Origin of the sequence: Tellurirhabdus bombi (assembly GCF_021484805.1) — a bacterium.
Classification (GTDB): Bacteria; Bacteroidota; Bacteroidia; order Cytophagales; family Spirosomataceae; genus Tellurirhabdus; species Tellurirhabdus bombi.
The window spans coordinates 4,151,414-4,208,802 of sequence record NZ_CP090557.1 but is presented as its reverse complement, the minus strand read 5'-3'; the positions used below and the strand labels follow the sequence as shown (position 1 = coordinate 4,208,802).

The 57,389-nt window shown below is 49.0% G+C and carries 54 protein-coding genes (2 of these 54 running past the window's edge); 27 read left to right on the top strand and 27 right to left on the bottom strand.

Annotated features, from left to right (window positions below):
* The 5 genes in view from L0Y31_RS17805 to L0Y31_RS17785 are tightly spaced (each overlapping or abutting the next) and all read left to right on the top strand, a layout consistent with a single transcriptional unit that may run on beyond the window.
* On the top strand, window positions 1-108 hold the final stretch of the coding sequence (locus tag L0Y31_RS17805) for an AAA family ATPase (protein ID WP_234734436.1). It extends 879 nt beyond the left edge of the window; 108 of the gene's 987 nt are visible here — the last part of the coding sequence; its start codon lies beyond the left edge, outside the window; the stop codon is at window positions 106-108.
* Window positions 108-974 carry a DUF58 domain-containing protein gene (locus tag L0Y31_RS17800; protein WP_234734435.1) on the top strand — a complete coding sequence of 289 codons (867 nt, stop codon included), beginning with the start codon at window positions 108-110 and terminating at the stop codon, window positions 972-974. The genes L0Y31_RS17805 and L0Y31_RS17800 overlap by 1 nt, the downstream gene beginning before the upstream one ends.
* A complete protein-coding gene (locus L0Y31_RS17795; protein ID WP_234734434.1) occupies window positions 974-2,185 on the top strand; it encodes a BatA domain-containing protein in 1,212 nt (403 codons plus the stop codon). The genes L0Y31_RS17800 and L0Y31_RS17795 overlap by 1 nt, the downstream gene beginning before the upstream one ends.
* Window positions 2,182-4,446, top strand: coding sequence for a hypothetical protein (locus L0Y31_RS17790; RefSeq protein WP_234734433.1), 2,265 nt, complete (start codon window positions 2,182-2,184; stop codon window positions 4,444-4,446). Before L0Y31_RS17795 ends, L0Y31_RS17790 begins: the two co-directional genes overlap by 4 nt.
* On the top strand, window positions 4,443-6,104 hold the full coding sequence (locus L0Y31_RS17785; RefSeq protein WP_234734432.1) for a hypothetical protein: 1,662 nt from the start codon (window positions 4,443-4,445) through the stop codon (window positions 6,102-6,104). Before L0Y31_RS17790 ends, L0Y31_RS17785 begins: the two co-directional genes overlap by 4 nt.
* 81 nt (window positions 6,105-6,185) lie before the next feature.
* Here L0Y31_RS17785 and L0Y31_RS17780 read toward each other — a convergent pair whose 3' ends face one another.
* Window positions 6,186-7,712, bottom strand: coding sequence for a tagaturonate reductase (locus tag L0Y31_RS17780; protein ID WP_234734431.1), 1,527 nt, complete (start codon window positions 7,710-7,712; stop codon window positions 6,186-6,188).
* Between the two features lie 147 nt (window positions 7,713-7,859).
* Window positions 7,860-9,200 carry an MFS transporter gene (locus tag L0Y31_RS17775; RefSeq protein ID WP_234734430.1) on the bottom strand — a complete coding sequence of 447 codons (1,341 nt, stop codon included), beginning with the start codon at window positions 9,198-9,200 and terminating at the stop codon, window positions 7,860-7,862.
* A gap of 225 nt (window positions 9,201-9,425) precedes the next feature.
* Here L0Y31_RS17775 and uxuA point away from each other — a divergent pair, with 225 nt between their 5' ends.
* The 6 genes from uxuA (at window position 9,426) to L0Y31_RS17745 (ending at window position 16,565) form a co-directional block, all read left to right on the top strand.
* A complete protein-coding gene (gene uxuA, locus L0Y31_RS17770) occupies window positions 9,426-10,616 on the top strand; it encodes a mannonate dehydratase (RefSeq protein ID WP_234734429.1) in 1,191 nt (396 codons plus the stop codon).
* A gap of 113 nt (window positions 10,617-10,729) precedes the next feature.
* Window positions 10,730-12,145 (top strand): glucuronate isomerase, encoded by a 1,416-nt coding sequence (gene uxaC / locus L0Y31_RS17765; RefSeq protein WP_234734428.1) that lies wholly within the window; start codon window positions 10,730-10,732, stop codon window positions 12,143-12,145.
* A gap of 35 nt (window positions 12,146-12,180) precedes the next feature.
* Window positions 12,181-13,218, top strand: a complete 1,038-nt coding sequence (locus L0Y31_RS17760; RefSeq protein WP_234734427.1) for a spore photoproduct lyase family protein — start codon at window positions 12,181-12,183, stop codon at window positions 13,216-13,218.
* 3 nt (window positions 13,219-13,221) lie between these two features.
* Window positions 13,222-14,337: a carboxylate-amine ligase gene (locus tag L0Y31_RS17755; protein ID WP_234734426.1), complete on the top strand. Its 1,116-nt coding sequence runs from the start codon at window positions 13,222-13,224 to the stop codon at window positions 14,335-14,337.
* Between the two features lie 8 nt (window positions 14,338-14,345).
* Window positions 14,346-15,488, top strand: coding sequence for a putative sensor domain DACNV-containing protein (locus L0Y31_RS17750; RefSeq protein ID WP_234734425.1), 1,143 nt, complete (start codon window positions 14,346-14,348; stop codon window positions 15,486-15,488).
* Window positions 15,489-15,572: 84 nt separating this feature from the next.
* Entirely contained in the window at window positions 15,573-16,565 is a 993-nt protein-coding gene (locus L0Y31_RS17745) for an aldo/keto reductase (RefSeq protein ID WP_234734424.1), read from the top strand.
* A gap of 42 nt (window positions 16,566-16,607) precedes the next feature.
* On the opposite strand, the gene L0Y31_RS17740 is transcribed toward L0Y31_RS17745, so the two are convergent.
* The 4 genes from L0Y31_RS17740 to L0Y31_RS17725 all read right to left on the bottom strand — a co-directional run bounded on the left by L0Y31_RS17740 (window position 16,608) and on the right by L0Y31_RS17725 (window position 22,212).
* Window positions 16,608-17,537, bottom strand: coding sequence for a polysaccharide deacetylase family protein (locus tag L0Y31_RS17740; RefSeq protein ID WP_234734423.1), 930 nt, complete (start codon window positions 17,535-17,537; stop codon window positions 16,608-16,610).
* A 134-nt stretch (window positions 17,538-17,671) separates the two neighbouring features.
* Window positions 17,672-18,772, bottom strand: a complete 1,101-nt coding sequence (locus L0Y31_RS17735; protein WP_234734422.1) for a lipase family protein — start codon at window positions 18,770-18,772, stop codon at window positions 17,672-17,674.
* Between the two features lie 61 nt (window positions 18,773-18,833).
* Entirely contained in the window at window positions 18,834-19,145 is a 312-nt protein-coding gene (locus tag L0Y31_RS17730; protein WP_234734421.1) for a DUF3817 domain-containing protein, read from the bottom strand.
* A 250-nt stretch (window positions 19,146-19,395) separates the two neighbouring features.
* On the bottom strand, window positions 19,396-22,212 hold the full coding sequence (locus L0Y31_RS17725) for a M14 family metallopeptidase (protein ID WP_234734420.1): 2,817 nt from the start codon (window positions 22,210-22,212) through the stop codon (window positions 19,396-19,398).
* 348 nt (window positions 22,213-22,560) lie between these two features.
* On the opposite strand from L0Y31_RS17725, the gene L0Y31_RS17720 reads away from it, so the two are divergent.
* Window positions 22,561-23,730: an MFS transporter gene (locus tag L0Y31_RS17720; RefSeq protein ID WP_234734419.1), complete on the top strand. Its 1,170-nt coding sequence runs from the start codon at window positions 22,561-22,563 to the stop codon at window positions 23,728-23,730.
* Here the strand turns inward: L0Y31_RS17720 and L0Y31_RS17715 are convergent.
* Complete coding sequence (locus L0Y31_RS17715; protein WP_234734418.1) at window positions 23,713-24,465, bottom strand: DeoR/GlpR family DNA-binding transcription regulator; 753 nt, start codon at window positions 24,463-24,465, stop codon at window positions 23,713-23,715. The two genes, L0Y31_RS17720 and L0Y31_RS17715, sit on opposite strands and share 18 nt — an antisense overlap.
* A gap of 59 nt (window positions 24,466-24,524) precedes the next feature.
* Between L0Y31_RS17715 and nudK the strand changes: the two genes are divergently transcribed.
* Window positions 24,525-25,103 carry a GDP-mannose pyrophosphatase NudK gene (gene nudK / locus L0Y31_RS17710; protein WP_234734417.1) on the top strand — a complete coding sequence of 193 codons (579 nt, stop codon included), beginning with the start codon at window positions 24,525-24,527 and terminating at the stop codon, window positions 25,101-25,103.
* 70 nt (window positions 25,104-25,173) lie between these two features.
* On the opposite strand, the gene L0Y31_RS17705 is transcribed toward nudK, so the two are convergent.
* Window positions 25,174-25,794 (bottom strand): hypothetical protein, encoded by a 621-nt coding sequence (locus L0Y31_RS17705; RefSeq protein WP_234734416.1) that lies wholly within the window; start codon window positions 25,792-25,794, stop codon window positions 25,174-25,176.
* Window positions 25,795-25,803: 9 nt separating this feature from the next.
* The gene (locus L0Y31_RS17700; protein ID WP_234734415.1) at window positions 25,804-26,421 is read right to left on the bottom strand and encodes a hypothetical protein; all 618 of its coding nucleotides are present in this window, start codon (window positions 26,419-26,421) and stop codon (window positions 25,804-25,806) included.
* A 189-nt stretch (window positions 26,422-26,610) separates the two neighbouring features.
* Here L0Y31_RS17700 and L0Y31_RS17695 point away from each other — a divergent pair, with 189 nt between their 5' ends.
* From L0Y31_RS17695 to L0Y31_RS17685, 3 genes are all read left to right on the top strand, one after another.
* Window positions 26,611-27,132, top strand: coding sequence for a RidA family protein (locus L0Y31_RS17695; protein WP_234734414.1), 522 nt, complete (start codon window positions 26,611-26,613; stop codon window positions 27,130-27,132).
* A gap of 45 nt (window positions 27,133-27,177) precedes the next feature.
* Complete coding sequence (locus tag L0Y31_RS17690; protein WP_234734413.1) at window positions 27,178-29,370, top strand: alpha-galactosidase; 2,193 nt, start codon at window positions 27,178-27,180, stop codon at window positions 29,368-29,370.
* Between the two features lie 94 nt (window positions 29,371-29,464).
* Window positions 29,465-29,947: an ankyrin repeat domain-containing protein gene (locus L0Y31_RS17685; protein ID WP_234734412.1), complete on the top strand. Its 483-nt coding sequence runs from the start codon at window positions 29,465-29,467 to the stop codon at window positions 29,945-29,947.
* 11 nt (window positions 29,948-29,958) lie between these two features.
* Here the strand turns inward: L0Y31_RS17685 and L0Y31_RS17680 are convergent, their stop codons facing one another.
* From L0Y31_RS17680 to apaG, 3 genes are all read right to left on the bottom strand, one after another.
* Window positions 29,959-31,320, bottom strand: a complete 1,362-nt coding sequence (locus tag L0Y31_RS17680; RefSeq protein ID WP_234734411.1) for a monooxygenase — start codon at window positions 31,318-31,320, stop codon at window positions 29,959-29,961.
* Between the two features lie 147 nt (window positions 31,321-31,467).
* Window positions 31,468-32,241 (bottom strand): O-methyltransferase, encoded by a 774-nt coding sequence (locus tag L0Y31_RS17675; RefSeq protein ID WP_234734410.1) that lies wholly within the window; start codon window positions 32,239-32,241, stop codon window positions 31,468-31,470.
* 10 nt (window positions 32,242-32,251) lie between these two features.
* Window positions 32,252-32,638, bottom strand: a complete 387-nt coding sequence (gene apaG, locus L0Y31_RS17670) for a Co2+/Mg2+ efflux protein ApaG (RefSeq protein WP_234734409.1) — start codon at window positions 32,636-32,638, stop codon at window positions 32,252-32,254.
* A 160-nt stretch (window positions 32,639-32,798) separates the two neighbouring features.
* Between apaG and ung the strand changes: the two genes are divergently transcribed.
* On the top strand, window positions 32,799-33,464 hold the full coding sequence (gene ung, locus L0Y31_RS17665) for a uracil-DNA glycosylase (RefSeq protein ID WP_234734408.1): 666 nt from the start codon (window positions 32,799-32,801) through the stop codon (window positions 33,462-33,464).
* A 64-nt stretch (window positions 33,465-33,528) separates the two neighbouring features.
* On the opposite strand, the gene lepB is transcribed toward ung, so the two are convergent.
* The 7 genes from lepB to L0Y31_RS17630 all read right to left on the bottom strand — a co-directional run bounded on the left by lepB (window position 33,529) and on the right by L0Y31_RS17630 (window position 40,101).
* Window positions 33,529-34,662, bottom strand: coding sequence for a signal peptidase I (gene lepB / locus L0Y31_RS17660; RefSeq protein WP_234734407.1), 1,134 nt, complete (start codon window positions 34,660-34,662; stop codon window positions 33,529-33,531).
* Between the two features lie 119 nt (window positions 34,663-34,781).
* Entirely contained in the window at window positions 34,782-35,507 is a 726-nt protein-coding gene (dapB, locus tag L0Y31_RS17655; RefSeq protein WP_234734406.1) for a 4-hydroxy-tetrahydrodipicolinate reductase, read from the bottom strand.
* 18 nt (window positions 35,508-35,525) lie between these two features.
* The gene (locus L0Y31_RS17650; protein ID WP_234734405.1) at window positions 35,526-36,233 is read right to left on the bottom strand and encodes a DUF5683 domain-containing protein; all 708 of its coding nucleotides are present in this window, start codon (window positions 36,231-36,233) and stop codon (window positions 35,526-35,528) included.
* A 115-nt stretch (window positions 36,234-36,348) separates the two neighbouring features.
* Entirely contained in the window at window positions 36,349-37,269 is a 921-nt protein-coding gene (locus L0Y31_RS17645) for a ParB/RepB/Spo0J family partition protein (protein WP_234734404.1), read from the bottom strand.
* A 23-nt stretch (window positions 37,270-37,292) separates the two neighbouring features.
* Complete coding sequence (locus L0Y31_RS17640) at window positions 37,293-38,081, bottom strand: ParA family protein (RefSeq protein WP_234734403.1); 789 nt, start codon at window positions 38,079-38,081, stop codon at window positions 37,293-37,295.
* A gap of 183 nt (window positions 38,082-38,264) precedes the next feature.
* Window positions 38,265-39,287: an SPASM domain-containing protein gene (locus tag L0Y31_RS17635; RefSeq protein WP_234734402.1), complete on the bottom strand. Its 1,023-nt coding sequence runs from the start codon at window positions 39,285-39,287 to the stop codon at window positions 38,265-38,267.
* 124 nt (window positions 39,288-39,411) lie between these two features.
* Window positions 39,412-40,101, bottom strand: a complete 690-nt coding sequence (locus L0Y31_RS17630) for a DUF305 domain-containing protein (RefSeq protein WP_234734401.1) — start codon at window positions 40,099-40,101, stop codon at window positions 39,412-39,414.
* A 184-nt stretch (window positions 40,102-40,285) separates the two neighbouring features.
* On the opposite strand from L0Y31_RS17630, the gene L0Y31_RS17625 reads away from it, so the two are divergent.
* The 3 genes from L0Y31_RS17625 (at window position 40,286) to L0Y31_RS17615 (ending at window position 42,536) form a co-directional block, all read left to right on the top strand.
* Window positions 40,286-40,651: a hypothetical protein gene (locus L0Y31_RS17625; RefSeq protein ID WP_234734400.1), complete on the top strand. Its 366-nt coding sequence runs from the start codon at window positions 40,286-40,288 to the stop codon at window positions 40,649-40,651.
* A gap of 134 nt (window positions 40,652-40,785) precedes the next feature.
* Window positions 40,786-41,319 (top strand): ferritin, encoded by a 534-nt coding sequence (locus tag L0Y31_RS17620; protein ID WP_234734399.1) that lies wholly within the window; start codon window positions 40,786-40,788, stop codon window positions 41,317-41,319.
* A 95-nt stretch (window positions 41,320-41,414) separates the two neighbouring features.
* Window positions 41,415-42,536, top strand: coding sequence for an NAD(P)/FAD-dependent oxidoreductase (locus tag L0Y31_RS17615; protein WP_234734398.1), 1,122 nt, complete (start codon window positions 41,415-41,417; stop codon window positions 42,534-42,536).
* A 160-nt stretch (window positions 42,537-42,696) separates the two neighbouring features.
* Here the strand turns inward: L0Y31_RS17615 and L0Y31_RS17610 are convergent, their stop codons facing one another.
* Entirely contained in the window at window positions 42,697-43,161 is a 465-nt protein-coding gene (locus tag L0Y31_RS17610; protein WP_234734397.1) for an Lrp/AsnC family transcriptional regulator, read from the bottom strand.
* Window positions 43,162-43,335: 174 nt separating this feature from the next.
* On the opposite strand from L0Y31_RS17610, the gene ald reads away from it, so the two are divergent.
* Complete coding sequence (gene ald, locus L0Y31_RS17605) at window positions 43,336-44,469, top strand: alanine dehydrogenase (protein WP_234734396.1); 1,134 nt, start codon at window positions 43,336-43,338, stop codon at window positions 44,467-44,469.
* A 103-nt stretch (window positions 44,470-44,572) separates the two neighbouring features.
* Here ald and L0Y31_RS17600 read toward each other — a convergent pair whose 3' ends face one another.
* The 4 genes from L0Y31_RS17600 to folP all read right to left on the bottom strand — a co-directional run bounded on the left by L0Y31_RS17600 (window position 44,573) and on the right by folP (window position 48,186).
* Window positions 44,573-44,872, bottom strand: coding sequence for a hypothetical protein (locus L0Y31_RS17600; protein ID WP_234734395.1), 300 nt, complete (start codon window positions 44,870-44,872; stop codon window positions 44,573-44,575).
* A gap of 39 nt (window positions 44,873-44,911) precedes the next feature.
* Window positions 44,912-46,333 (bottom strand): ATP-dependent DNA helicase, encoded by a 1,422-nt coding sequence (locus L0Y31_RS17595; protein ID WP_234734394.1) that lies wholly within the window; start codon window positions 46,331-46,333, stop codon window positions 44,912-44,914.
* Between the two features lie 101 nt (window positions 46,334-46,434).
* A complete protein-coding gene (locus L0Y31_RS17590) occupies window positions 46,435-47,262 on the bottom strand; it encodes a diadenylate cyclase (RefSeq protein WP_407084042.1) in 828 nt (275 codons plus the stop codon).
* A 63-nt stretch (window positions 47,263-47,325) separates the two neighbouring features.
* Window positions 47,326-48,186 carry a dihydropteroate synthase gene (gene folP, locus L0Y31_RS17585; protein ID WP_234734393.1) on the bottom strand — a complete coding sequence of 287 codons (861 nt, stop codon included), beginning with the start codon at window positions 48,184-48,186 and terminating at the stop codon, window positions 47,326-47,328.
* 114 nt (window positions 48,187-48,300) lie between these two features.
* On the opposite strand from folP, the gene L0Y31_RS17580 reads away from it, so the two are divergent.
* The 3 genes from L0Y31_RS17580 to L0Y31_RS17570 all read left to right on the top strand — a co-directional run bounded on the left by L0Y31_RS17580 (window position 48,301) and on the right by L0Y31_RS17570 (window position 50,570).
* Window positions 48,301-48,855 (top strand): DUF1599 domain-containing protein, encoded by a 555-nt coding sequence (locus tag L0Y31_RS17580; protein WP_234734392.1) that lies wholly within the window; start codon window positions 48,301-48,303, stop codon window positions 48,853-48,855.
* The gene (locus tag L0Y31_RS17575; RefSeq protein ID WP_234734391.1) at window positions 48,852-49,994 is read left to right on the top strand and encodes a BT_3928 family protein; all 1,143 of its coding nucleotides are present in this window, start codon (window positions 48,852-48,854) and stop codon (window positions 49,992-49,994) included. Before L0Y31_RS17580 ends, L0Y31_RS17575 begins: the two co-directional genes overlap by 4 nt.
* 69 nt (window positions 49,995-50,063) lie before the next feature.
* Entirely contained in the window at window positions 50,064-50,570 is a 507-nt protein-coding gene (locus L0Y31_RS17570) for a shikimate kinase (protein WP_234734390.1), read from the top strand.
* A 53-nt stretch (window positions 50,571-50,623) separates the two neighbouring features.
* Here the strand turns inward: L0Y31_RS17570 and L0Y31_RS17565 are convergent, their stop codons facing one another.
* Both L0Y31_RS17565 and L0Y31_RS17560 read right to left on the bottom strand, forming a co-directional pair.
* Window positions 50,624-52,225, bottom strand: a complete 1,602-nt coding sequence (locus tag L0Y31_RS17565) for a PorV/PorQ family protein (RefSeq protein WP_234734389.1) — start codon at window positions 52,223-52,225, stop codon at window positions 50,624-50,626.
* Window positions 52,226-52,384: 159 nt separating this feature from the next.
* Window positions 52,385-53,701 carry a pilus assembly protein gene (locus L0Y31_RS17560; protein WP_234734388.1) on the bottom strand — a complete coding sequence of 439 codons (1,317 nt, stop codon included), beginning with the start codon at window positions 53,699-53,701 and terminating at the stop codon, window positions 52,385-52,387.
* Between the two features lie 262 nt (window positions 53,702-53,963).
* Between L0Y31_RS17560 and proS the strand changes: the two genes are divergently transcribed.
* From proS to L0Y31_RS17545, 3 genes are all read left to right on the top strand, one after another.
* Window positions 53,964-55,436, top strand: a complete 1,473-nt coding sequence (gene proS / locus L0Y31_RS17555) for a proline--tRNA ligase (protein WP_234734387.1) — start codon at window positions 53,964-53,966, stop codon at window positions 55,434-55,436.
* Window positions 55,437-55,451: 15 nt separating this feature from the next.
* Window positions 55,452-56,093, top strand: coding sequence for a thioredoxin family protein (locus tag L0Y31_RS17550; RefSeq protein WP_234734386.1), 642 nt, complete (start codon window positions 55,452-55,454; stop codon window positions 56,091-56,093).
* Between the two features lie 118 nt (window positions 56,094-56,211).
* Window positions 56,212-56,643 (top strand): FKBP-type peptidyl-prolyl cis-trans isomerase, encoded by a 432-nt coding sequence (locus L0Y31_RS17545; protein ID WP_234734385.1) that lies wholly within the window; start codon window positions 56,212-56,214, stop codon window positions 56,641-56,643.
* 68 nt (window positions 56,644-56,711) lie between these two features.
* On the opposite strand, the gene L0Y31_RS17540 is transcribed toward L0Y31_RS17545, so the two are convergent.
* Window positions 56,712-57,389 carry the 3' portion of a head GIN domain-containing protein gene (locus L0Y31_RS17540; protein WP_234734384.1) on the bottom strand. The gene runs 9 nt beyond the window's last position, so 678 of the gene's 687 nt are visible here — the last part of the coding sequence; the start codon falls outside the window, past its right edge; the stop codon is at window positions 56,712-56,714.

Sequence of the window (57,389 nt, the reverse complement as noted above, 5' to 3'; positions counted from 1 at the left end):
GCCTATCCGATCCTGCGGCACCGGATTGCCATGAACTTCCGGGCGGAGGCCGAAGCCATTACAACCGACCACGTAATCAAAGATTTGCTGACGACAATTAAAAGCTGATGGCGCAACTGGCAACCGAACTGATCAAACTAAACAACCTGCAACTGGCGGGAAAGCTGGTGAGTGATGAGCTTTTGCTGGGAATTCACGCCAGCAAGCGTTCTGGTTCCGGCACTGAGTTTGAGCAGTATCGCCACTACGAACCCGGCGACGATCCCAAGCGCATCGACTGGAAACTATACGCCCGAACCGACAAGCATCTAGTGCGGGAGTCGGCCACGGAAAGTAATTTGCAGATTCGTTTCGTGCTGGATTTGTCGGGATCGATGAACTACACGGAAGGAGCTGTAAGTCGCCTGGATTATGCAAAAATCCTGATGGCCTCGCTGGCGTACCTGGGTTATAGGCAAAGTGACCAGTTGAGTTTATACGGTTTGCAGAACGGAGCGGTGCAAACGCTGGTTCCGTCGGGCAAGGGGGCTTTTCAGAAGGTGTTGTATGCCTTGCAAAAGGCCGAGGCGTCGGGTCAATGGCTTAATGAGCGTCCTAAATTTCCGGAGTTTGGCCACAAACAGAAGGAACTGCTCATTCTGGTATCCGACTTTCTACAGGTTGGTGAAGAGTGGTTGCAATTGATCAAAGCCCTGGCTAATCCGCGGCGGGAAATTGTCATTTTTCAGGTGCTGGGCGATCAGGAAATTGATTTTAAGATGAGCGGTTTTTACCGATTTAAGGACCTGGAAACGGGCAAAGAAATTGAGTTGCAGGCCGAGTCGGTTAGGGAGCAGTTTCAGCAGGCAGCCACGCAGTATCTTCAAAAGCTGGAGGAAGCGCTTCGCATACCGCACGTTCGGCTGATTCGGGTGAAACTCAGTGACCCGATAGCCATGATTTTAAAAGATTTTCTAGCAGGGAGGAAGATTTAATGAGCTTTTTACAACCGTTCATGCTATGGGGTGCTTTGGCCGTAATTATTCCGGTTATTATTCACTTCTGGCATCAGAAAAAGGGAAAAACCATTGCCTGGGCTGCTACTCAATGGCTAACGGAGAAAAACCAGCAGCAGAGTCGCGGGTTACGGCTGGATAATTATTTGCTGCTTATTCTGCGCCTGTTGTTGCTGATTTTGTTGGCAATCCTGCTAAGCCAGCCGCTTCTAAACTGGTGGAATGATAAAAAACTGATTCAGAAGATTCATCTGGTGCAGCCAAATGCTTTTCTGGTAAATAATTTTCGGTTCGAGCTGGAAGAGGCCATCAAAAAAGGTGAACAGGTATACTGGATGAACGGCGGAGCGGAACCGATTCAATCCATGGCCGAATTGCCCGCGCAGGCTGCCTTTAATCCGATGCTGCTGCAAGCTTCCATTAATAACTTACCCAAAGAGAAGGCTACTATTCACCTTTATATAATGAATAATCAGGGCCTGGCGAAAAGTCCACTTATTCATATTCCGAATGCCTATCAACTGCACGCTGTCATTGACTCGACGAGTCGGCCCGTGCAGGATTACATGAAACTCGCTAACAACAAAAATCTGTTTGTTAATCGGTCGGCTCAGCTAACGACCGGGGCGGCGCTGGATAAAAACATCCGCTTTAACGCGGAGCCGGTCCATGCGGGAAAGCTGTCTGTTTTACTCGATTACCGCAACAAAGCCGAAGAAAAAACGGTGGAAGCTGCCCTGAACGCGCTCACAGATGTCTATGCGTTGGATATGGCCGTGGACGTCAAAAGAGTGTCAGGAAAAGCATATGATTGGGTGTTAACAGACAAAGAAATTTCGGAACCCGCCCCGCAGGTATTGTATACCATTTCGGGACAAACGAAAACCTCCGCAGCCACCAATGTGGTATACACCAGCGAAGTGTTTACCCCGCAAACGGCTGAACGCGTCGAGAACGGAGGCTTGCCCGAGTGGTTGGGAAATTTGCTGGTACGTCATTTTGGCCTCCTTTCGTCGCAAGCTCCGTTGAGCCAGCAGCAACTAGCTGCCTTGTTTGTTCAGGACAAAGGGGGCGTTACTGTTGATCAGAAAGAGCAACAACAGCAGGCAAAAACGCAGCAGCTAGCCACGCTTCTTTTTGTGCTGTTGATCGGAACGGAACGTTGGATTGCCTTGAAAAGAAACGCATGAATAACCTGAAAAATCTAATAACATCCGTTGTTTACCAACTCTACGCCAATGCTTTGCTGAAAAGCCTGTTGCTGGCCGTGTCGGTTTACTTACTGGTGGTTACGTTTACAAATTCCCCCGTCATCGCGGGGATTGCCGGTGTACTGGGTTTGGGTATTGGCATTATCTTGACCAGGCTATACCAATACAAAAAGCCGCAGGCTATCTCGATTATTCACCAGCAAATTGGCGACACCGAATACAGTCTGGCGCTGCTGGATAAAGAGGAATACAACATTGCGGAGCGGCTTCAACTGGACCGTCTGGCCGAAAAAGCGGCCACCGTTCGGACGCCCACGATTCTGTTTTCGAAGGTGGGTTTTTATGGGATTCTATTCTTGGCGGCATTGGCGTTTCATTTTGCCTATCCGCTGATTCCATCCAAATCGGCGGCTCAAAAAAGCATTTTTGCGGAAGAGACGGCGGCGGCTACTCCAACTCGCCCGGCTATTCCGGCTTTTCAGTCGGCTACCTTGCAGATACAGCCCCCGGCTTATACGGCCTTGCCAGCTATTAAATCCGCCGACCTGAATGCAACGGCCATAACAGGGTCAGTCTTGAAATGGCAGCTGAAATTCAGCAATTCAGAGCGGCTCTCCGTGCGTCTGGTGAACAGTCGGGGAGAAGAACTGAACTTTCGGAAAACGGGCGGCGGCTTCGAGCATACGGATGGCTTGCTGGCTTCGGGCCTATACGCCATCAAAGCCTACTGGCGAAATGCGGGCAAAAAAGATTCGTTGGTCTATCAATCCGATTATTATCGCCTGGAAGCCAAGCCTGATTTAGCGCCTAAAATTGAGCCGAAATCGAAAGAGTTATACAGTTATCACCTGCTGAAAGACAAAAAAACGATTTCGATTTCAGCCAAAATTTCGGATGACTTCAAGGTGTCGCAAGCGTTTATTGTGGCTACTCTAGCCCGGGGCTCTGGCGAAAACGTAAAGTTTCGCGAGGTACGGATTCCGCTTAGTGGGGCCAATTACAAAGAGGCGCAACTGACCAAGATAATCGATCTGAAAGCGTTTAATTTTACCCCTGGTGATGAGCTTTATTATTACTGGGCGGCAGTCGATAACAAAAAGCCGGAAGCCAATTTCACAAAGTCAGATACTTATTTTATTGTTTACAAAGATACCACCAAGCTGGAAGAAGCCGACCTGGCGACCATGGCGGTGAACGTTATGCCGGAGTATTTTCGGAGCCAGCGGCAAATCATTATTGATACGGAAAAATTGATCGCGAAACGGAAGAAAATAAGCAGTAAGGAATTCAATAGTGCGTCGAATGAAATTGGCTTCGACCAGAAAGTGCTGCGTTTGCGGTATGGCCAATATCTGGGCGAAGAGTTTGAAAATTCCATTGGTGGCAGCGAGCCCCTAGCCGAAAACAACGCCAACTTGCTGGACGGATTTGTGCACAAGCACGATTCGGAAGGCGAGCACGGGGAAGCCAAGACTTTCGCGTTTAAAATGGCCGAAAAAGCCGAAAGTCAGCAGGCGGCCAAATCAGGGGGTGATGCGCACGGCCATTCCCATGGCGATGCAAAGGCAGACAATAGTGAACAGGACCCGTTGGCGGCGTTGATGGAGCAATACGTGCACTCGCACGATGATGGGGAAGCCAACACGTTTTATGAGCAATCGACAAAGAGTCTGCTGAAGGCGTCTTTGGAACAGATGTGGCAATCGGAATTGCACCTGCGGCTGTATGAGCCTGAAAAAGCGTTGCCTTTTGAGCGGAAAGCACTGGAACTACTGAAAGCGGCGCAGCAAAAGGCCCGTACTTACGTCAAAAAAACAAGCCTTGATCCGCCACCCATCAAAGAGAAAGAAACCCGCCTGACTGGAGAGATGATCAACGTGAATTACGATTTCAAGCAGGAAAAAAGCTACGATGCTCCCCGGATTGCGCAGCTTTCGGGCGATGTACTGGGCTTTCTGGAACAGGAAGAACTAAGCAATAAACAGAAATTGACGGTACAACAATTGAGCACCTTGCTGGCCAATGGAACAACGGCAACCGGGCTGCCGAGTTGGTCGGTGTTGCGGGGCTTACAGAAACTCGTTGGCGATAAAACCCTTTCGACGGACGAAAAACGGCAGTTGAAAACGAAACTATATACCCTGGCCGGTAGCAATTCCCAGGGTAATCGGGGTTCGTCCACGCAATCGTACACCAGTGAGCGAAACTTAGAAAAAGCCTTCTGGCGGCATCTCAAATGATTACATTCGGAATGAACTGGGCAGACCCCATTAGTTGGATAATGGCCGTACTGCTGGTGCTTTTATTGGGTGTCCAACTCTGGCTTTTGCTTAACAATGAGACCATTACTGCTAGTCGGAGAAGCTTGCGATTGGGCTTAAACCTGTTGCTCTGGCTGTTTCTGGTGGCTTATGTACTGCAACCCAGTTGGAAATCTTCGGTTGATAGTGCACACGTTTTTGTAACGGGTGATGATGTGCCGAGGGCGTACGTGAGTCAGTTGACGGATAGTTTGGGAATAAAAGAAGTGTATCAGGCTCGCGATTTTGTCGAGCTGGAAACGCCCTTTGATTCGGTAACGCTGGTGGGGACTTCATTTCCGCCGGAACTGCTGAGCCGTCAGGCCGGACGTCAGAAGGTGCAGTGGATTCCGTATTACGCGCCGGATGCCATCGAGGCGATTCGCTGGAAAGGCATTTTGCGGAAAGGGGAGATGCAGCGCATTATGGGACGCATTCATTCATCGAAGCCGCAAATTCTGAAAATTAAGTACGCGAACCAGACGCTCGATAGTCTGAAATTGAATAAAGGTCTAGCCTCATTCGAGCTTCGTTTCCCCGCTTTTTCGGTGGGGCGGACGGCCGCTGAACTGGTGCTGGATGGCAAAACCGTAGATACCGTACGCTTTTTTTCGCGGGCGGGGCAGCCGCTGACTTACCAATTTGTGCTCAACAACCCAGATTTTGAAAGTAAAACGCTGGCGGACTGGCTAGGGCAAAACGGAAATTCGGTAGAGATTACCACGACGGTTTCGAAAGAGGTGACTAGCAACGTGGGTATCAACCGGGGCGGGAAGGCCAGTCAGGCGAAGAAACCGGATGTGATCATTACGGAGCCCGCCAACGCCGCCAATCCCATTGTTAAACGAGCCATTGCCGAAGGAAAATCGGTATTTTTTATCAATCTAACCACTCCCGACGTAGAGACCAGAACAATCAATCAGGCATTGGGAAGCAATTGGCAGGTGCGGAAAATTTCTAATGAGGAGTCGGTGCCGGTTGGCAAAGACCTGACCGCCTTGCCTTACGGCTTGTCCAGCTCGCTCAATCAGTTGACGGTTGCCGGTTATCCGGTTGGCATTCAGAAAACGGTGGGCAAAATTGGGGTGAGCTTATTGAACGAAACATATCCGTTGAAACTAAGCGGCGATAGTCTGGCTTACAACCGAATCTGGACTTCTTTGCTAGCTCCGCTTCAGCCTGCCTACAAAGTGAACGATCAGGTAGAAGCGCCAGTATTTGCCGGGAGCCGACGAACGATTCACCTGAATAATTTGCCCGCAAAACCCACTCAGTTTCAGGTTGAAAAAGATACGGTTAACTTAACGTATTCGCCAATCAATGCCCTCTCGGCCAGTGCGACCTACCTCTTCACCAAGACCGGTTGGCAGCCGTTTCAGGACTCGCTGGAAATTTACGTGGACAATGCCCAGCAGTTTAATCCGGTAGCCGAGAGCGAGACAATTAGCAATTACCTGGTGGCTCATTCGGAAAATTCCGGTGGCATGAAAGCCACGGCTGCCGAGCAAAGCATTGACAATAAAGTGCCCAATTGGGTTTGGCTGCTGCTTTTCGTGAGTTGTCTGGCCTTGCTTTGGGCCGAACCTAAATTGGCCTAGATGCCAGAATAACTTTATAGCGACACGCAACAAAAAAGCCGTCTGTACAGACGGCTTTTTCATTTAGATCAGTAAGTATATCTAAACAGTAACCATTTGACGCTCCAGGGTTGCTTCAACGCCCAGCGTTAACAAGCTGCTGAGGTATTCGGCAACCGCATCGGCGAAGCCCGGCCACTGGCTCAGATCCGCTTCCCAAAGTACCGTGTCGGCGCAGAGTGTATGCACAAACTGGCGCACAGAAGCTTCGTCGTGTACATCAACCTGCTGCCAGAGTTTGTAAAAATACTCGGCATAATCGTCCCGAATCGGGTAAGAAACGATGCCACTTTTGCCCGATTCATCCGTAACGGTTGCCTCGCCGAAATACTGCCCATCTTCAAGTTTTACGGCTTTCATGAACAGCAAATAAGCAGCAAAACCAAGCGTCATTCGCTGGGGAAGTTGACCGGTTTGGTCCAGGTAGCGTTTGAAGGTGGGCAAGTTACGCGCCCGCATTTTAGACGTTTCCTGCAACGTAATGCTCAGCAGGAAATGTTCGATATACGGATTTCGGAAACGATCCAGCACGTCCTGGGCAAATTCCTCAACAGCGCCAGGTTTGAGGGTGCCTCCCGGCGGCGGCGGAATGGTCGGCGCAATTTCCTGAAGAACCACCTCTTCGACAAACCGGCTCATCAGGGGGTGTTTGCTGTTCTCGTAAACGGTTACATTGCCGAGCAAATACCCCAGCGGAGCACTCAGACTATGGCTGCCGTTCAAGATCCGCAGCTTCCGCTCGCGGTAGAAAGTAATGTCTTCTTCAATAATAACGCCGCTATCGATGTCGGCAAACGAAAGTAATTCTTTAACGCGTTCATCGCCTTCAATGGCCCACAACCGGTAGGGTTCGGCGACAATCATGAGTTTGTCCTGATACCCAAACTGCGTTTCCAGGCTCTGGCGGGTTTCTTCGTCGGGAGCGCCGGGTACAATGCGGTCAACCAGCGAGTTACAGAAACGAACGTGGTATTTGAGCCACTTCATAAAGAGCTTTCCTAGCTCGTTGTATTTGGCAATTTTTTCAACAATATCGCGCAGTTTCAGGCCATTGTCGGTGATCAGTTCCGTAGGAATAACGATCATGCCTTTGTGCTTGCTGCCGCCAAAATTCTTGAAGCGTTCGTACAGAAAGGCCGTTAGCTTGGCGGGGTAGGATTTGGGTGGATTCTGAAAAATGCTTTCCTCTACGTATTGAATACCTACTTCAGTAGTGTTGGAAATAACCACTTGCAAATACGGTTTCCGAGCAGCCTGCAATACGGCCTGCCAGTTATCCTGCGCCGAAATTACGTTGCTAACCGCCGAAATTACCGTACTCTCATCCACCGCTTCGCCTTTGTGAATGCCCCGCGTCACGACCGTATAAAGGCCTTCCTGAGCCGAAAATTCGTCGGTTGCGCCACCCGTTGATTTAACGATGATGATGCTTCCGTCGAAAAGTCCTTGTTTGTTCGCTTTGTCGATAAAAAAGTCGGGTAATCCGCGTAGCAGAACTCCCGTACCAAATTGCAAAACCCGTTCCGGGTGGGACGGTGCAGATAAGATGGAGCGGTTCAGATAAGCCATAGTTATTATTTTATCGTTGTCGTGCGTACTTGATTAATTCAACAAAGTAGCACAAATAACGGATACACTTTAAGGGTGATTAATAAAAATACTGTGTTTGTTTTGGGTTATTTCGTAAACAAGTTATAAGTCAACGCGATGTTTGAATTATAAGCTTAAGCTTTCCAGTTCTCTTTTATTAACTGGCTCCATCTTTGGAATCAGCCGGTGAATAATTACCAGGGCAATCAGGTAATTTGAACTGGCAATCAAGAACAGAGGCAAATAGCCAAAGTGAACCCGAATGATACCAGCAACGGCTGCCAAAAGAATGCCTCCCACAGCCCCGCACATGCCCCCGATACCCGTTACGGAAGCAACTGCGCTTTTGGGGAACAGGTCCGACGCAAAGGTGTATACATTGGCCGCCCAGCCCTGGTGGGCCGCCGTGGCCAAAGAAATCAAAGCAACTGCCACGTAGATGCTACTGGTTTGGGCCGCGAAAAAAATAGGAACCACGCAAAGGGCACAAACCAGCATCGTCGTTTTTCGGGCACGATTGACCGACCAGCCATAATGCATCAGCTTCGACGAAAGCCACCCGAAAAGAACGCTCCCCCCGTCCGATACCACGTAAATGACCAGAAACGGCAAGCCAATGCTTTTCAGATCCAGCCTTTGATCCAGCGCCTCGCTGCTGTTGAAAAAATCGGGCAGCCAGGTCAGGTAAAACCACCAGATAGGATCACACAAAAACTTGCCCACAATGAAGGCCCACGTCTGGCGGAAACCCAGGAGACGTACCCAGGAAAACTTTTCTTCCGGCATATCTTCTTCCTGATCCTGCTGGATGTAGGCCAGTTCTTCGGGCGAAAGAACTTCGTGTTCCTCCGGACGGCGGTAAATCAGCCACCAGGCAATCAGGGCGGCAATACCGAGCAAACCCGTTGAGATAAACGAAAATCGCCAACCGTACTGAATCGTTAGCCAGGGAATCAGCGCGGCGGTGACAATAACGCCCACATTGGCTCCCGCATTAAAAAGCCCCGTCGCGAACGAGCGCTCTTTTTTGGGGAACCATTCGGCAACTGATTTGACAGCCGATGGAAAATTTCCCGCCTCCCCAATACCCAGCATAAAACGGACCAGACTCAGGCTTCGCAAAGAACCAACAAAGGCATTCAGAATTCCGGCGATGCTCCAGATGCCAATCGAAATGGCAAAACCTCGTTTAGTCCCCACCCAGTCGATGAGCCAGCCCGTCAGAACAAAGCCCAGCGCATATGCAATCTTAAACGCCGTATCGACGTAGCTGTACTGAATTTTAAAGCTATCCAGATCCGCTTGGGTAAGGTTCTGCCCGGCAGGGATGTCTAGCATGGCACGCCTAAAGGCGTCATCAATCATGGTGAACGAAAGAACCTGTCGATCAATGTAATTAATAGTTGTGGCAAAAAACAATAACAACACAATCCGCCAGCGGAAGTTGCCTGTCGTTTCAGGATACATCAAGGGAAGGGAATTACACCTTTTATCGAAAAAGTAAAATAATCCCAAAATATACTGATACTCGCGAACTTTTGCACTTTTTGCCCTTATTATCCCCAAGAAAAAAGGAGTAGAGCTTAGGTCTTTCCGTACTTTAGTAATCCAAAAGCAAACTGTGCAGGCAGCAATCGCCTGCATCCATTCATTTATCACCAATAACAGGCGCCTGCCTGTTCGTACGTATACATGGCATTAGAACAAACATGGCGGTGGTTTGGCCCGAACGACCCCGTCAGTCTGGCAGACGTAAAGCAAGCCGGAGCAACGGGCATCGTCACGGCCCTACACCACCTGTCCAATGGCGTTGTCTGGTCAAAAGAAGAAATCGCCAAGCGGAAAAGTCTCATCGAAAGCACGGGCCTAACCTGGTCGGTGGTGGAAAGTATCCCGGTTCATGAAGGCATCAAAACACGCACGGGCGACTACAAACAATGGATTGAGAATTACAAAGAATCCATCGTCAATCTGGCGCAAAATGGCATTGACACCGTTTGTTATAACTTCATGCCCGTGCTGGACTGGACCCGCACCGACCTCGATTTTCCCATGCCGGACGGCTCGACCGGGCTGCGTTTTGATGCGAATGAGTTTGCAGCCTTCGAATTATACATCCTGAAACGCCCCGGCGCGGAAAAGCATTATTCGGCGGAACAAATCGCCAAGGCAAAAGCGTGTTTTGAAAACCTGGACGAAACGGCTGCCAAACGGCTGCAACGGAACATCATCGCGGGGCTGCCCGGCTCCGAAGAAAGCTATACCGTCGAGCAGTTTCAGGAAACCCTGAACACGTACCAGCATATTGGCGATAAGGAACTGCGGGAAAACCTGTATGCCTTTTTGCGGGAAATCGTGCCGGTCGCGCAGGACGCGGGCGTGCGGCTTTCGATTCACCCTGATGATCCTCCGTATCCTATTCTGGGATTGCCGCGTGTAGTCAGTACCGAAGCCGATGCGCGCATGTTGCTGGAAGCGGTCGAGCTGGACGCCAACGGCATTTGTTTCTGTACGGGTAGCTACGGCGTTCGGGCGGACAACGACCTGGTGGGAATGGTGGAGCGATTGGGTTCAAAAATTCATTTTGTCCATTTGCGGAGTACCCAACGCGACGCGGAAGGGAACTTCTACGAAGCCAACCACCTCGAAGGCGATGTCGATATGTTTGGCGTTATGCGTGCCCTGCTGAACGAACAAAAACGGCGGCAGCAGGAAGGTCGTCTGGACCTGCGGATGCCTTTCCGACCCGACCACGGACATAAAATGTTGGACGATCTCGCTTCCGGTAAGCGTACCAATCCCGGTTATACCGCTATCGGACGGCTACGTGGGCTGGGCGAGCTACGGGGTTTGATGCTCGGTTTGGAGCGAAGCAACCCGTAAGCCAATTGGTGATTGGGGTCGATTTTAGTACTTTGCAGTTCTGAAACCGTTCCCAACGGCTTAGAAGACCGCAGTAAAACCCTGAACAATTTTCTGAAAAATATAAACACATCATGCTGACAGCCTCTGTTTTTAAGCCCTTTCTAGACGACGATTTTCTGCTTCAAACCGATACGGCCCGGAGACTCTACCACGATTATGCCCGGCAGATGCCCATCATTGATTACCACTCGCACCTGCCACCCGACCAGATTGCGGCCAACAAGCGGTTCGATAACGTGACCCAGGCCTGGCTTTATGGTGATCACTACAAATGGCGGGCCATGCGTACCAACGGCGTGAACGAGCGGTACTGCACGGGCGATGCATCCGACTGGGAGAAGTTTGAAAAATGGGCCGAAACCGTTCCGTATACCATGCGTAACCCGCTGTATCACTGGACGCATATGGAGCTGAAAAATCCGTTTGGCGTAGAGACTGTGCTGAACAAACAATCGGCACGGGAAGTGTTTAATGCCTGCAACGAACAAATGCCCGACTGGTCAACCCAGGCGCTGCTGACCCATTTTAACGTTCGGGTAGTTTGCTCGACGGATGATCCGACCGATTCGCTGGAGGACCACAAACGAATTGCGGAATCGGGCTTCGGAACAAAAGTATTGCCCACTTTCCGGCCCGATAAAGCGATGGCCGTTGATGATGCGACGGTTTTTCAGGCGTACGTCAAAAAAGTCGGGGAGGTATGCAATCAGGAAATCCGGACCTTAACGGAATACCTGGACTGCCTCAAAAAACGCCACGACTATTTTCACGAGGTTGGCTGTCGTTTGTCGGACCACGGTCTGGAAACGATGTATGCCGAGGACTATACGGAATCGGGCATTCAGCAAATTTTCCAGAAGCTGCTCTACAGTGTCGATTTGACGAAGCTGGAAAAAAATCAGTTCCGCTCGTTCATGCTGAACCAGTTTGCTGAGTGGGACTGGGAAAAAGGCTGGACGCAGCAGTTCCACTTGGGCGCGCTACGCAACAACAACCGCCGCGCATTACGCACGTTGGGACCTGATACCGGCTGGGACAGCATCGGCGACTTCCGCCACGCCCGGGCGCTGTCAAAATTCCTGGGACAACTGGACGATAAGGACAAACTGACCAAGACCATCCTGTACAACCTGAACCCGTCGGACAATGAAATGATGGCCACGATGATCGGTAACTTCAACGACGGATCGATTCCCGGTAAGGTTCAGTTTGGGTCGGGCTGGTGGTTCCTTGATCAGAAAGACGGCATGGAGAAGCAAATGAACGCGCTGTCGAACATGGGCTTGCTGAGCCGTTTTGTGGGTATGCTGACCGATTCACGCAGCTTCCTGTCGTACAGCCGACACGAGTATTTCCGCCGTATTCTCTGCAATTTGTTCGGCAACGATGTCGAAGGCGGTGAACTGCCGAATGACGTTGAGTGGATCGGTAAACTGGTGCAGGATATCTGTTACAACAACGCCGAAGAATATTTTGGTTGGGCCTAAACGCACAAAAACGGTAAACTACGTGTTTACCGTTCATGCCGGACTTTAATCCCAAACTCATTCTTTATACGCCTGATGCGCTGAATCCGCAGGGGCAAGAGGTGCTCCGGCACTTTCCTCAGGCGGAGAGGCAGGAGATCAAACAACACAACCGTTTGCCAGATTTGGGTCTGGGCCATTACAAAATCAAGTCGGACGTACTGGTTTTGGGGAAGCTCAAATCGCTGGAATGTAAATGGAGTGGGCGCAGTGCCGACTACATTGCACCCAGTCTGGCAAACGGCTGTTTTGGCGGTTGCGCTTACTGTTACGTAGACCGGCACAAAAAGGTCAATCCCATCACCTTATTTTCCAATGTGGATGAAATCATGGCGGCTGTCGATCAGCACGTCATGGGGTTGCCCTGGCCTAAAATACCCAACCAGACTGACCCGATTTTTTATACTTACGATATCGGGTGTAATTCGGATACTTCCATTGATTACAGCTTGTCTGACGGCATCAGGCAGGTTCTTGACGCCTTTCGCCAACACCCCCGCGCGAAAGCCACCTTTGCCACAAAATTTGTCAACTCAGAAATGCTGTCCTTCGATCCGCAACGCAAAGTTCGGATTCGGTTTAGCCTGATGCCCGCTTCGGTCAGCAAGCTGGTTGACGTGCGGACCGACAGCATCGAAAAGCGCCTGGCCGCCATCAACGATTTCTACGATGCCGGTTACGAAGTGCACGTCAATTTTTCGCCGGTTATTGTGTATGGCGGGAAAGCATGGCGTCAGGATTACCGCGAGTTGTTTCAGCAGCTGAACGAAGTCGTGCGGGCTGACGTTAAAGCGCAATTAAAGGCGGAAGTTATTTTCCTGACGCATAATCGGCAGCAGCACGACGCCAATCTGCTCATCAATCCAAAAGCGGAGGAATTACTCTGGATGCCTGAATTACAGGAAGACAAACAGAGCCAGCTGGGCGGCTGGAATATTCGCTACCAACACCAGTTAAAAGCAAAAATGATCGCCATATTTGAACAACTTATACAAGACGAAATTCCCTGGTGCGAAATCCGGTATATATTTTAACCCATGGCTATACGACAGGAAGACTTTACAATTGGAGTTGAGGAAGAGTACCAGATTATTCACCCACAAACCCGCGAATTGCGTTCTCGGGCACAAGCCATTCTGCCGCAGGCAAAGGCTGCCGTCGGCGACCAGGTAACAGCTGAGTTATACCGGTCGCAGATTGAAATTGGAACGCCCATTTGCCATACACTGGCTGAAGTTCGGCAGGAGTTGGTTCATCTGCGTCGGCAGATAATCGAAGCCGCCCGACAGCAGGGAAGCCAGATCGTTGCGGGGGGAACGCATCCTTTTTCGCACTGGGAAGACCAGAAGCTGACCCGTCGGGTGCGTTACATCGAGATGGAGACGAGCTACCAGCAACTGGTTCGGGAGCAACTCATTTTTGGTTACCACGTTCACGTAGGTATTGCCAACCGGGAAATTGCCATTCAGGTGATGAACCGGGTGCGCCCGTGGCTGGCTTCGTTGCTGGCGCTGGCTTCTAATTCGCCGTTCTGGTTGGGTACCGATACCGGATATACCAGTTTTCGGACGGAGATATGGGGACGTTGGCCGATGGCGGGCAATCCGCACGTGTTCAGCTCGTGGTCGGAGTACGAACGCCTCGTGGAGGATTTGGTCAAAATGGGCAGTATCTCGGACGGCAGTAAAATCTATTGGGACGTGCGCCCGTCCGCGCATTACGATACGCTGGAGTTTCGGGTGACGGATGTATGCCTGACCATCGATGAAGCGGTGCTCATTGCGGGGCTGGTTCGTGCGTTGGCCCGAACGTGCGCCCAGGAAGCGGAGGAACACGTGGAAATCAATCATGTGCGGCCCGAGATTCTGCGCGCGGCCAAGTGGCAGGCCGCCCGTTTTGGCCTGGAAGGTGATCTGATTGATACGACAGGCGGTGCGGCGATTCCCGCGCGGGACCTGATTGATAAGTTGCTGGCTTATGTGCAACCCGCTCTCGAAGCGTATGGCGAGTGGCCGGAAATTGTTCGTCTCACCGATCAGGTATTTAAGCAGGGGACGGGAGCAGCGCGCCAGCGGGCTGTATACGCACAGCACGAAAATTTCGAAGAAGTGGTAGATTTTATGGTCGCTGAGACGGCCAAAGGAACCGAATAATTAAGCTAATGATTGCCCAACCAACTTATCAGGCAGCCCAGACGGTTGCTGCGGTCATCGCAAAACATTTTGAACAGCATCTTACTGAAGAGTGCATTAAAAAAAGGCAACAGCTCGCGCCGACGCCACCCGCTTCTGTTATCGAAGCGATTATAGATATTGCTTTCTGGTCTAGTTTGCGGCGGGAAGAGGGGTATTCACCCAAAATTTCGCTGGCTTTTATTCCGGTTGAACGGGCCGAGCAGCCTTTGATGTTTGAAAATCGCCTGCCCCTCACACCCACGATTTTAACGAAGCTTTCCCCCGCTGTGGAGCGTCCCGGCATCCACCTTGGCGTCTGGTACAAGCAGGGCGAATTGTTTATCTGGGGATCAACGCGCAACATTCCGGGAAACTGTTTTGTGCTGGAGGTCATTGAGCCGGGCTTGCTGGTGGTCAAACACCGGCGGCTGGATGGCTTCGGTAAGTTTGTGAACGTTGCCATTTTGAAAGGAGATCAGGTGAAAATAGTGGACGAACGGGCGGCAAGCCTACCCAATTATCCGCTGATTATGACCTCTCTGCTGGGCTTTACAACGCCTTCCGCCTGGAATAATTCGACTAACGTGCTGGTTCAACTGGCCGTTTCGATGCGGGCGCACGGGCGGGGCGGTTGCCTACTGGTTGTGCCGTCTGATAGCAAAAACTGGCGGGAATCCATTATTCAGCCCATGTCTTACCCAATTGTGCCCGCTTTTTCGCAATTGGCCGATGTGATCAGACAGGAGAAAAATGCAACGAGTCAGAATGATTGGTTAAGCAAGCTCAGTCAAACCGTAGATGGTCTGGCCGGTTTAACCGCCGTTGACGGAGCTACAATCATCAATGATCAGTACGAACTCCTGGGATTTGGCGCGAAAATCGGTCGGTCGGAGAAGAGTGGCCGAGTCGAGCAAATCATTGTTACCGAGCCAATTGTCGGCAATGTGCCGGTCGTGGTCCGACCCACCCAAACGGGTGGAACGCGGCATTATTCGGCGGCGCAGTTTGTCTACGACCAACGCGAAGCCATCGCACTGGTGGCATCGCAGGATGGACGCTTTACCATTTTTGCCTGGTCGGCGCAGGAAGGCATGGTTCACGCGCACCGGGTGGATTCGCTGTTACTCTAAAAATACCCGTTTATCAGTTTGTAAGCGGCTATTCGATTTATAACTTTTTATTTTTCTTTGCGGCATATAGACTATCTACACAATATGGAATATCGAAAACTAGGTGAATCGGATTTAACACTGTCCGTTATTACGTTTGGAGCCTGGGCGGCTGGTGGCTGGATGTGGGGCGGTACAGAACGCCGCGATTCCGTTGCGGCTATTCGAGCGGCATATGATCTGGGTGTAACCTCCATTGATACCGCGCCCATCTACGGGATGGGGGCCAGCGAGGAGATTGTAGGCGAAGCCATTAAGGATTTGCAGCGCGACAAAGTCCAGATTCTGACCAAATACGGCATGCGCTGGGATCTGGCAAAAGGCGCGCTGGCTTTCAATACAAAAGACAATGCCGGAAATGAGGTCGATGTCCACAAATATTCGGGACGGGATGGCGTCATCAAAGAATGCGAAGACAGCCTGAAACGGCTAGGAACTGATTACATCGACCTGTACCAAATTCATTGGCCAGACGTAACAACGCCTATTTCGGAAACCATGGAGGCCGTAGAGCGGCTCATTGAGCAGGGCAAAGTTCGTTACGCGGGCGTTTGTAACTACAGCGCCGATCAGATGCGCGAAGCGGAAGAAACCCTGGCTTTAGTATCCAATCAGGTTCCGTATAGCATGGTCCGCCGCGAAATTGAAGCCGATGTTGTGCCATATTGCTTGGAAAACAACAAAGCGATTCTTGCTTATAGTCCTATGGAACGCGGCTTGCTAACGGGAAAAATCAGACCGGGGCACAAATTTGCCGAGGGGGATCACCGGGCGGGGTACAAATACTTCCAGGCGGAGAACATTGCGGCTGCCAATAACATGCTGGATAAATTGCGTCCACTGGCCGAAAGCAAAGATTGTACGTTGGGTCAGTTGGTACTGCGCTGGACCATCGAACGCCCGGGAATTACGGTTGCGCTGGTTGGAGCCCGCAACGCGGAACAAGCCATCCAGAATGCAGAAGCAATTCAGGTAGAGCTGACTGCTGCCGATAAAATGTTTATCAATTCGCAGGTAGACGAATTAAAACTGGTGTAAATGCAGCGGGCTGGCAACTTGCCAGCCCGCTGCGTTTATGATTTACTGAAAACTGTTCTTCATGCTGTTGTGGAGTGTTTTTGGACTCCAGTAACCGCTGGCAATGATTCGCCGGACCGATTGAAGGGGATTTTCTTCATCCCGTTTCTTTTCCGAAAGTTGGAAGGCAGCCAGATAGCCGCGCTTTTTCAATTCGACTGTCGCTTCGTGATTCCAGAGACCAAACGGATAGGCGAAATAACGAACCGGCTTACCCGTCAATTCTTCCAGTTTCTTCGTTGGTTTCTCGATTTGTTCTACCCAGTCGTTCCCCTGGTACTTCTTCACGTTGTGGTGATCCCACGTGTGGCAGCCGATGATATGGCCCCGATCAGCCAGGTCTTTGATTTGCTGCTTGTCCAGGTAGGGCTGGAAACCCCGCCGCCCAATGGCTACCGTCATAATGAAAAAGACGCCTTTGAAGCCGTGCTTTTCGAGTTCCTTGGCCGCAATTTCGTGGTGTTCCAGCGTTCCGTCATCAAACGTAAACATAACTGGCTTGGAGGGTAGGGCCGCTCCGGTAGTCAGGTAAGCATACATTTGGTCGGGTGTGATGGAATGATACCCACTGTCGGCCAGCATTTTCAGTTGGGCTTTGAACACATCGGTTGGGATGATGTAGTCTTTCGCGCTTTTTGAGTCACTGGCCCGCCACGGACGAATCTGGTGGTAACACAGGATGGGTACTTGTTTCCGGGCCAGAATGGTTGCGGCATCGGCAATTTTGTCCGCCGGGATGCTGGTTGGGTCGGCAACCTTTTCCGGGGCGGTGGTTTCGGTTGGGGCGGGTGCTGCGGTGGCTCCGGCTACGCTGCTGGTTACAGCTGCTTTTGTTTCAGTTGTCTCTTGCTTTTGCGTACAATTAAAAACGGTTGCGGCAGTGAGTAGTGAAACGGCAAGCGGTACTAGTTTAAAAGAATTACTGGTTTTCATCTTCGTCCGAACGGCACAATGTTAATTAGAGTCGTATACTAAGGGAGCAAGATACTGAAAAGGTTTCTTTTGCAAAGTCCAAAGAGTAAGTGGATAATCAATAAATTTCCTTTTCTATGCTTATGGCCTGACTATCAGTTTGATTGATAAATTCGTTTTGCCAAAGAAGCATACTGAACAAAGCCATGATGCATAAAAACCTTTTCGGGGTTGTCTGGAAACTCCCGGCGATAGGCTTCATCGGGTTGCAAGACAATGGGCACACCCGCCCGCATGTAGTTATTGCTTGGGGCATAATCCGGCGTCTGGAACTGAGGCAATGATTTTTTGACCAACTTGGAAACCTGCCGACCCAGGTATTTCTCAAATGTCCGCTGTGATCGTCGGGTCCGTCCGTCCAGCTTGCGGAAGATCGTACCGGCGTACACCCGAACGAGAAAGGACTGTTTGCGCAATTTGGGTTTGATATCCTGGAACGGATTTACCGCATTAAAATCTTTAAGCGTTTGCAGCGAAAAAGGAGTTTCGGGTACCCAGTCGGCGGCATTTAAAATGGTAAAGGCCGTTCCATTTCGGGTAATGTACTCGTAGTCGTAGGCGAAGAAAAGGTTACCGGGTTTAGGGCAGGCGCTGCAATACGTCTTGAAATTCAAATCCTTGGGCAAATCGCCTTTTTGCACCAAATAATGCAGGTATGAACGAAGCAAAAGCGTCAGTGCGGCTCCCTGGCTGTGCCCCATCAGGATAAAATTCCGAATTCCTTTGGCATGTTGCGCCCGAATCTGGGTCAGAATAGTAGGGGAGAGGTGTCCTAAGCCCAGCAGCCAGCCAATATGGACCATCGCCTTAGGGTCGGCGGCCAATTGGTAGGTAAATGTTGTGCTGTCGTTGAGCGTCAGCGAACCTGTGGCGGGAACCATAGCGGCGTAAAAATTCTCCAGCCAGCTAGGCGTATCTTTGGTTGTTCCCCGAATATCAATCACGGCAACCTGGTCGTCGCGGAGCCACAGCGCCCAGCGGTTCATCAAGCCCACTTCCGGTGAACGGTACAGGAATTTATACCGGGGCGACAAAGGAACCTTGTCTTTGGGAGCCAGGGAGTCGTATTGTTGCGCGGCTACGCCCAATAAATCCAGATACTCCTGAACCAGAAAACCCGGTTGAAGCCCTTGCTGTGCTCGAGAAGCAGAACTTAATAATAAGACAAAAAAGGTGGATAGGGCTAGGAGCTTCATAAGCGTGAAAGATTACTCAGATACACGAACTTACGCAAAAACAAATGAAATTGACGCTTAATTAAGCCGCACTATTTTGCTCTTCGCGTTTCAGTTTTGCATCCAGCCAGAACGTCCCGAACGGAATGAGCGAGGCGATAAAAGCAACCACCACCCGACCAAAGGACCAACGTCGTTCAATTGTAACAGAAACAAGCGTCAGGATATAGGCAACGAACAAAACACCGTGCGCCCAGCCTACCACTTTAACAACCTGTGGAATACCGGCAAAATATTTTAATGGCATCGCAATACCCAGCAAAACCAGAAAAGAGATTCCTTCCAGGAGGGCTACGGAGCGGAAACTGGCAAGAGAAGACTTAAAAGACAACATGAATAAAACAAGTTAGTTGGGAAATAGCGGTTAGGTTTGACTAACTAACCTAAGGTAATAGCAAATTGAGTATAAATCGATTAAATAACGAAAAGGAAAACTGATTGCCTAGTTTATGTGTAATTTGTACTTTAAAAAAGATAATTTACTCGGTCGAGTGGAGGGTCGGTGAAACGGGGAAATCTGTAAAAACAATAAGGGCCAGCCAACGAAAACTTTGTTGGCTGGCCCTTAAAATGAAGCCCTAAAATTAGCGGGATGATGTACCGTAAAGCTGATTGAAGAGCAGTTTAAAGGTGCCGTGCGCTTGTGCCCGGAACGTAATTTCAGGCCCAAAGGCATACAGTCTTCCTGAACCTATCGGGGCCGAAAAAGCAGCAACCCCGTCTTGCAGGTAGGTTTGGCCCCAGGCCCAGCCACTGCGCAGTGGCTTATTGGTTGAGAACCAAGCCAGCGGCTTCACCAGACCTTTCGCTACGGCATCGGGAGCAATTTTGAAGACTGGGCTGGCGTCAAAATAAACGTCGCTTTGCGCCGACATGCCCCAGGTTGCCTGCTGCGTTGAATCGACGCTTACGCGCAGGATACTGCCGGGAATGTAATATTTTTCGGCGGGTAATGGGCGTTCCTGGCCGCTGCTGGTCATCTCAACCAGAGCGTTCCGAACGGGCAAACCAAGGTGGTAAGCCAGGTTGGTGCTACTACCGATGGTAACCACTGAGCCACCCGCTTCCATGAATTTTTTCAGCTGCGGAACCGATTTGTCGGCGGTAATCCGACCCAGCCAGGGGCGGTATTCAGCCGGTAGCTCTTCGGCTTTTGGTTCCCGGCCACCGAAGCCGCTGAACTCACCTTCGCCACGGCCAGCGCCGCTGCTAACGGCGGGAATCGCCCGAGTTACAAAAACAATCACGTCGTATTTTTTACGCAGATCACCCGCATCAATGTCCTGCGGATAGACTAACTGCATCGGGAAATGATACTGTTCCATAAGCCAGCGTACCCAGCCGGAAGGCATCGAACCACCGTAATTGTCCCAAAGCGCAATTCGTAGCGGAGCCACTTTCACCATCGTACCCGTTGGCCGTTTTGCGACACCAGCTACGTCAACACCAAAATCTTTTACCGATTTATCCAGAATGGTTTTGGCTTTTGCCGAGGCAGGAACGAAGAACGCACCCGCTTCGACGGCCTCTTTACCGGACAAGCCACCGGGTAGACGGAACACCTCAACGCCGGATTTGAGCAGGTCGTTAACGGCAATAAACGAGTTGTTGGCGCGTGCGCTCAGGGTGTAACCCGCTCCCGAAGAAGCGTTTAGGCTGCCCTTCGGAGACTGTAACTCCCCGTACGGAACGCGCTGGAAAGGACCATCAAAACCGTCCAGAACGCGGTCGAACTGAACGCCCATCTGGTAGGCCAGTGTCCATCCAGCCGCGTCGTAAGGCCGAACGGGAGGTCCACCGGCATACTGGAAATCGTTGGGGTGATCCTGCGGCTCGAACATATCCAGAATGTGTGGACGGAACGCCTGGGCCGTTTTCACGACGTACGAACCAGCGGGATATTTCTTACCCGCAACGGTAAAATCAGCCGTTGCTTTGTGAACCAGAATACCCGTTTTGATCAGCGCATTGATGAACTTAACCGCCGTTGGAAAATCAGGCTGGGCCGCTGAAACAATGAAACCACGTGGATCGCGCGAGGTGGGGTCTTTCAGGACGGAATCAAAATATTTGACAGGCATGTTGCCGCCACGGGGAGAGGCCACCGCCGTTGCTGAGGCCGAAGTCGCGGAAGCAGAAGTTGGCGCGGTTGGTTTCTTTTGGTCTTCCTGATAAAGCTGGTTGATGGCATCGACGCGCTTCGGCGAAAGCGTCCAGTAATCCGCGCTACCGCGTTCGATGGAGTTTTTACCCATGCGGTAGATGTTGTAAAGCAACTGATCCGAATGACGAGCAGCGTAGTCGAGCGAAGCGTAATTCAGCGATAACGAATAATCAATCGACTGCTTAAAATGCCACTTCTGAGGCGTTACCGGGAACGGCGTATTGCCGTTCGGGATCAGGCGCTGGGGAACCAGCGGCACAGTTTCCGGCGTCGGGTTACCGATGATTTCCGTTAACAGACCAATCATGTTGTGGAAGTGCGTTGTCGTGCGCAAACCGCCGTTGTACCAGGTCGAGAATACGGAGCCGCCCAGCCGCGTAAAGCCCGGTTTATTTTCGGCGTTCAGGCGGTTGATCATGGCTGCGCCCAGGGCGTCAATTCCGGTAATCATCAGCGGATCAAACACATAGTTGAATGGATCGCGGTAGGGAGGACCCGCCAGCACTGAGCCCGCCGGACCGCGCTGGTGGTGGTTATACATGATTTGCGGAATCCATTCGACAAACAACTGGCGTCCCATGTTTTGGGATTCTTTCATGTTCATGATGAAAAAGTCGCGGTTGTTGTCGTGGCCGACGTATTTCTGATACAGACGCGGCAGGTTTTCCAGCGAACGTTTTTCCGGTTTTTGCTCCCGCATGTACCAGTTGGAAACAATTTCCTGACCATCTGGATTGGCGTGGGTGAGCAGAATCACCACGTTATCCAGAATACGTAGCGTTTCGGGATCTTTGCGGCTCACCAACTGCCAGGCCGTTTCGATGTACTGCATCGTGCCTACAGTTTCGGTGGCGTGGAGACCCCCATCGATCCAGACCACCGCTTTGCCTTCGGCAGCCATGGCGCGGGCCTGCTCTTCGGTTACATCTTCGGCACGGGCTAGTTTCTGCGAAATCTCTTTGTAGCGATCAAGCTTTTTGATGTTTTCCGGCGACGAAATAATTAGCATGTACTGATGACGCCCTTCTTCGGTTAAGCCAATGTCTACCAGCTTGGTACGGTCAGACGTAGCCAGCTTCTTGATGTACGTTTCGGTTTGCGTGTAAGTAGCGAGCTGGTAGTCGTCACCAATGTTGAAACCAAAATGCTCTTTGGGCGATGGGAGGTTTTGGGCTCGGGAGGAGGCTCCACTAAGCAACAGAATGCTGATGAATAAGTGTAAAAAGTTACGTATCATAATTTAAAAGTGAACTACTGATACAAGAGAAGAGGTTATAATATTCGCCTCAAAATAAACTATTTTATTTTTTAATATAATCAGCTGATAAAACAAAGTATCAAAAAATAAGAATAAAGCAATATAAGTTCTTAAAAATCACTAGGTATTTGCTGAACGATTCAGTTGTTATCTTCTTTATAATTAAGTCTGGTTAGCTGTTTTGTGGGTGCTGGAACATAGATACTGATTTTGCCTTATTCTTATATAATTCTGGAAGATAAAAGGCTTTTGTAACGTAGCCTAACGCAGCTGAACTCTGCTTACTTTTCGGTGGTTTTGCTTAGATCAATAAACTGTGAAGCAGCCGTGAATGCCAATTTTCCAACCACACTTAAGTCTCCCAAACACATACGCATTGCCATCGCGGGATTCTTTTTTATTTCGGGATTTGGCTTTTCTACCTGGGCTTCGCGCATTCCGTCTCTCCAGCAGCAATTCGGCTTAAACGAAGGCCAGTTGGGAGCGGTTTTGTTTGCCCTACCGATGGGCTTGATTCTGACCTTGCCGGTAACGGGGTTTCTCGTGGGGCGGTACAGCAGCCGCAAGATCATGCTGGTTGGTGCGTTGCTGCTAAATGTTATTCTGAGTCTAATGGGGCTGGCCAACCAGACCTGGCAACTAGCCTTGATTTTGTTTACGTTTGGCGCCGCCCGAAACATGCTCGGTATTTCGGCTAATGCGCAATCCGTTGGTTTGCAGGGCTTGTATGATCGCTCCATTCTGGCTTCGTTCCATGCCATCTGGAGCCTGGCTGGCTTTGCGGGTGCCGCGCTGGGGTCGTGGATGATTTCGGCGAATATCTTACCGGGTTATCATTTTCTTATCGTCAGCGGGGTGCTGAGCGTGTTGGCGATTCTATTCTTCCCGAATACACTGCCCGAGTCGCCCACGCAGCAAACGACGAAGGCGGGGTTTACATTACCAGACAAATCACTGCTGAAATTTGGGCTCATTGCCTTTGCTTCGATGGCCTGCGAAGGGACCATTTACGATTGGAGTGGGGTTTATTTCCAGAAAGCAGTGCAGGTTCCTAAGGAGTTAACCGCAGTTGGCTTTGTCTCGTTCATGACGGCCATGACGCTGGGGCGTCTCTCTGGCGATTGGCTGGTCAACCGCCTGGGCCGCAAAACCATCCTAACCTACAGCGGAATCCTGATGACGGCGGGGCTGTTGCTGGCGTCTGTTTGGCCCGCCTTAATCCCTGCCAGTTTGGGTCTGATTATGGTTGGGTTAGGTGTCTCCTGCGTTATTCCTTTAGTGATGAGTCTGGCCAGTCAGTCGGTTTCGGAGCGAACGGGCTCGGTGATTACCTCTGTATCAACCGTTTCTTACCTGGGTTTTCTCATTGTTCCGCCGATTGTTGGGTTTATTGCCGAGACACTGAACCTGCACTGGGCCTTTGCGCTCATGGCCTTGCTGGGTTTATTAACGGTTTGGCTGGTAACTAAAATAAGCATTTCAGTAAAGAACAGTTAAACCCGCTTGCCGGTATTTTTCGGCCACTTCCGGCGAAACGTTCGGGTCCGTAATCAGGGCGTGAATTAAATCAAGCGGCGCGAACTGAAAATACTTCTCCCGCTCTAATTTCGTGGAATCACACAACAAATAAACCTGGTGGGCATTCAGCGCCATGGCCAAGGTGATTTGGGCTTCCTTTTCACTATTAGCACTCAGGCCGTTAGCCGCTGAAATGCCATCGACACCCACAAATGCTTTGTTGGCTCGGTAGCGTTGCAAATGCTCGACCACCATCGTCCCGTGGATCGCCTGCCGGTCGCGATCGACTTCGCCCCCCGCCAGATTAATCTGCACCGCGCTGTCTCTCAACTCATACACCACCGGCAGGGAATTGGTAACCACCCGTATTCGCTGGTGCTTAATAAACTGGCAAAGTTGAAACGTAGTGCTGCCACAATCCATAAAAATGGTGTCTCCTTCCTGAATCTGCTGCGCGGCTAGCTGGCAAATGTGCTCTTTTTCAGCCTGGTTTATCGCCGCTTTGTTGCTAAACGAAACCGGGTCTTTGGCCAGACTTACTTTAACCGCACCTCCGTGGGTACGAACAAGCAGGCCTTTTTCGGCCAGCAAAGCCAGATCCCGCCGGACGGTAATTTCGGAAGTGCTTAGTTGCTGAGCCAACTCCTTGACATCCACGCTGCCCTTTCGCTCAACTGTTTCTAGAATTAATCGCTTCCTTATTTGAAAATTCATGAATACCGTTTTTATTTGTTCAAAAATAATCAAAAAAGAACATAAACAATCAAATACTAATGAACAATCGTATTCGCATCAATGAAGAGAAGGTGTTGTCAGACAATTGGTACGTCCTGAAAAAGATCACATTTGATTACCAGCGAAAAAATGGAACTTGGGAAACGCAATCGCGGGAAGCCTACGACCGGGGCAACGGCGCGACCATTTTACTGTACAATCGGCAGCAACAAACCGTTTTATTGACCCGACAATTCCGATTGCCTACTTACGTGAACGGCAATGCATCGGGAATGCTGATCGAAGCGTGTGCGGGTTTGCTGGATCAGGACGATCCGGATACGGCTATCCGTCGGGAAGTGGAGGAGGAGACGGGCTATCGGCTGAGTCAGGTTACGAAGGTTTTTGAAGCCTACATGAGTCCCGGTTCGGTGACGGAGAAACTGTTTTTCTACATTGCCGAATACAACGCTGAAAATCTGCTCAATGCGGGAGGTGGCGTTGATGAAGAAGAAATCGATGTGCTGGAACTTCCGTTTACCAAGGCTATTCAGATGGTGGCCGAGGGCGAGATTATGGATGGAAAAACCATGCTACTGATTCAGTATCTTCAGTTGCATAACGTACTGGCTAATTGAGTAGTTAGTAACAAAAAGCTCTTCCCCTTATTCCCGATTCGATAAGGGAAAGAGTGTTCGTTATTAGTGTTCAGGGAAGAAAATGCCGCAATCGGAAAGCTGCGCCCAGCGAAAATGTGCTGCCTAAGCGGTACTCAATGGTATGATTCTCAAGGGTGCGGGAATTCTTTATAGACTGAACCTCCAGCAAATTGAGCGTCGCTACATCCAGACCTACCAACCAGCGCCGACTCACCATATAAAAAACGCCAGGGGAGGCATTGACAGAGAAGCCAAGAGCCGTATTCTTCTCTGTGATTTGTTGCGCTCTGTCTGTCAAGTTGTTTTTCCGGCTTGCATACGAGAAATTGGCGCGTCCGGTTAAAATGGCCCCAAAGCGAGGGGCTAGAAAAAAATAGTGCTGCACAAAAGGACCGAGACCAGCGTTGAATCCTTTATCGTTCTGAATGGGACTTTTGGCCGTGCTGAAGCCAACGGTAGCCGCTAAGCCAATAGCAGTTTTGGGATGCCGAAAAATGCCAAATTCCGGCGAAATGCCGACAGAAAGTTGCTGCTCCCCAATATAATCCTCACTAACGATCGGCACGCTGGCAGAAAGGCCACCACCAACAAACTGATTGCCAGCGGTAAATTGCGCCCTAAGCCCTCCCGCTGAAAAATAGAGTACTAAAAAAGTAATGAATCGGATCATACCTGGCGGCTAAAAATAGTGGGTGAGGTGAACAGAGAAAGACTGAAACGAGGAAATACCGCTGAGGGTAAAATTGTAATTCGCATTTCTTACCAGAGGATCGTTACGTTGGGCCTGAAATTGAAGCAGGCGGGCGTCAAGATCGACGCTCCATCTGGGGGCAAAGACATAAATGATTCCAACAGAACCATTTAGCCCAATTTGTTGCGTACTCCTTAGGGTTTTCGGTACGCTTTCGGCGTATTTCGTACGCACCCAGCCATAACCCAGCTCACCGGCCCCCGACCCGTAGAAGCTGATCTTTTGCGATACCGGAAGGTAGCGGCGTACGAGGACACCAAGAGCCGCGTTGGGAAGTAGCGTTGAGGTTCTACTGTTTTGTAGACCAGCTACTTGCTCCGTATAGCTAAGTCTGGCAAATAACCCCACCGAATAATTATCCTGTCTGAATTGCTGGTATTTAACTTCCAGTCCGGCGGTCAGGGACCTGTAGTTGGTGATGGCACCCGCCGCCGTGACCTTTTCATGCGTACCACTAACAGACGGGCTAAAGGAGATCGATTTATGTCCCTGACGGAAAACGTCTATAATTGGGGCTGGTTTTTTGCTTAAAGCAGATTGAGCCATCAAAAAATGGCTACCAGATAGAAGCCAAAACAGGCATCCTATCCTTTTCAATCGGTGTAACATGCTTAGGTTTATCAGTAAATGAGCGAGAATATTTCGTGAAAGTAGCTATTTTGGGCGTTGGTTTTTTGCATCACCCTTCTATTTCATTGATTCACCAAAAATCACTCCGTTTTCCAAAATTTGATCATGAAAAAACGCTCCTGCTTGTTTTTATTTTGCCTTTTAGTGTTCGTTAATTCCGTCCAGGCCCAGGATTTTGAAAAAAAATTAAAAGAACTAAACGTTGAGCTGGCCAAGCCAACGCCATCACTGGCCAACTATGTCAAAGCGGTTCGGACGGGGAATCTGGTTTTTCTATCGGGGCACGTTTCCAGTCGGGCGGATGGGTCGGGCATCAAAGGAAAACTGGGCAAAGACCTGACGGCCGAGCAGGGGTACGAAGCCGCCAAGCTGTGCGCGGTGGGTTTGCTGTCTTCCCTAAAAGCAGAAATTGGCGATTTGGGCAAGGTGAAGCGGGTGGTCAAAGTTTTGGGGATGGTTAATTCGGCCCCGGAGTTTACGGATCAGCCCAAAGTGGTGAATGGCTGTTCGGATTTGCTGGTTGCGCTGTTTGGCGATAAAGGAAAACATGCCCGCTCGGCGGTGGGAGTTACCGCGTTGCCTGCCGGTTTTGCGGTGGAAGTCGAGATGATTGTTGAGGTAGAATAAGTGGATTTGATTAGTAGCTTTCGGCCATCCGAACCTTTGCCGTTTATGAGACTTTTAGTACAGATTACCGCCTACCTGCTACCCCTTTTTTGGGCGAGCCAAGTTGCCTCTGCCGATAATCAGATCATCATTGAAACCCAGCAAACCGCCCTGGTGATTCGGGTGGACAAAGATGCCGACCCAACGATGGTTTATTTGGGAAAAAGGCTCCAGCAGCCTACGGAATACGGCCTGCTAACGGGGAATGGCAAGCGGGGCGAGGATTATACGAAAATTTACAACTCCGTTTATACGCCGGCAGGTGGGCGTAATTTGCTCGAACCCGCCATTCAGGTGACGCACGCCGATGGCAATCCGTCGCTGGATCTGAAATATGTTCGGCACGAAAAAAGTGACCTAGCCGATGGTATTGTCTTAACGAAAGTGTACTTGAAAGATCCGCAGTATCCTTTTGAAGTAACCCTTTTTTACAAAGCGTATCAAAAAGAAGACGTCATTGAACAGTGGTCGTCGATTCGGCATACGGAGAAAAAGCCCGTTCGGATGCAGAAATATGCCTCGGCAAATCTTTATTTACCCGCTCAAAGTTATTACCTGACCCATTTCCACGGCGATTGGGCGCAGGAAATGAAACCGGAAGAAATACAATTATCAGCGGGACTAAAAGTGCTGGATACGAAACTGGGAACCCGCGCGGATCTGTTTCAGGCCCCTTCGTTTCTGCTTGCGCTCAATAAACCGGCGGATGAAGAAACCGGCGAGGTTCTGGCCGGAACGCTGGCCTGGTCGGGCAACTACCAGTTGCAGTTTGAAGTAGATCCGCTGCGCAATCTGCGGCTTATTTCGGGCATCAATCCGTACGCGTCTGAATACACGCTGGCTCCAAACAAGGAGTTTGTAACCCCCGCTTTTCTGTTTACGTATTCGGCCAGCGGAACCGGCACGGCCAGCCGCAACATGCACCGTTGGGCCCGAAAACACCGCATTCCGCAGGGGGAAGGCAACCGGCTAACGCTGCTCAACAACTGGGAAGCTACCTTCTTTGATTTTAACGAGGAAAAATTGACGACTTTATTCAAAGATGGCAAGAAGCTAGGCGTCGATTTGTTTTTGCTGGATGATGGCTGGTTTGGCAACAAATACCCGCGCAACAACGACCGCACCAGTTTGGGCGATTGGCAGGAGAACAAGCAAAAGCTCCCGCATGGCCTTGGCTACCTGATCAAAGAAGCCGAAAGCGCAGGCATCCGGTTTGGAATCTGGCTGGAACCGGAGATGGTTAGCCCGAAAAGTGAGCTGTATGAAAAACACCCGGATTGGGTTATCAAGCTGCCTAACCGCGCCGAATATTATTTCCGGAATCAACTGGTATTGGATTTGTCTAATCCAAAAGTGCAGGATTTTGTCTACAGCATCGTGGACGACATGCTAACCAAAAATCCGACGCTAGGGTACATCAAGTGGGATTGCAACGCCGTTATTTACAACGCCTTTTCGGCTACGAATGCCAACCAGTCGCACTTGTATATTGATTACGTGCAGGGGCTATATAAAGTTCTCGAGCGCCTACGGACCAAATACCCCACCTTGCCTTTAATGCTGTGTTCGGGCGGGGGCGGTCGGGTTGACTACGGGGCGTTGAAATACTTCACCGAATTCTGGCCGAGCGATAACACCGACGGCTTAGAGCGCGTTTTTATTCAGTGGGATTACTCGTATTTCTATCCGGCCATTGCGACTTGTAACCACATTACGGATTGGGGTAAACAACCCATTAAGTTCCGGACGGATGTGGCCATGATGGGAAAAATGGGCTATGATATTGTGGTCGGGAAGCTGGACGAAAAAGAGCTCAGCTTTAGCCAGGAGGCACTGAAAACTTACAGCCGAGTCAAGGAGGTGATCTGGAAAGGGGATTTATTCAGGTTGGTAGCACCCTACAAAAATAATTTAGCTTCGTTAATGTATGTATCTGAAAAGCAGGATAAAGCAGTCTGGTTTAGCTATCTGGTAAGCAATCGGTACCAGGAGGGCAGCCAGGCACCGATTCGGTTGAAAGGGCTTAATCCGGCGAAAAAATACAAGGTGCAGGAATTGAATGTTTATCCAGGAACCAACTCGCGAATCAACCAGAATCCAGCAGTACTGTCAGGGGATTATCTGATGACGGTTGGATTTAACCCAGTTGTTGATGCACGGCGGACGAGCGTGGTACTGGAACTAACGGAGACAAATTAACGCCAAAAAAGCCGGCATTGCTAAGTGACGGAGAAAACAATTTGGCTGGTCTGGTAGTCGTATTCAGACAACCCGACTGTAAACCCATTTTTTTATGTCATTTTATTCGACGCGTCCAGAAGATTTACTTTTTGATGCCGCCCGCAAAGGCGACACGGCTTACATAAAACAGCTTATTGAAGCCAATATTGATATCAACATGCAGGACGGACGCGGGTTTACGCCCTTGATCGTCGCTGCTTATGATGGTTATCTGGATACGGTACGAGTTTTGATTGACGCCAACGCCGATGTCAACGCTCAGGATTTGAATGGCAATACGGCCCTGATGGGAGTTTGTTTTAAAGGCTATCCAGACATTGCTCAATTACTCATTGAGAACGGAGCTGATCTGAATATCCAAAACGGAAGCGGCGGCACGGCGCTCATGTTTGCTACCATGTTTGGCCGAAATGAGTTGGTAAAATTAATGATCGGAGCCGGAGCAGACGCCACCATTCAGGATGGACGTGGGCAAACGGCCCGCCAGCTGGCAATCCAGCAAGGCAATGATGAAGCTATAAGCCTGCTGCAATAACGGAACGGCTGCTATTCTTCGTAATAGTAGCCGAAAATAATTCCCATTTCTTCCTCACTGGACAAACCGAATTGAACCGTTTTATCGGTTGTGTTATTGTAGGTGATCTCGGATGTGAATCCTTCGCCTGCTTTGAGCGAAATTGGGTTTTTTAGATTTATGATGTCCGGATGCTGCCAGTCGTTGGACGTATAAACAACTTCGCCATTGCGGGCTCCACCGTATATCTTGATGACAAACTTTTCACCCAGTTTGTGCATGTGGGAGGTCAGCGTTAATACGCGAACGTTCTTATCAAACGTGAACGATTTGACAGCGGTTGTCCGTTGCTTCGCTGGTAAATTAAGGCCGGTATTGCCGAAATCGATGGTTTTCAGGACGTGCTGAACCTGCGCTTTATTGACCGTATAGAAATTGACATACGCCTCCCCGACAATTGGCTGTGTTGATTTATTCACATAGTGGGAATTCAGATCAAGCGATGTGTTAGCTGTGAACGGAAGAGCGGCACCTTCGGGGAACGTGTAATCAAATGTTGTTGTCTGACTACCGGCAGCAAAAACGTGGTTTTGCATCGATAAATACGTGTCCAGGTTCAAACTGCCATCCGGGTTACGTACATCCCGAATCTGATTAAGCTGGGGCAGAGAATTGGTGGACTTAAAGCTGTGAACGAGCAAGTGGTGACTATTGGTTCGCATCTTGATCTGGATGCGTTTTACGTAGATATCCGATTGGTTACCAATCATTTTACGAACGAAGATTTCCCGCTCAAAATTTGGTTGAATATTAAACGGATCAACCTTCATCTGGAATCCCTGGCCAGTAGCGGGAGGCAACAGCGCCTCAAACTCGCCCACACTTGGGGTTTTGTCATCCAGTAAAGCCACATCCACAACACTGCCTGTTTTCGGAGCGCCTGCCTCAATCCAGCGTCTGACAAATTCAATCTGTCCGACCGTCAGGGGCTCCCGACCGAGGGGCATCAGGTTGCCATATTGCTTGCCATTGTGGTGGGAAGCGTCAGCCGTTAGCTTATGGAAAAGGAGGCTTTCCATGGCGTTAAACGGTTTTACCCGCAGCATACCGTCTTCCTTTGCCAGCGCATTCGTGGAGGCAACACCAACGAGGTTCTCGAACGCACTTTCTTTCGCTAAAACAAGGCGGTGTTGGTTAAACGACCCGTCCTGCTGCGAAGCGTGACAACCCGAAAGGGCACAGTTGGTTGTTAAAATTCGCTCTTGCAGTAAATCAAAACTGGCTTTGTCGGTAGGGTCAATGGGCTTATCATCGCCTTTTTGGCAAGAGGCAATTAACAAAGCCGAACCAATCGTAAGTAGCAAATAATTTGTTACTGCTGAAAGCCGCATCATAACTGAAGAGTTTGTTAGTGCAAAGTAAAACCGAAAGAGTAACTTAAGCGTCTCTTTTTGATTTTTTGTACGTTAATTTTTGTCTACGGTGCAGGAATAGCTAGACTAGCGCTTCTATCAGGTCGTCGTTAATGCTATTACAGCTGATCAAAACCGAAGCGTGAAATGCTGCCGTGGTTGCTGCGCCCGGAAAAAAACGAGTCCTATATAAAACAGATCAATCGTAACTACCGTCTTTGGGTGTGCTTTTATCGCCTCCCACGCTTGCTCCATGCCATCAGACCAGTGAATGTCGTCAAAAACAAAACAGGTGTCGTTATGAATCTTGTCGAGGCAGGTTTCAAAATAGCGCACTGTTGGCTCGAAGCGGTGGTTTGCATCAAAAAAAGCAAAATCGATGCGGTCAACTTCCGCTACCTGCTTACCGAGCGTTTCGTCAATATTTCCTACTACCAGATCAACATTTCGGTATCCGAGCCTTTGAAAATTTTGCGCTGCAATGCGGGCCGTTTGCGGACATCCTTCAAACGAAATAATACGCCCTTCCGGGTTAGCCGCCGCTTCATACAGCGTGGTTATTCCCAGGGAAGTGCCGAGGTCAAAAATAGTCTGGTAGTTATATTTCTGGATCAGGCGGTAGAATAACCGGGCAAATCGGGCGGGTTTTTCCGAGTTTTTGGCAATGTCCCGAATCATTCGCTGGTTAGATCCATTAACCCGTGAGCCAGCTCCAAAGTCGGTGATATCGATTTGCTCCCGATTGTTCAGCAGCTCTTTACGCAAAGTCCGAATGGGCGCAAATGCGGGCTCGGATGGATTATCCTGACGAATAAGCTGGGTGTATAAGTCAAATAAAAAAGGCGAGTGAAGCGAATGCTCATCCCGAGCTTTAAGCAAGTATTGTAAGTAAGCGCGGATCAAAAACAGTAAACTAATTTAGGCGGAAAGGGACTATCATGATGAATTCCGGGATGTTCACGAAAAATTGCTTGCCATCCAGGATACGTTCCATTAAATAGGTGCCGCGCATTTTTCCCAGGCTGGAACGTAGGTTGCAGCCGGATACATATTCGTGCGTTTCCCCGGGCTCCAGAATCGGTTGCTGTCCAACAACGCCTTCACCTTCCAACTCACGGACTGTGCCATTAGAGTCATAAATCATCCAGTGACGACGTTGCAACTGCACGGTATAGCCGCTACCGTTCTCAATGGTGATCCGATAAGTAAATACGTAATGCGCCTGTAATGGGCTGGAGTACTCTGGCTGATACTCGGTCCTGACAATGACCTTAACGCCTTCCGTAACTGCCGATATCATACTATCCTCCCTGCGGTTTAACATCTATTTAGAACGAAAATAAGATCCAAGAGTTTATAATCCCAACAACTAAGCAAAATATTTCCTCTATTTTGGCTGGTCAAAGGTACATTTCTAACAAAATAGTAAGCATTAAAATCCTTTTAAATAATAAACACACATGAAGGTTGCTATTGAACCCTCCTGGCAGCAGCGACTGCAAGCTGAATTTGAAAAGCCTTATTTTCCGAAACTGACTGAGTTCGTTCGTCAGGAATATGCTACCCAGCGCTGTTACCCACCGGGAAAGCTCATCTTTAACGCATTTGACAAATGCCCGTTCGATGAAGTAAAGGTTGTTATTCTGGGCCAGGATCCTTATCATAACGAAGGACAGGCAAATGGATTGTCTTTTTCAGTGAATGATGGTATAACTAAGCCCCCTTCGCTCATCAATATTTTCAAGGAAATTCAGGATGATCTGGGCAAGCCAATTCCCAAATCGGGAAACCTGGAGCGTTGGGCTGTTCAGGGTGTTTTATTGCTCAACGCGACGTTGACCGTTCGGGCGCATCAGGCGGGATCGCACCAGAACAAAGGGTGGGAAACGTTTACCGACGCGGCAATCAAGCATATTTCCGATGAGAAAGAGGACGTCGTTTTCCTGCTTTGGGGGGCGTATGCGCAAAAAAAAGGAGCCATCATCGATGACTCCAAACACCTGGTTCTAAAATCGAAACATCCATCGCCGATGGCTGCTCAGTGGGGTGGCTGGTTCGGAAATAAGCATTTTAGCCAAACCAATGCCTACCTGAAGAGTAAAGGATTGCCAGAAATTGACTGGTAAATAGAAGTAACTTTTTAAAGGTAAACGAGTGACAACGTTTCGAGCGTTGTCACTCGTTTTTTCTTTATTCAATAATTCTGAACAGGCGGTTCCAGCGAATTTTGCTCAGGGCACTTTCTGGGTTTGGATCGATGGACATCCAGATAAATACCGCTTTCCCAACGATATGGTCGGCGGGAACAAAACCCCAGAAGCGGGAATCGGCAGAATTATGCCGGTTATCACCCATCATGAAGTAATAATTCTGCTTAAATGTATAAGAGGTAATGGCCTTACCGTCAATAGTTACTGTTTTGTCGGTTAGTTCAACTTTATCGTTTCCTTCGTATTTTTTGATGACGGGGCCGTAAAGGGCAATGTTCTTTTCATCGAGCTGAACCGTTGCGCCTTCTTTCGGAACCGTGATCGGGCCGTAGTTGTCGATGTTCCACTTGAACAAGGGTGATTGCGGATAAATCGGGAAAAACGACGGCTGGCCTTTGGGCGAAGAAATAAGCTGAATTTCCTGCACGAAGTCCTGCTGCTTCAATAAAGCGGCTGTTTCCGGGGTAGTTTTTACTAAATAACCCGAAGCGTCATTGGAAGAAATGGTGTCGTTGTAAGTCTCTGAATACTGCTCAAAATCCGTGATGTCGTAGCGTTTGAAGACTTTTTCGCTGATGATAGAGCTCGTCTTGATAAAGTATTCATCCTGCATTTTAGGCGGATTCTGAAAAGGCTTGCCGTTGCTATATACTTGCCGATCGCGAATTTCCAGCACGTCGCCGGGGGCGCCAATGCAGCGCTTGATGTAGTTGGTCTTTAAATCGGTAGGGTACTGGTCTTCGGGCGGGTAATTAAAGACAACCACGTCACCCGCTTTCACCGACGAAAAACCAGGAAGACGAAACTGAGGCAATTGAATCCAGTCCAGGTAGGAGGGAATCTCGGTACCCCATATTTTTTGGTGCGTCAAAGGAACCTGTAAAGGAGTTTTGGGTGTCCGGGTTCCGTAGTGCAATTTACTGACAAACAGGAAGTCACCAACGAGAAGGCTTTTTTCCATCGACGGTGTCGGAATGGTAAACGCTTCCATAAACAGCCAGCGGATCAGCGTAGCTGCTACGACAGCAAATACAATCGAATCGAGCCACTCGCGGCCCGGCGATTTTTGCTTGCGGACAATTTTAGTTTTGGAATCCTGGTTTACAACGGCCATATTAATAACTCGAAAAGGCTGGTAGTCAGTTAGTACAAGCAGCCTGATTACATAATTTACAGCAAATTAATTAAAAAAAGCGAATTCGATAAACACCGGTTTATTTGGAGAGCGGGTATTTAGGCGAGTAAATCATCCATTCCGAACACGCCCTGCCGACCAACCAGCCATTCAGCGGAGATAACGGCTCCGAGGGCAAACCCCTGTCGGCTATGCGCTTCGTGCTTGATTTCAATCGTGTCAACCTCCGACTGGTACCGAACAACGTGCGTTCCCGGCACAACGCCTTCCCGCAGCGATTCAATCGGGATTTCATCGGCTTCAATTTGAGTATCTGCTTCTTCCTGCAAGGCCCAGCGGGATTTGTGCGGTAAATTTTCCAGCAGACCTTCGGCCAGCGTAATGGCCGTGCCGCTAGGAGCATCTTTTTTCTCCGTGTGGTGAATTTCCGTCATCGAAACGTGATAAGACGGATACGTTCGCATGAACTGCGCCAGAATTTTATTGAGGCGGAAAAAGAGATTGACCCCGATGCTATAATTGGATGCGTAGAAAAAAGCGCCTTGTTTTTCGGCGACGAGCGCTTCAATTTCTGGACGATGACTCAGCCAGCCCGTGGTACCGCAGACGGTTGGCCAGCCATTTTGCAAACTTGTTTTTATGTTTTCGACGGCTGATTCGGGAGAACTAAACTCAATCACGGCATCGACATCGTCTTTGGTTAAGGCGTCGAGTTCGGCACGGTTGTTCAGGTCAATGCGGCCCACAATCTCGTGTCCCCGGTCAAGGGCAATTTGTTCAATTGTTCGGCCCATTTTGCCGTATCCAAGTAGCAGTAATTTCATTTGGGAAGGTACAGGTTATTACTTTTTAAAGTTGAAAGACAGGCGAACACCCGGCGCAATAAGGGCTGGTGTTAAGGGCGTAGCACCAACGCCGAAGGACGGTTGCACCCGAAGCGATAAATCATCCGTAAGGTCAAACGTTTTCAAGTGGGCTGATACATTGGCGTCGATGACATTGAGTCCCCAAAGGGCTACGCCTAGTAAGACGTTTAAATCGCGGTAACGGCGGAAAGCGTTATACCCTCGTTCCAGCGTGCCCTCGGCAACCGTTCGTGAAACACCATTAATTTCAATCTGCGTCGTTTTTGTGGTGCTTCGGTAGGCTTTATCCCAATGTTCCCGGTAAAATTTTGTTCGGCCATTCATGTAGTTAATGAAGTAGCCAATGGTGCCGAAGCCCGCGTAGATAATCGGAATTTTCCAATATTGCCGGTTATAGGCCTGGCCTAATCCTGGTAAAATGGCCGAGCGGACGGTGGCTTTCTTAGGGATAATTTTACGAATTTGGGCCGTTTTTTTTTCGTCTAGCCGGACGGTATCGGTCGTTTTAGCCGGAGCCAAGGTGTCTCCAATGGAAATCATTTCGGAAGAGCCCACCCGCACCGTATCGCGACCTGCCTTGGTGGAGTCTGGCACCTGGCCCCAGGCAGCAAGACTGAGTAGCCAACTAAAAAATCCAAGCCAAAAACTCCGTTTCAAAATAACTGCTTTAATTTCTATACTCATGAGGTAAGGCAACAATGCTCATCAATTCGCAACTAACGGGTTAATGAGCATTGTCTTTTTCTTACCAACGAGTCCAATACATGATTTATGAATAAAACGCTGGAATTAACTTTTTTTAAGCTTTGTAATTCAAAACATCCAGAATTCGGTTCAGCTCGTCCTGCGTAGTAAACGGAATCTTGATTTCGCCCTTTTGTTTATCGTCGGACTTAATGGAAACTTTGGTTCCAAACATAGACGACAGCTTAAACTGAAGGCTCCGAATCTCCTGTTTGTAGGGCGTTGAGCGGCGTTCGGGTAGGGCTTCCGGCGAGTTCGATAAATTCCGAACGGCTTCTTCTACTTTACGAACCGACCAATCTTCTTCAACCGTCCGTTTGAACAACTTGATCTGCACATCGTGGTCATCAATGTTGATGATCGCCCGGGCGTGTCCCATCGAGATTTTATTGTCTCGCAGGGCAGCCTGAATAACGGGTGGCAGTTTCAGCAGCCGGATGTAATTATTAACGGTCGTACGATTTTTACCGACGCGCTCGCCCAGTTCTTCCTGCTTTAAACTACACTCGGTAATAAGCCGTTGGTAGCTCAATGCAATCTCAATGGAGTTCAGGTTTTCGCGCTGGATGTTCTCAATCAGGGCCATTTCCAGCATTTGCTGGTCGTTGGCATGCCGAACATAGGCTGGAATGTGTGTCAGTCCTGCTATTTTCGAAGCCTGCAAACGTCGTTCGCCGGAGATCAGCTGGTACTGGTCCTTACCCATTTGCCGCACCGTGATAGGCTGGATAATTCCCTGAACTCTAATTGAATCCGCCAATTCCTGCAAAGCTTCCTGGTCAAAGCGCGTCCGGGGCTGGAAGGGGTTCGTCTCAACAAAATTGACACTGATTTCGGTCATGGTTGAGATGGACTCGTAAGGCGACGGCTTGTTTTGCCGGTTCACCGAGTCGCTGTCCTGGAGCAGGGCTCCCAGTCCACGGCCCAGACCAATCATCTTTTTATTGGCGACTGCTTTTGTGTTCGAATTCTCCATGTTTGGCTAATGTCTTAATGGAATTACACCATCTGGTCCTGGGGTAGCATTCCGTTCTTAGTAAGGATTTCGCGGGCCAGATTCAGGTAACTGATAGCGCCCTTGCTGTCGGCATCCTGGGCGATTACCGGCAAACCAAAGCTCGGAGACTCGCTTAATCGGATGTTTCGCGGAATAATCGTATTAAAGACCATTTGCTGAAAATGAGCGGTTACTTCGCTGACGACCTGATTGGAGAGTCGAACGCGTAAGTCGTACATCGTAAGCAGAATTCCTTCAATAGCCAAATGTGTATTGAGTCGAGACTGAATAATTTTGATGGTATTCAGCAACTTGCCCAACCCTTCTAGCGCAAAATATTCGCATTGCACCGGAATAATGACCGAATCGGCAGCGGTTAAGCTGTTGATGGTAATCAAACCAAGTGAAGGTGAACAATCGATAATGACAAAATCATAATCGTTTTTTAAATCCACCATGGCCTCTTTCATGCGATCTTCGCGGTTTTTGAGATTGATCATCTCAATTTCTGCGCCGACAAGATCGATGTGGGAGGGAAGTAAATCCAGGTTTGGGAAATCAGTTTGGATGATGGCATCGCGGGGCGAAAAGCCTTCGACCATGCATTCATAGATACTGTTTTCGATTTCCTTCGGATTGTAACCCAAGCCTGAGGTTGAATTGGCTTGCGGATCGGCGTCGACAATTAACGTTCGAAACTCAAGGGCGGCCAGACTGGCAGCTAGGTTAATCGTAGTAGTGGTTTTTCCGACGCCTCCCTTTTGGTTGGCAATTGCAATAACTTTACCCATGGGTGTGTACGTTACAGACCCAAATATCTACAGACCTATATTAAGAAACAAGAAATGTTTCACGGAATTTCGAAAATGTTTCACAAAGGCGTAAAGAGCGAAAGAGTTAGTGAGTGATAGAGTGAAAGAGGCCAAGGCTGAAAAATTTGTTCTTTCACTCTTTATCGCTTTCGCTCGATCACTTTAGGCCCAAACCTGCGTTCCTTCCGTGCAGTTTTTGCACATTTCGATTTCGGAGCGCGACCGAATCAATGCCTGCCGAAAATCATGGTAAGGCTCGCTTTGCCAGAGCTGCTTGAACGTCTGCTCTTTCAGGTCGCCCAGCCGATGGTGAGCGTCTTTATCGAAGCAGCAGGGCACCACCAAGCCATCCCAGGTAATGACGCACGAATGCCACATTTTCCAGCAATGGCCGTCCAGCGTGTTTTTAATGGTATATTTTCCGTCGCTTTGGCGGGCGTAGCGGGCGTATTTGTCGATGGTAGGAATGAGATCAGAGCCTTCTTCGTAGTCGTAAATCTGGGCGGTTTTCAAAGCCACTTCGTCGACGCCTAGTTCTTTGGCCAGCCGTTTCACATCGTCGATCTGGTGCTCGTTGGGGCGCACCACCAAAAACTGAAAGATAACGTGGGGTGTCCGGGATTTTAGCTCCTTTTTCCACTTAAGAATATTCTTGGTGCCTTCGATGACCTTATGCAGTTTTCCGCCTACGCGGTATTGCTGATAGACTTCCTGGGTGGTGCCATCAATCGAAATAATGAGCCGGTCAAGGCCGGATTCAACAGTCTTGCGGGCGTTGGCATCCGTTAGATAATGCGCGTTAGTTGAGGTGGCGGTATAAATGCCTTTCTGGTGCGCATAGCCAACCAAATCCAGAAACTGAGGATGTAGATAAGGCTCGCCCTGAAAATAAAAAATCAGGTACAGCAGTGTATCTGCTAATTCGTCAATGGTGCGCTTGAACAGATCTTCGGGCAGCATACCGGTCGGACGCGTAAATGAGCGTAGCCCGCTGGGGCATTCCGGGCATCGGAGGTTGCAGGAAGTGGTGGGTTCAAAAGACAAGGCAATGGGTAAGCCCCGATGAACTGATTTGCCCGTTCGCTTCGATTCATAATAGCTGGAAAGCACTTTCAGCGCGTTCCAGGCGCGTTTGGGGGTAACTTTGGAGAAAAAATTCAGGCCATCGGATAAGTTGCGATTCATGCTTCCGGAGTGGAGTTATCTTACAAAGATAACAGCCTGAGGTAATATCCCGCTAAAACAGATCGTGGTAAACAAGCCAGGATGTAGGTAACTTGCTCATTCTGGCCTGAATACCACAGTATGATTATTTAATGAGGTCTTTTAAAGACTCCATCTCTTGTTTATTCTGCGTGACCATGCGCTGGGCGTGACCGATTAGTTCCTGATGCTTGCCGTATTGCAGGTAGTCCTGTGACAAATCAAAGCCATTTTGATACTGTTGCCGTAGTACGTTCAGGTAATCCTGGTCAAAGTTACCGGACATGGTATTGTTGTTATTCTTCTGGACCTCTATATCCAGCGCCTTCAACTTTTGGTCTGTCTGCTGCTGGAATGCCGAGTTGCTGGAGCCAGCCCGAAGATTTTTTGTGATGTTGTTCAAATCCGCAATGGCCTTTTCTTCCTCAGAAATCAAGGCTTTCGCCTTGTCAATCACCTGTGTATTTTGTCCATTTTTAACGGCTTGCTGCGCTAAGGCAAGCTGCGCCTGGTGATGAATTTTGATCAGTGTGACGTAGTCCATATCGGGATCGCCGGTTTTTTTGGCCGATTTCATCTGATCAAGCATGTGCATAATCGGCTGCATGATGAGGCTGCTTTTGTCCGATTTAGACTGGCGATTTTCCCGGCCCTGCGTAGGCGTTTGCGCTGCTCCAGTAACGGTCTGGCTACTGGTTGGGTTGGTGGATACCTGGCCGTAGGTATTGGCGTTCATCAGTAAACCCGTCGCCAATAGCACCAACGCGTGTTTCCCAAATTGCTGCTTCTTTTTCATATATCGTTGATAAGTGATTAAGAATATAAAAGATAACTAATCTCAAGTCGATTGGTTGACGGGATTCGTAGAACTTATTTAGAACAATTTTAAAATAATGATTGACAAGCTAGCGGTTAACTTGTATTTTTACTGGTCAAAAGACAACCTGTTGCGCCAGAGCCAGATTTAATTTGTATAAATTGTGACTACGCTTTCCCAAACGACTACTCAGCCCATTGAATTATACACGAATGCCAAAGGAGCCACATTTCAGTGTGACCTTACCAATCGTATTATCTTACAATTTGGGGAAGCGCGGGTTTCTTTGCGTATTACAGACTTTCTGGCATTCAAAAAGAAAGTCGATTCTGTGGACATCCACACGATGATTTTCAACACCGACGATGCCTACGACGTCGAGATTATTGATGCCCCGCGTACCAATCACCAGTTTGTGTTGACCCTCTGCGATCTTATTGCACTTCGTGATCTGCTGGCAGGAACACGCTTTACGCTCGAACTGAATTCACTGCTTCACGCACGGCTTTATTTCGCTCCATCTTACTAGAATTCAGGCGATTTTCTTATTCAGACTTTTTCCAAATTTTGTCGAATTGAGCAGCCGGAAAAACTTTTTCCGGTCGAAAGCGGTATACTTGCTATGAACCACCGCGTTTCACGCTGACAAAACATATTATTTATATGAAGGATCTAGTAAGAATGAGAACTTTGCTCAAAGAAGAGATAGAGCAATTACTGAATAAGCAAATCAAAATGGAAGCCCATTCATCTTCCATTTATCTGGCAATGGCTTCTTGGTGTGACCGTTACGGTTTTCAGAATAGCGCAGGCTATTTCTACAAACAGGCTGAAGAAGAGCGGAAGCACATGCTTAAAATATTCAAATATGTAGCAGACATGGGTGGCACGGCCATCTCTCCGGAAGTTACTGATGTACCCCAGGACTTTGCTGGTTTCCGCGACGTGTTTGAACTGGCATTGGAGCAGGAAATTGCCGTTACCAATTCAATCAATCGGATTGTAGACGCTTGCCGCCGGTTATACGCTTACGAAACGGAAGAGTTTCTGATGTGGTTCGTTAAAGAACAACGTGAAGAAGAGTATGTGGCTCGCCGCGCCGTCGAACTTTTCGAAGTCATTGGCGAAGAAGGCGTTGGTCGTTACATGATCGACAAAGCCATTCCAAAAATTAGCTACGACGAAGACGGAGAGTAATCTACACCCGTAGATACTTATCTGGTTACATAATTTAGTATTTGGATAAAGGCACTGTCAAAACATTGGCAGTGCTTTTTGTCGTTTTAAGGAATATGTACGACGTAGTTATTGTTGGCGGAGGATTAGCTGGTCTGATTAGTGCTCTGGAATTGGCCAGAGCGGGTCATGCTGTAGCGCTGGTTGAACGGAAAACCTATCCCTTTCATAAAGTTTGCGGCGAATACGTGTCTAATGAAGTCCGGCCTTACATCGAATCGTTAGGCGTCGATCTGCGCCAATTAGGGGCCGCCCACATTGATTATCTGGAAGTTACCTCACCAACAGGCCGACAACTGACGACAAAGCTGGATCTGGGCGGTTTTGGGATTAGTCGTTACAACTTTGATTTGGCCCTCTACCAGCTTGGTTTAGACGAAGGGGTGAACTTTCTATTGGGGAAATCAGTCGAAGAAGTACAGTTTACCCACGACCAGTTTTCGGTTACGCTGAACGATGGGCAAGTGCTGGCGGCTCGGTTGGTGATTGGAGCCTTTGGCAAGCGCTCGAAGCTGGATAAAAGCATGAACCGGCCCTTTATGCAAAAACCGTCTCCTTACATTGGTGTTAAATACCACATTCGTATTGATTTTCCGACGGATACCATTGCTTTACATAACTTTCAGGCGGGTTACTGCGGCCTTTCGGCTATTGAAGAGGGGAAATACTGCCTTTGCTATCTAACCACGCGCCAAAACTTAAAGCAATTCGGCAATATCCCCGCTATGGAACAGGCCGTTTTATGGCAAAATCCTCATTTGAAAGCCGTTTTCGAACGCGCTGAGTTTCTATACGAAAAGCCCGAAGTCATCAATGAAATTTCGTTTGCGGCCAAAAAAGCGGTTGAAAATCACATTCTGATGGCGGGCGACTCGGCTGGTTTGATAACGCCCCTTTGTGGCAACGGGATGGCAATGGCCATTCATGGTGCCAAACAAGCCAGCGATCTAGCTACAAACTACCTGCGGGGCACACTAACGCGAGCCGAATTGGAAGAAAAATACCAACAAGCCTGGTCAAAGCTGTTTGCCCGGCGTCTTTGGATCGGGCGCACGGTACAGCAACTTTTCGGGAGCCGATGGTTAACAGAAATAGCTGTAACCACACTAGGGGCAGCAAAACCACTTTTACGGGAAGTAATCCGGCAAACACATGGCAAAATCATTTCGGTAACCTAAGCTGAAATTGGCCTTTAGGAGTATATTGCCGGACGGTACGAACCGCTCAGTTCAGCGACTGATGGAGATAACCAAGCGCAACGAAAAGGATGTAAACAGTTTGGCCAAGAAGTAGTTTTATCTTCAGTCAAAACGGAAACTGAGCGGAGAAATAAAAAGCCTAGTCAACCGGAATAACAGTGGTATTTTTTACTTCAGACATAACAAAAAAGCTGCTGATGTGCAGGATGCCGGGTAATACCGAGAGGTGGTCCTGATAAAATCGATTGTAGCTTTCCATGTCCTGAGCAACAATTTTTAACAAATAATCAAACGTTCCGGAGACGCGGTTGCATTCAATTACCTCAGGGAGTTTGGCAATAGATTGGTCAAAGTCGATAAAGGTGTCACGCGTTTGCTTGTCGAGTGTTACCTGGCAGTAAATAATGAGCGAACTGCCGACCTTTTTCTTGTTTACCAACGTTACGTAGCGATCAATAACGCCATCCCGTTCTAGCCGCTTAATGCGTTCATGAACCGGCGTTTTAGACAGATTAATTTGTTGTCCAATCTCCTGAATTGTTAGTTGGGCATTTTCCTGGAGAAGGGTCAGGATTTGCCGGTCTACTTTATCTAACCCGTTCATAAGTGGTCTTTTTTCTTAGGATAGTGCAAACAGACTGTTGATTTAGTATTTTTTTCTTCAATATAATGATTTGTAATATTTTTTTCCTGAAAAAAGAGCAAATCTATAGAAATAAGCACTTGTTCGGTTATCTTTGCTAAGTCAATTAATTACACTTCAGACACCTTTTCTGACATGGTTATTGGAGTCCCCAAAGAAATAAAAAATAATGAAAACCGCGTTGCTTTAACGCCTGCGGGTGTTGCTGAGTTACGTAAGCATGGTCATACTGTTTACGTACAGGTCAATGCAGGTCAAGGTAGTGGTTTTGAAGACGAGGAATACATTGAGGCCGGTGCCACAATGCTCCCCACGATCGAAGAAGTATATGGCATCGCCGAGATGATTATCAAGGTGAAGGAGCCAATTGCGCAGGAGTATGATCTTATCAAAGAAGACCAGCTTCTGTTCACGTATTTCCACTTCGCTTCTTCCGAAGAATTGACGCAGGCGATGATCGAGCGGAAGGCTATCTGTCTGGCTTATGAAACGGTAGAGAAAGCGGATCGTTCTCTGCCTTTGCTGGTTCCAATGTCAGAAGTAGCTGGCCGGATGGCTATTCAGGAAGGGGCTAAATACCTCGAGAAACCTTTGAAAGGCCGTGGTATTCTGCTGGGTGGCGTTCCGGGTGTAAAACCTGCTAACGTATTGGTTCTGGGTGGCGGTATTGTTGGAACACAAGCGGCTAAAATGGCGGCGGGTCTGGGTGCCCACGTTACCATTATGGATATTAGCCTGCCTCGTTTGCGGTACCTGTCGGACATTATGCCGCCGAACGTAACCACGATGATGTCCAATGACTACAGCATTCGCGAGCAGGTAAAGCAAGCGGATCTTATCGTTGGTGCCGTGTTGATTCCGGGTGCCAAAGCGCCCCACCTTATCACGCGGGAAATGCTGAAACTCATGCGCCGGGGTACGGTATTGGTTGATGTTGCCGTTGATCAAGGCGGTTGCATCGAAACCTGCGTACCGACAACACACGAAAATCCAACGTATATCATTGATGACGTCGTGCATTATTGCGTAGCGAACATGCCCGGTGCCGTTCCATATACATCAACCTTGGCATTGACGAACGCGACTCTTCCGTATGCGTTGCAGTTAGCCAATAAAGGATGGGTGAAAGCGTGTAACAGCAACGAAGAACTGCGTAAAGGCCTGAATGTCGTAAACGGTAAAATAGTTTATCAGGGTGTAGCCGAAGCTTTCAACCTGCCACTGACTGACATTAAAGAGATTTTGCGCGAAGAAGAGATAACGGCTTAAGCAGCTATCAAATCGAATAAAATAGAAAATTATAAGGGTTTAGGAATAAAATAATCAGAAAGGCGTCGAGCAATTGTTCGACGCCTTTTTTGTGGGATTTCGCTTAATAGGTCGTTGGTAGAAACTGCTTGGCGAGTACTTGCCATTCCGCTTCAAGGGTTCCGCTAAAAACCGACGCCCCTGCGCGACGGTACCAGTAGCCAGCATTCCATTGATCGCCTTCTTTACGGTGTAGGTAAGCATGAAGGCGGTCGTAATCGGGGGTGCCTTCGCGGCTTTGCGCAATGTCGTGCGCTTTTTCCCAATCATCATTGGCATCGTGCCAAAGTGCTTGTAACAGAGGCGGCAAGCTGGCAGGTGGCTCAGGTCCTTCGAGGGTAGCGATAAAATTCTGAAGTGTCATGGCGGTTGGGCGTTTCTTTAACGTAAAAAGACGAGACTGCTAGTGAAAAAATTGCGGGGCAAAGTTCATCAGGAAAGCTTCGTCCGTGGCGCGGGTCAATGCTGTATACAACCAGCGTACAAATTCCTGATTTACCTGTCCATCAGGCAAATAACCCTGGTCGATGAAAACCGCACTCCATTGGCCCCCCTGGGCTTTGTGGCACGTAAGAGCATAGGCAAACTTCACTTGCAGAGCACTGAGGTAAGGGTCACGGCGAATGGCTTCGGATCGTTCGCGCTTTGATTTGATGTAGAAATAATCTTTCTGGACGCTTTCGTACAGATTTTTGTTTTCTTCCCGCCCCAGGGCCGGAGATGCCGAATAGAGTGTATCCAGAATAATTTTGGTTTCAAATTCGGGCTGTTCGTCATAATCGACCAGACGAAGCAGCACAGTGGCGAACCGCAGGCCATGAATTTCTTCCCGCTTACGGATTTTCATCACCTCCACAAAATCGCCATTGGCCAGAAAACCCGCCGGGCTGTCATCGTCCAGAACCGTGTAATTATTGCGCACAATCATCAGCAAGTCGCCGGCGTCGAGTTCTTCCTCACACTGGTTAATGGAACGACGAATGTACTGGTTATACTGAACCGCCGTTTTATTGGAGCGCGTGATAATGATGGTATTTTCACGACCGTATTTATCGTGGGCATACCGAATTCCGTCTTCCAGGCGCTCCCCGGTCATTTTGTAAATGTCGCGAAAATGACGCGTAGAAAATTGAATGACAGGCGCTTCCTGATGCAGGGTATTGCGTAATGATGTAGCGTTGATCAGAATTCCCGAATCTTCTTCCTGCCGCATGACTTCGGTTAGCTCCTGGCCAAAAACGGTCAGGTCAAATTGGCGTTCGAGATAACCTGCATCCAGCGCGGGGCTTAGTTCTTTGCCAATGGGCGGCAACTGGGCCACATCCCCAACCAGCATGATTTTATTACCCGGATTCTCGAAAATGTAATCAATAAGATCGGCGAGCAACCCGTTCATGCCAATCTCGGCGTCATCGCTAATCATCGATGCTTCATCGACAATAAAAATGGTGTCTTCGTGGTAATTTTTCTGCCGCTGAAACGCCAGGCTTCCCGAATTGGCATCGGCAATCTGGCGGTAAATTTTCCGGTGGATGGTCTGGGCCATGCGCTTCGAGTAGTTGGCCATGACCTTGGCCGCCCGGCCCGTTGGCGCCAGTAAAACGGATTTATAACCCAATTTGGGCAACACCTTGATCAGCGTACTGATCAGCGTCGTTTTCCCGGTTCCGGCATATCCTTTCAGTAAAAAGCAATCTCGGTAGCGTTCCTGTTCTTGTGGAAGAAGAAATTGCCCCATGCGCTCGAAAAAATCCTGCTGGCCTTTGGTAGGTTTAAACGGAAAGCGTTTTGCCAGCAACTGGGCAGGCGTGAGGGTATCATTCATAGCTTAAATTTACGATTTTTCCCTCAGATTGAAAAAAGAGCGGACGTGTAAAACAGGTACGCGAGACGCATTTTTCGGGACTTATTCTGCCTACTTATTTATCATTCGACTTCTTCCCGACGGCGCGGACGGCTGGTTTCAAAAAGGTACTTTTGCAGGCGTTCCTCCAGTTCGGTGCTGGTAAGATTGACGAAAAGCTCGCCATCAATAGCCAGGGCGATACGGCCCGTTTGCTCTGAAATTGCGATGGCAGCGGCATCCGTTGCTTCCGAGATGCCCAGCGCGGCCCGGTGCCGAAAGCCGGTGGTAGTTGGAAGTTCGTCGTTTTCAGAGGCGGGCAAAATACAGCGCGCTGCCCGCAACCGCCCATCGATGATGATGGCTGCACCATCCCGCAGTGGGCTATACTGACTGAAAATGGATACCAGCATGCGCTTCGACAAAACCGCGTCCAGCAACTCACCCGATTGCACGTATTTTTCCAGACCGTCATTTTTGCCGATCACCAGCAAGCCGCCCGTAAATTCGGAGGCTAGCACTTTGCACCCTTCCAGGATTGGTTTTAAGGGCGTAGACGATTCAGAAGCGCTGGTTTGCCCAAACCAGCGACGGAACAACTGGCTGTTCGGAATGTGCGTCGATTTACCGATGATAAGCAGAAAGCGCCGAATTTCCTGCTGAAAGATAATGATCAGCGCCAGCGCACCCACACTGATAAAATACTCCAGAATGGTAGTGAGGAGTTGCAGGCCAATTGCTTTGACGGTCAAATAAAACAAGTAAACCAGCAAATACCCCAGAAAAACGCGGCTGGCTATACTGCCCCGTACAATGTAATAAATTTGGTAGAGTAGGAGGGCTACCAGAAGAATATCCAAAACATCAACCCAGTCGATGTCTAAAAAAAATACACGGAGGGCAACTATCATTGCGAATTACTTAAATCAGACTCAGCATGAATTTAATAATTTACATAATTAATAAACATAATCCTAGTTGAGCTGAGATTGATCAAAATTCAGGTGTAAAACTAATTTAATGGCCTCCGCAGCTTCGCGAACGTCGTGAACGCGCAGGATGGCAGCGCCCTTTTGCAAGGCTACCGTGTTTAAAACCGTTGTTCCATTGAGAGCTTCATCAGCCGTGATGCCAAGCGTACGCCAGATCGTTGTTTTTCGGGACAATCCCACCAGGAGAGGCGCTTCAAAACAGGCAAACGCGTCGAGTTGATTCAGAAGCCGGAAATTCTGGTCGGGGGTCTTGGCAAACCCGAATCCCGGATCAATCAAAATGTCTTTCTGCCCCAACGCCCGAAGTTTACCCAATTGCTGTTGCAATTCCAGAATTACGTCGGGAATTAAGTCATTATAGGCTGTAAACTGGGTCATTGTCTGGGGTGTACCCCGCATGTGCATCAGGACGTAAGGAACCCCCAGCGCGGCCACCGTTTCGAACATTTCCGGGTCCAGCGTTCCGCCAGCGACGTCATTCACTAAAACGGCGCCTGCTCCAACGGCTTGCCGGGCAACCTCCGCCCGGAAGGTATCAACCGAAACAAGTGCCTCTGGAAAAGTTTTATTAATTGCTTCGATAACAGGCAAAACGCGGGCGGCTTCCTCCGCTGGACTTAAGGTGGCCGCTCCCGGGCGGGTAGAGTATCCGCCGATGTCGAGAAAGGTTGCTCCGTCGTTCAGCATCTGTCCCGCACGCTCCACGGCGGCTTCAACGGAGGCAGAACGGCTGCCAGAAAAGAAGGAATCGGGGGTTATATTGAGAATACCCATCACCCTGGGAATCGTCAGATCGAGAACTTTTCCCCGAAGGTTGAGCGTTTTTTTCGTAACTTTCGACATGATTTTACTTTCTGGTTTCGAGCTTCTGGCTAGTTGGTTTCGACTTAGGTAGAACGAACGGTAAAGTCAATAACTGGAAATTCGAAACTGGAAACTCGAAAACTTACAATTACTGTGCTGCAAACAGAAACTCAATATCGGCAAGTCATTCAATTCTGCAAAGAGGTTTTCCAGAAAAAGAACAAAGATTATGGCACGGCCTGGCGGATCCTTCGGCTGCCTTCCATCACCGACCAGATTTTTATAAAAGCGCAGCGCATTCGCACAATTCAGGAAACGGGGAAACAGCGCGTTGAAGAAGGCGTAATTCCTGAATTCATGGGCATTATTAATTACTGCGTCATGGCGCTGATCCAGATCGAATTGCAGGATTTTCCGCAAAAGGATTTTGAGAACGACGAGCTAAGTGCCCTATACGACCGGCAGGTCAACGGCGTTATGGAACTGCTCTTTGCTAAAAACCACGATTACGGAGAGGCCTGGCGCGACATGCGGGTCAGCTCCATGACGGATATCATCCTGATGAAGTTACTGAGGACGAAGCAGATTGAAGACAATGAAGGCCAGACGTTAATTTCAGAAGGCGTGGATGCCAATTACATGGATATCATTAATTACGCTGTTTTTTGTTTGATTAAGTTAGGTTTTACGGATACGGTTCAAGTATGACAACCCCCACGCTAGCCCATTCAACGACACGCAAATCGCCGTCCTGGCCGCGAATTATCGCCCAGGTTGCCCGGTTTATTGTGGCGCTTATTTTTACTTTTTCAGGACTGATCAAAATCAACGATCCCGTTGGAACCGAAATAAAATTCGGAGAGTATTTTGAGGTCTTTGCGGAAGATTTGCCGGCAATGGCGGGCTTCTTCCACGGTCTGATGCCTTACGCTTTGATTTTGTCGGTGTTTTTCTGCGCGGCAGAAGTTGTGCTTGGCGTTGCACTGCTGTTTTCCTACCGGATGCGCACCACGGCCTGGACCTTACTGGCCCTCATTGTTTTCTTCACCTTTCTGACTTTTTACTCGGCCTACTTCAATAAAGTGACCGATTGTGGTTGCTTCGGAGATGCGATAAAGCTCAAACCGTGGACATCGTTTGGGAAAGATGTTTTTCTGCTGGTCTTAATTTTAATCATCATCTGGCAACGTAAAACCTTCCGAAAAGCGCAGACGGGTGTTCTGGTCTTGTTGGCCGCTTTGGCGTCTATCGGAATTGGCTGGTATGCCATTCAGCATCTACCGCCAATTGATTTACTGCCTTATGCCGTCGGTAAAAACATTCCGGCGCAGATGCTGCCTTCGGAACCGCTGCGTTATAGCTACATTCTGGAAAAGGATGGCAAGGAATATGAACTTGATAAATACCCGACCGATACAACCTACCATTTTAAAGAAATGATTTTGCTGAATGAAGCGGCAAAACCTAAAATTACGGATTATCGGATCTGGAACGAGGAAGGTGATTTGACGCAGGAGACCTTCAAAGGCGCTAACTTATTTCTGATTATTAAGAATGCTACAGACATCAACCAGGCATCGATGCCCGCTATCCGGCGCTTGCTGAGCGGAGTCGGAGGAAAAGGAGTTTCAGCCATGATCCTGACCTCCCTCGGTGATGATGAAATCAACGATTTCCGGCACGAATACCAGTTGTCTGTTCCTGTCTACAAAGCGGATGCAACCGTGCTAAAAACGATCGTTCGCTCGAATCCTGGCCTTTGGCTGATAAAGGACGGTGTTGTGCAGGGAAAATGGCACCATAATGATACACCTGAAGCGGAAGAAGTAATTAAACTGGTTAAATAACTGGACGTGAATCCGATCAATGAATTGGACGACGCGGTTGTCCAGACGAAGCCCTCTGCAGAGATAGGCATGAAGAATATATTTTTGGTGGGTCTACCTTCATCTGGGAAAAGCACCCTCGGCAAACGGCTGGCTCGTGAACTGGGCTATCGCTTTGTGGACACCGACAAGCTCATTATTCGGGAAGAGGGGAGAAGCATAAGCGATATTTTTCGGGACAATGGTGAGCCTTATTTTCGATTGGTTGAAAGTCGGGTATTGCATACGATCAAGCAGGGCGAGAGTCTGGTGGTAGCAACCGGTGGTGGAATGCCGTGCTTTCATGACAACATGAGCTACATCAAACAGATGGGACTTAGTGTTTTTCTGGATGTGTCGCCCGAGGTTATTCTAGAGCGCATGCATCATCATCGCGCGGATGATCGTCCTTTAAACCGCCTGGATGATCCGGGGTTACTAGAAAACCTTCGCCAGAAATACACCGACCGGCGTCCATTCTACATTCAGGCCGATATCCACGTTAGTGGAAATGCCGATACGGCTACTGTTCTGGAAAAAATTGGCCATCATCTATAAAAAAAGTCCACTCGTTTGAGTGGACTTTTCTATGAGGCTAGTATTCACTCTGATTAAAACAGAACGCCTAGGGTCAGCATGGCATTCGTTTGTTGGTTAGTAATGAGAGCTGAGGGGCCATTCTGTACCGTGTAGGGTTGCTGAGCAGACTTAAAGTTGACAAAGCTCCCCGCCAGGTCGGCAAAGAAACGATCATTCCGTACGCCTAATCCAGCCGAATAAATCAACTTATCGCGGTCTGAACGGGCCAGGGCATCAAACGTTTGCTTGTATGGATTTGGATTATAGGCAACCCCACCGCGAACGCGTAGCAAACCAAAACGAAACTCAGCGCCTGCCCGGAAATTAACCACGTTGTTGTAGGTATTCTGCACCTCCGCCTTCACGTCATTGCGAAAATCGAGGTTATCCTGTGAGTTGTATACATTCGTACGAACCCGCATACCCGCATACCCAACGTATTCGGCGGTGGCCGTTAAAAAGCCAACTTTTTTCTCGCCCAGAAAATAAGTAGCACCCGCCATTGCCCGTAAAGGACTCGTCAAATCATACTCAAAATCGTTGGGGAGAACCGAGATATTTTGGTCATCAGGGACAAACAAAACGGGGTTGCCATTTTCAATCCGGGGAACCCCAATAATATCCGTCGAAAGAGACTGGTTGAACGTTTCCCGAACGCTGGTAAATGTTGGACTAGTGACACTCGCGCCCAGTTGCAGCTTATCGTCCGCTTTCCAGATAGCACCCAACGAAAAGTTGATCCCGCTACCTGTAACGCTTAAATCCTCATTGCGGTTGATTTCTCCAATTATGTTACCACCCACAGCGTTTTCCCGGTAAATTGTGTTGTACTCGTAGCGTAAACGAGTCAAGCCGAGCGAGGCACCGATGTAGAGCTTATCATCGTAATTCCCGGCATAAGAAAACGTCCACTGATTATGCGCACCGCTTGAGGTAAACGTTTCGCGCTGGTCAAATGCATTATCTCGGCGAACCGTTGGAAAATCAGCATTTGGATAACCCACGTCATAACGACTATAAGGAGCCCCATCGTCATTTGGGTTTGCCCTTAAGGTCGGATTAAACAGGTAAAGCTGGTAAGCGGCCGCCGTCAAAAAATTGGCTTCTCTCGATGACTGATTAAATTGACTATCCAAATACGCTGAACTATACCCTTGTTGCGTTGCATCAGCCGCGAAGGCGTCGGCAATGGAACTGTTGTTGTTGCGCCCTTGATACGAGAATGAATTGTGCAGATTCACCTGCCGCGAATACGTAACGCCAAGGGCAGTGCGACGCCAACGGCGGTTCTCATTCTGTGAGTTGCCAGCCAGGACTAATCCAAAATGACCAATGTTCGGATTGGTTTTTGAAACAGACGGTGTTTGGTTGCCCAGGTAATTGCTTTCCGTATTGGTAATGGAAAGGGATGGGCTTATGCTGAATTCAGAGCGATTGTAAAAACCAAGTCCAGCTGGGTTACCAAAAGTAGTACTGGCATCACCACCAAGCGCCGCGTGATTACCGCCTAAGCTTCGAAACCGGGCCGTTCCCGTTTGTTGAATTTCTGAGTATCGAAAAGCATCACCAGCGTACTGGCCGAAGGCTACTCCTGTTGTTAGAAGCAACCCCAAAAGACTTATTTCCTTCTTCATAAAAGTTAGCAGAGCATAGTGGATGGAATTTTTCGGTTGGACAATTTAGCTATGCCGCTGGTTTAATTTGTCCAACCAATAATAAAACGAAAAACCCCGCCAATTGTAGTAATCGGCGGGGTTTTTTTATTGAACTGATCTAATTAGCAAGGATACGGATTAACGGGGTCCGCGTGAGCTACCACCTGAATAACCGCCACCACCACCGGATGAGCTACCTCCACCTCCACGGCTGCCACCTGAGTAGGATGGAGTAGGAGCGCTGTAAGAAGGCTGCGATTGCGTTCTTGATGGACTGTATGAAGGCTGTGAATTGCTGTTTGAGCTTCCACGCGATTCATAGCTTGGACGGCTATAGCTTTGCGATTGCTGCTGCGGTGCGCTATACCGGTAGTTGCTACCGTCATTGCTCCGAGGCGCAGCGGTATAGGTTCCCCGGCTATTACCCCGCGATTCGGTGTTACGAGGACGCGAGTAGTAAGTATCCGTTGAGCCTGAGTTGTTGTAGCTTCCGCCACTTGTCCGGCCACCTGCGTTGTTCGGGTTTGCGTAATAATAGCTTCCGCTGTTATTGGCACGGCCACTAGCCGAGGTTCCACTGCGGTCACGGTTGCTAGAATAAGAAGGTGAGTCATACCCAGAAGCACGACGACCACCGCTGTTCGTATTGCCCGAACGAGGTGAATTTACGAAATTATCGTTGTAACGATCCCGCCGGTCTGTACCACGAGCACCTACCATACGGTTTCTGGCTGCCCCGATGTTACCGTTGTTGTTCACAATAGCTACACCGCGGTTATACCAGCCATTTCCGCCGCCGTAGTAACCACCGTATCCGTATGGGTTATAGAAGGAGTCGTAGAAGCCATAACCACCACCCCAACCACCTCCCCAGGGAGAATAGAATGGATTACCACCATAGGCGAAAGAGCTACCCCAGAATGGATCGTAGAAACTACCCATTCCCATGCCGCCCCAGCGGTTCATACCCCAGGAATTGCCCCAGCCCCAAGGCGAGACTCCAATGCCAAAGCCGATACCCGACCACAAGCTGGCACTGTTCCAGCCCCAGCGGTTCCAACGCCAGGAGTTGTTCATGGCCGCATAGTTGGCCGAGTTAAAGCCATCCACAAAACCATCGTTGTAGTTGCTTGTATTCCAACCTGGATCAGCCGAAAGACCACGGCTTATTTTGCGGGTCGACAAATCGCTGTAATACTCATCACCCCAGGCCATTTTCTGTTCGTCTTCCGACTCGAAATAGTCTGGGTTATTGCTCTTCCGGCGTGCTGGTTCTTCTGATAATTGACGGGATTCCCGTTGCTGCTTGGCCACATAGACTGCTCCATCGGACGAAGATCCGTAGAGATCGTCTACCTCACCCCCGTTTTGGGCAAGTCGTTGGCCAGTGCTACACCCCACCAGACTGAGGAAAGCGGCTAGCGCAACATATGGTAATGTACGTTTTGCTTTCATAAGGAACGCTACTAAAAGGTTCGGAGAAAAGGTCACTCTATTGTTATAACACAGAATTGACCCGTTTGATTACAAAAATACCAGAAAAACCTATCTTTGCAAGCCCATTTATGAATGGCAGAATTAAATTATTTACTTAATTTTTTGCCTGCTTTTTGCTGGTATTCTTTATCCTTAGACCCGCTTTAGGGAGCAAAGGTTTAAATGGCTTCAATAAAAATTATTCAATTCTGGTACTGAGACAATTACGTTTTAATTTCCTATGGCAAAAGCAATTCCTTCGCGCAGCGAGAACTACTCGGAGTGGTATAATGAACTAGTAAAAAAGGCTGATCTGGCCGAAAACTCAGCCGTTCGCGGGTGCATGGTCATCAAGCCTTATGGCTACTCGATCTGGGAGAAAATGCAACGGGCATTGGACGATATGTTCAAGGAAACAGGGCACACAAATGCCTATTTCCCCCTTTTTATTCCTAAATCGTATCTGAGCAAAGAGGCATCGCACGTAGAGGGTTTTGCAAAAGAATGCGCCGTAGTGACGCATTACCGGCTAAAGAACGCAGAGGACGGTTCGGGGGTAATCGTGGATCCGGAAGCCAAGCTAGAAGAAGAGCTGATTGTTCGGCCAACGTCGGAAACGGTAATCTGGAGTACGTACAAAAACTGGATTCAGTCTTACCGGGATTTACCCCTGCTCATTAACCAGTGGGCCAACGTGGTTCGCTGGGAGATGCGTACCCGCTTATTCCTGAGAACGGCAGAGTTTTTGTGGCAGGAAGGCCATACCGCGCACGCTACTGCCGAAGAGGCCATCGAAGAAACCAACCAGATGCTTGAAGTTTATGCCCGTTTTGCCGAAGAATGGATGGCAGTTCCTGTCATTCGGGGGGCGAAAACGGCTAACGAGCGCTTTGCGGGAGCCAACGAAACGCTTTGTATCGAGGCCATGATGCAGGACGGAAAAGCGTTGCAGGCGGGCACATCGCACTTTTTAGGGCAGAATTTTGCCAAAGCGTTTGATGTTCAATTCCTTAACAAATCGAACCAGCAGGAATACGTCTGGGGAACATCCTGGGGAGTAAGTACCCGTTTGATGGGCGCTCTGGTTATGGCTCACTCGGATGACGCCGGGTTGGTTTTGCCGCCAAAACTAGCTCCTATTCAGGTGGTTATTGTGCCTATCTGCAAGAACGAAGAGCAGCTTGCTCAACTGACGGATAGAATCAAGCCCGTCATTCAGGCGTTGAAAAAGCTGGGAATCAGCGTTAAATTCGACGACAGCGACAACAACAAGCCCGGCTGGAAATTTGCTGAATACGAACTACGTGGGGTTCCCGTGCGGTTGGCTATGGGCATGCGCGACTTCGAAAATAACACCGTCGAAGTGGCCCGTCGCGATCTGAAAACCAAAGAGACCGTGTCTTTCGATGGCATTGTGGAGCATATCCAGAATCTGCTGGTCGATATTCAGGAAACCATTTACAAAAAAGCCCTGCAATTCCGGGAAGAGAACACGTTCCGGGTGGATACGTACGCCGAATTTAAGGAGCAGATCGAAAAAGGTGGCTTTATTATGGCCCACTGGGATGGAACTTCGGAAACCGAAGAGGCCATCAAAGAAGAAACAAAAGCTACTATTCGCTGCATTCCGTTGAACGCAGAGGAAGAAGATGGAGTTTGTATCTACACCGGCAAGCCATCCCGCAAACGCGTGGTGTTTGCCCGGGCTTATTAACGATTGCCTTCTTTTATGACGACACAAACGGTGATTACGCCTGCCCATCTCGTAGGGGCGTATACGTACGAGGCTTTTATTGCCTTATCGGAGGAACTGTATGCGCAGAATCGGACAACATCAGACGCTGATTCGTACAATACCGAGCAGATTTTGCAGTATACCCGCCTGAACCTGCAACGCATCAGCCGTCTGGAGCGCACAACAACGTTGAATCCAGAATTGGTTGAGGCGGCAAGTGGAGTTCAGGAACGCTGGATTTGGATGGTTCTGGCCGAATCCTGGTGTGGCGATGTAGCGCAGAATTTACCCGTTATCAAGCAGATTGCCGATTCGGGGCAGGACATTAGTGTGCGGGTGCTGTTGCGTGACAAGAATCCAGATATTATGGACGCTTATCTCACTAACGGTGGCCGTTCGATCCCAAAACTAATTTGTTTGCGAGCCTCTGATTTGTCGGAGCTGGGAAACTGGGGTCCGCGTCCGGAAGTGCTTCAGGGTTTGATGCTGGAATGGAAAGCACAGAACCTGCCGTTTGAAGAAGTCGCCGAAAAAATTCATGGCTGGTATGCTAAAGATCACTCGCAACAGTTGCAAACCGAGTTTTTACAGTTGATCAAGCAGTGGCAGAAAGCGGGACAAACTGCGGTTTTGTAACTGAAAAATAAGCAAGGGTAATTTAGGCCGACTAGCGCCTTGCTAAAACAAGGCGCTAGTTTCAGTGTTCTAGAAGTACCCAATAGTTTTCCTCATTTATCAAAAAACGAATTTACTTATGGCACAGGCAAAAGCCGGTGATACGGTTCAGGTTCATTATACAGGTCGGTTAACCGATGGAACAGTTTTTGATTCATCAAGCGGTCGTGATCCCCTGGAATTTACCGTTGGAAATGGCATGGTCATCAAAGGTTTTGATGAAGGTGTAAGTGGAATGGAGTTAGGCGAAACCAAAACGGTAAACATTCCGGTGGAAGATGCCTACGGTCCGGCCAGTGAAGAAATGGTTTTTGAATTTGAACGTTCCATGATTCCAACGGATATTCCTCTGGAAATTGGAACAACCCTGAACATGCACCAGGATGGTAGTCCAGCGCCAATTCCTGTTATTGTACGTGGCGTTTCAGAAACAACCGTTATTCTTGACGCCAATCACCCGTTGGCGGGCGAAGACCTGATTTTTGATATTCAATTAGTGGGTATTAGTTAAGAAAAAGAAGGGGTACAGGTTGACGCGCATTAGGCAACCTGTACCCCTTACTTTTTAGTGCTGGCAGACTAGTCCAGTTTGTTGGAATGAACGGTCGACGGATTTCCCCGCACCGAAATATCGGATCCTCCCCGCGCGTATTTCTCTACTTTCCGGCGCGCATAAACCGAGGCATCACTTGCTCCCTGGGCTCTCACAACGACCTCGTTGGCTATCAGGTTTGACGCTGACAAATCGGAAGCCCCTGAAATTTCTGCCTCTAGCACATCTGTTTCGCCCGAAATAACCGAATCTGACGCACCCGAAGCTTTTAAACGAATTCGTTTGGCCCTTACATTCGTCATTTTAAGGTCCGATGATCCAGAAAGATTAATGTCTAACTGATCGGTGTTCGTAAAGCCGCTAATATTTCCGTCCGACGCTCCCGAAAGTGTAACGCCCTGCAAGCTGGGCATGGTGATGGTAATGTGCGGACTTTTCCGATTCTGGTTCGATGAAAGCCAGTTCCCCGGTGGACGATTTAGGCGGACCGTAAGCGTGTTGTTGTCGGTTTTTACGTCGAGGTATTTGGATTCGCCCGTTGGTAAATCAACCTCAACATTAAAACCGCCCTGACGAACAGTTACGTCGATAGCGCTTCCTATGTTGATCCGGTCAAACGAACGAACATTTAGTTCTTTAGTAACTTCTTGAGCCTGAATAGTAACAGTGGTCAAGCTCAGTAAACCAGAAAGCAAAACAAAAGA

Coding starts and splice junctions, on each gene's coding strand:
- apaG (WP_234734409.1), bottom strand. CDS start 32,638: ATGATATCGGCAGTTACGGAAGGCGTTAAGGTCATTGTCAGGACCGAG.
- L0Y31_RS17755 (WP_234734426.1), top strand. CDS start 13,222: ATGGCTATACGACAGGAAGACTTTACAATTGGAGTTGAGGAAGAGTAC.
- L0Y31_RS17685 (WP_234734412.1), top strand. CDS start 29,465: ATGTCATTTTATTCGACGCGTCCAGAAGATTTACTTTTTGATGCCGCC.
- L0Y31_RS17545 (WP_234734385.1), top strand. CDS start 56,212: ATGGCACAGGCAAAAGCCGGTGATACGGTTCAGGTTCATTATACAGGT.
- dapB (WP_234734406.1), bottom strand. CDS start 35,507: ATGAAATTACTGCTACTTGGATACGGCAAAATGGGCCGAACAATTGAA.
- folP (WP_234734393.1), bottom strand. CDS start 48,186: ATGTCGAAAGTTACGAAAAAAACGCTCAACCTTCGGGGAAAAGTTCTC.
- L0Y31_RS17735 (WP_234734422.1), bottom strand. CDS start 18,772: ATGAAGCTCCTAGCCCTATCCACCTTTTTTGTCTTATTATTAAGTTCT.
- L0Y31_RS17790 (WP_234734433.1), top strand. CDS start 2,182: ATGAATAACCTGAAAAATCTAATAACATCCGTTGTTTACCAACTCTAC.
- L0Y31_RS17800 (WP_234734435.1), top strand. CDS start 108: ATGGCGCAACTGGCAACCGAACTGATCAAACTAAACAACCTGCAACTG.
- L0Y31_RS17595 (WP_234734394.1), bottom strand. CDS start 46,333: ATGAATGATACCCTCACGCCTGCCCAGTTGCTGGCAAAACGCTTTCCG.
- lepB (WP_234734407.1), bottom strand. CDS start 34,662: ATGGCCGTTGTAAACCAGGATTCCAAAACTAAAATTGTCCGCAAGCAA.
- L0Y31_RS17615 (WP_234734398.1), top strand. CDS start 41,415: ATGTACGACGTAGTTATTGTTGGCGGAGGATTAGCTGGTCTGATTAGT.
- L0Y31_RS17775 (WP_234734430.1), bottom strand. CDS start 9,200: ATGTATCCTGAAACGACAGGCAACTTCCGCTGGCGGATTGTGTTGTTA.
- L0Y31_RS17640 (WP_234734403.1), bottom strand. CDS start 38,081: ATGGGTAAAGTTATTGCAATTGCCAACCAAAAGGGAGGCGTCGGAAAA.
- uxaC (WP_234734428.1), top strand. CDS start 10,730: ATGCTGACAGCCTCTGTTTTTAAGCCCTTTCTAGACGACGATTTTCTG.
- L0Y31_RS17570 (WP_234734390.1), top strand. CDS start 50,064: ATGAAGAATATATTTTTGGTGGGTCTACCTTCATCTGGGAAAAGCACC.
- L0Y31_RS17740 (WP_234734423.1), bottom strand. CDS start 17,537: ATGAAAACCAGTAATTCTTTTAAACTAGTACCGCTTGCCGTTTCACTA.
- L0Y31_RS17760 (WP_234734427.1), top strand. CDS start 12,181: ATGCCGGACTTTAATCCCAAACTCATTCTTTATACGCCTGATGCGCTG.
- L0Y31_RS17780 (WP_234734431.1), bottom strand. CDS start 7,712: ATGGCTTATCTGAACCGCTCCATCTTATCTGCACCGTCCCACCCGGAA.
- L0Y31_RS17700 (WP_234734415.1), bottom strand. CDS start 26,421: ATGGCTCAATCTGCTTTAAGCAAAAAACCAGCCCCAATTATAGACGTT.
- L0Y31_RS17750 (WP_234734425.1), top strand. CDS start 14,346: ATGATTGCCCAACCAACTTATCAGGCAGCCCAGACGGTTGCTGCGGTC.
- L0Y31_RS17635 (WP_234734402.1), bottom strand. CDS start 39,287: ATGAATCGCAACTTATCCGATGGCCTGAATTTTTTCTCCAAAGTTACC.
- L0Y31_RS17705 (WP_234734416.1), bottom strand. CDS start 25,794: ATGATCCGATTCATTACTTTTTTAGTACTCTATTTTTCAGCGGGAGGG.
- L0Y31_RS17785 (WP_234734432.1), top strand. CDS start 4,443: ATGATTACATTCGGAATGAACTGGGCAGACCCCATTAGTTGGATAATG.
- L0Y31_RS17550 (WP_234734386.1), top strand. CDS start 55,452: ATGACGACACAAACGGTGATTACGCCTGCCCATCTCGTAGGGGCGTAT.
- L0Y31_RS17730 (WP_234734421.1), bottom strand. CDS start 19,145: ATGTTGTCTTTTAAGTCTTCTCTTGCCAGTTTCCGCTCCGTAGCCCTC.
- L0Y31_RS17745 (WP_234734424.1), top strand. CDS start 15,573: ATGGAATATCGAAAACTAGGTGAATCGGATTTAACACTGTCCGTTATT.
- L0Y31_RS17620 (WP_234734399.1), top strand. CDS start 40,786: ATGAAGGATCTAGTAAGAATGAGAACTTTGCTCAAAGAAGAGATAGAG.
- ald (WP_234734396.1), top strand. CDS start 43,336: ATGGTTATTGGAGTCCCCAAAGAAATAAAAAATAATGAAAACCGCGTT.
- uxuA (WP_234734429.1), top strand. CDS start 9,426: ATGGCATTAGAACAAACATGGCGGTGGTTTGGCCCGAACGACCCCGTC.
- nudK (WP_234734417.1), top strand. CDS start 24,525: ATGAACAATCGTATTCGCATCAATGAAGAGAAGGTGTTGTCAGACAAT.
- L0Y31_RS17690 (WP_234734413.1), top strand. CDS start 27,178: ATGAGACTTTTAGTACAGATTACCGCCTACCTGCTACCCCTTTTTTGG.
- L0Y31_RS17590 (WP_407084042.1), bottom strand. CDS start 47,262: ATGATAGTTGCCCTCCGTGTATTTTTTTTAGACATCGACTGGGTTGAT.
- L0Y31_RS17565 (WP_234734389.1), bottom strand. CDS start 52,225: ATGAAGAAGGAAATAAGTCTTTTGGGGTTGCTTCTAACAACAGGAGTA.
- L0Y31_RS17715 (WP_234734418.1), bottom strand. CDS start 24,465: ATGAATTTTCAAATAAGGAAGCGATTAATTCTAGAAACAGTTGAGCGA.
- L0Y31_RS17560 (WP_234734388.1), bottom strand. CDS start 53,701: ATGAAAGCAAAACGTACATTACCATATGTTGCGCTAGCCGCTTTCCTC.
- ung (WP_234734408.1), top strand. CDS start 32,799: ATGAAGGTTGCTATTGAACCCTCCTGGCAGCAGCGACTGCAAGCTGAA.
- L0Y31_RS17630 (WP_234734401.1), bottom strand. CDS start 40,101: ATGAAAAAGAAGCAGCAATTTGGGAAACACGCGTTGGTGCTATTGGCG.
- L0Y31_RS17725 (WP_234734420.1), bottom strand. CDS start 22,212: ATGATACGTAACTTTTTACACTTATTCATCAGCATTCTGTTGCTTAGT.
- L0Y31_RS17795 (WP_234734434.1), top strand. CDS start 974: ATGAGCTTTTTACAACCGTTCATGCTATGGGGTGCTTTGGCCGTAATT.
- L0Y31_RS17680 (WP_234734411.1), bottom strand. CDS start 31,320: ATGATGCGGCTTTCAGCAGTAACAAATTATTTGCTACTTACGATTGGT.
- L0Y31_RS17650 (WP_234734405.1), bottom strand. CDS start 36,233: ATGAGTATAGAAATTAAAGCAGTTATTTTGAAACGGAGTTTTTGGCTT.
- proS (WP_234734387.1), top strand. CDS start 53,964: ATGGCAAAAGCAATTCCTTCGCGCAGCGAGAACTACTCGGAGTGGTAT.
- L0Y31_RS17695 (WP_234734414.1), top strand. CDS start 26,611: ATGAAAAAACGCTCCTGCTTGTTTTTATTTTGCCTTTTAGTGTTCGTT.
- L0Y31_RS17575 (WP_234734391.1), top strand. CDS start 48,852: ATGACAACCCCCACGCTAGCCCATTCAACGACACGCAAATCGCCGTCC.
- L0Y31_RS17645 (WP_234734404.1), bottom strand. CDS start 37,269: ATGGAGAATTCGAACACAAAAGCAGTCGCCAATAAAAAGATGATTGGT.
- L0Y31_RS17600 (WP_234734395.1), bottom strand. CDS start 44,872: ATGACACTTCAGAATTTTATCGCTACCCTCGAAGGACCTGAGCCACCT.
- L0Y31_RS17610 (WP_234734397.1), bottom strand. CDS start 43,161: ATGAACGGGTTAGATAAAGTAGACCGGCAAATCCTGACCCTTCTCCAG.